Annotated in this window: 48 protein-coding genes and 2 tRNA genes (1 of these 50 running past the window's edge); 29 read left to right on the top strand and 21 right to left on the bottom strand. The window is 39.0% G+C overall.

All coding sequences use genetic code 11. The features are described 5' to 3' along the window. The 3 genes from ACEYX7_RS00250 to ACEYX7_RS00240 all read left to right on the top strand — a co-directional run. Positions 1–798: the 3' end of a M48 family metalloprotease gene (locus tag ACEYX7_RS00250; protein WP_374802286.1), read on the top strand. It extends 1107 nt beyond the left edge of the window; only the last 798 of its 1905 coding nucleotides appear in the window; its start codon lies off the left edge, out of view; its stop codon occupies positions 796–798. Positions 799–917: 119 nt separating this feature from the next. Further along, positions 918–991: transfer RNA gene (locus tag ACEYX7_RS00245), tRNA-Trp, on the top strand. A 27-nt stretch (positions 992–1018) separates the two neighbouring features. Continuing rightward, a tRNA-Trp gene (locus ACEYX7_RS00240) sits at positions 1019–1092 on the top strand. A gap of 161 nt (positions 1093–1253) precedes the next feature. On the opposite strand, the gene trmB is transcribed toward ACEYX7_RS00240, so the two are convergent. Next, complete coding sequence (gene trmB / locus ACEYX7_RS00235) at positions 1254–1952, bottom strand: tRNA (guanosine(46)-N7)-methyltransferase TrmB (protein ID WP_374802288.1); 699 nt, start codon at positions 1950–1952, stop codon at positions 1254–1256. Between the two features lie 160 nt (positions 1953–2112). Continuing rightward, a complete protein-coding gene (locus ACEYX7_RS00230) occupies positions 2113–2562 on the bottom strand; it encodes a septal ring lytic transglycosylase RlpA family protein (protein ID WP_374802290.1) in 450 nt (149 codons plus the stop codon). 596 nt (positions 2563–3158) lie between these two features. Between ACEYX7_RS00230 and ACEYX7_RS00225 the strand changes: the two genes are divergently transcribed. After that, positions 3159–3980: a DUF4198 domain-containing protein gene (locus ACEYX7_RS00225; protein ID WP_374802292.1), complete on the top strand. Its 822-nt coding sequence runs from the start codon at positions 3159–3161 to the stop codon at positions 3978–3980. 84 nt (positions 3981–4064) lie between these two features. Here ACEYX7_RS00225 and rlmKL read toward each other — a convergent pair whose 3' ends face one another. Then, positions 4065–6251 (bottom strand): bifunctional 23S rRNA (guanine(2069)-N(7))-methyltransferase RlmK/23S rRNA (guanine(2445)-N(2))-methyltransferase RlmL, encoded by a 2187-nt coding sequence (gene rlmKL / locus ACEYX7_RS00220; protein WP_374802294.1) that lies wholly within the window; start codon positions 6249–6251, stop codon positions 4065–4067. Between the two features lie 73 nt (positions 6252–6324). After that, on the bottom strand, positions 6325–7320 hold the full coding sequence (locus tag ACEYX7_RS00215; RefSeq protein ID WP_374900073.1) for a YheT family hydrolase: 996 nt from the start codon (positions 7318–7320) through the stop codon (positions 6325–6327). Positions 7321–8024: 704 nt separating this feature from the next. Between ACEYX7_RS00215 and ACEYX7_RS00210 the strand changes: the two genes are divergently transcribed. The 3 genes from ACEYX7_RS00210 (at position 8025) to epmA (ending at position 10592) form a co-directional block, all read left to right on the top strand. Next, a complete protein-coding gene (locus tag ACEYX7_RS00210; RefSeq protein ID WP_374900080.1) occupies positions 8025–9083 on the top strand; it encodes a 4-phosphoerythronate dehydrogenase in 1059 nt (352 codons plus the stop codon). After that, a complete protein-coding gene (locus tag ACEYX7_RS00205; RefSeq protein ID WP_374900071.1) occupies positions 9067–9507 on the top strand; it encodes a hypothetical protein in 441 nt (146 codons plus the stop codon). Before ACEYX7_RS00210 ends, ACEYX7_RS00205 begins: the two co-directional genes overlap by 17 nt. A 107-nt stretch (positions 9508–9614) precedes the next feature. Further along, positions 9615–10592, top strand: coding sequence for an EF-P lysine aminoacylase EpmA (gene epmA, locus ACEYX7_RS00200; RefSeq protein WP_374802303.1), 978 nt, complete (start codon positions 9615–9617; stop codon positions 10590–10592). A gap of 30 nt (positions 10593–10622) precedes the next feature. On the opposite strand, the gene ACEYX7_RS00195 is transcribed toward epmA, so the two are convergent. The 3 genes from ACEYX7_RS00195 to ACEYX7_RS00185 all read right to left on the bottom strand — a co-directional run bounded on the left by ACEYX7_RS00195 (position 10623) and on the right by ACEYX7_RS00185 (position 13457). Further along, entirely contained in the window at positions 10623–11366 is a 744-nt protein-coding gene (locus ACEYX7_RS00195) for a hypothetical protein (protein ID WP_374802305.1), read from the bottom strand. A 140-nt stretch (positions 11367–11506) separates the two neighbouring features. Then, entirely contained in the window at positions 11507–12142 is a 636-nt protein-coding gene (gene coq7, locus ACEYX7_RS00190; RefSeq protein ID WP_374802307.1) for a 2-polyprenyl-3-methyl-6-methoxy-1,4-benzoquinone monooxygenase, read from the bottom strand. 13 nt (positions 12143–12155) lie between these two features. Continuing rightward, a complete protein-coding gene (locus tag ACEYX7_RS00185; protein WP_374802309.1) occupies positions 12156–13457 on the bottom strand; it encodes an MFS transporter in 1302 nt (433 codons plus the stop codon). Between the two features lie 137 nt (positions 13458–13594). Between ACEYX7_RS00185 and ACEYX7_RS00180 the strand changes: the two genes are divergently transcribed. Both ACEYX7_RS00180 and ppk1 read left to right on the top strand, forming a co-directional pair. After that, positions 13595–16426: an autotransporter assembly complex protein TamA gene (locus tag ACEYX7_RS00180; RefSeq protein ID WP_374802311.1), complete on the top strand. Its 2832-nt coding sequence runs from the start codon at positions 13595–13597 to the stop codon at positions 16424–16426. A 301-nt stretch (positions 16427–16727) separates the two neighbouring features. Then, positions 16728–18827, top strand: coding sequence for a polyphosphate kinase 1 (ppk1, locus tag ACEYX7_RS00175; RefSeq protein WP_374802313.1), 2100 nt, complete (start codon positions 16728–16730; stop codon positions 18825–18827). Positions 18828–18904: 77 nt separating this feature from the next. Here ppk1 and ACEYX7_RS00170 read toward each other — a convergent pair whose 3' ends face one another. From ACEYX7_RS00170 to ACEYX7_RS00150, 5 genes are all read right to left on the bottom strand, one after another. Further along, positions 18905–19705, bottom strand: coding sequence for a peptidoglycan DD-metalloendopeptidase family protein (locus ACEYX7_RS00170; RefSeq protein ID WP_465246275.1), 801 nt, complete (start codon positions 19703–19705; stop codon positions 18905–18907). 16 nt (positions 19706–19721) lie between these two features. Next, positions 19722–20129, bottom strand: a complete 408-nt coding sequence (locus ACEYX7_RS00165) for a DUF3144 domain-containing protein (RefSeq protein ID WP_374802315.1) — start codon at positions 20127–20129, stop codon at positions 19722–19724. A gap of 121 nt (positions 20130–20250) precedes the next feature. Beyond that, the gene (gene trmA, locus ACEYX7_RS00160) at positions 20251–21387 is read right to left on the bottom strand and encodes a tRNA (uridine(54)-C5)-methyltransferase TrmA (protein ID WP_374900069.1); all 1137 of its coding nucleotides are present in this window, start codon (positions 21385–21387) and stop codon (positions 20251–20253) included. Positions 21388–21478: 91 nt separating this feature from the next. Continuing rightward, positions 21479–22228, bottom strand: coding sequence for a YebC/PmpR family DNA-binding transcriptional regulator (locus ACEYX7_RS00155; RefSeq protein WP_374802319.1), 750 nt, complete (start codon positions 22226–22228; stop codon positions 21479–21481). A gap of 143 nt (positions 22229–22371) precedes the next feature. Then, the gene (locus ACEYX7_RS00150; RefSeq protein ID WP_374802321.1) at positions 22372–23550 is read right to left on the bottom strand and encodes a S1C family serine protease; all 1179 of its coding nucleotides are present in this window, start codon (positions 23548–23550) and stop codon (positions 22372–22374) included. Positions 23551–23750: 200 nt separating this feature from the next. On the opposite strand from ACEYX7_RS00150, the gene ACEYX7_RS00145 reads away from it, so the two are divergent. Both ACEYX7_RS00145 and ACEYX7_RS00140 read left to right on the top strand, forming a co-directional pair. Further along, the gene (locus ACEYX7_RS00145) at positions 23751–24509 is read left to right on the top strand and encodes a Nif3-like dinuclear metal center hexameric protein (RefSeq protein WP_374802323.1); all 759 of its coding nucleotides are present in this window, start codon (positions 23751–23753) and stop codon (positions 24507–24509) included. Positions 24510–24706: 197 nt separating this feature from the next. Then, positions 24707–26590: an autotransporter domain-containing protein gene (locus ACEYX7_RS00140; protein WP_374900067.1), complete on the top strand. Its 1884-nt coding sequence runs from the start codon at positions 24707–24709 to the stop codon at positions 26588–26590. 274 nt (positions 26591–26864) lie between these two features. Here the strand turns inward: ACEYX7_RS00140 and ACEYX7_RS00135 are convergent, their stop codons facing one another. Next, entirely contained in the window at positions 26865–27254 is a 390-nt protein-coding gene (locus ACEYX7_RS00135; RefSeq protein WP_374802327.1) for an outer membrane protein assembly factor BamE, read from the bottom strand. A 108-nt stretch (positions 27255–27362) separates the two neighbouring features. On the opposite strand from ACEYX7_RS00135, the gene fur reads away from it, so the two are divergent. The 6 genes from fur (at position 27363) to sixA (ending at position 31366) form a co-directional block, all read left to right on the top strand. Further along, entirely contained in the window at positions 27363–27809 is a 447-nt protein-coding gene (gene fur, locus ACEYX7_RS00130; RefSeq protein WP_374802329.1) for a ferric iron uptake transcriptional regulator, read from the top strand. A gap of 232 nt (positions 27810–28041) precedes the next feature. Beyond that, entirely contained in the window at positions 28042–28266 is a 225-nt protein-coding gene (gene rpmE / locus ACEYX7_RS00125; RefSeq protein ID WP_374802332.1) for a 50S ribosomal protein L31, read from the top strand. A 137-nt stretch (positions 28267–28403) separates the two neighbouring features. Continuing rightward, positions 28404–29126: a pseudouridine synthase gene (locus ACEYX7_RS00120; RefSeq protein WP_374900066.1), complete on the top strand. Its 723-nt coding sequence runs from the start codon at positions 28404–28406 to the stop codon at positions 29124–29126. A gap of 66 nt (positions 29127–29192) precedes the next feature. Next, complete coding sequence (locus tag ACEYX7_RS00115; RefSeq protein WP_374802336.1) at positions 29193–29786, top strand: nitroreductase family protein; 594 nt, start codon at positions 29193–29195, stop codon at positions 29784–29786. A 17-nt stretch (positions 29787–29803) separates the two neighbouring features. Beyond that, positions 29804–30898 carry an NAD(P)H-dependent glycerol-3-phosphate dehydrogenase gene (locus ACEYX7_RS00110; RefSeq protein WP_374900065.1) on the top strand — a complete coding sequence of 365 codons (1095 nt, stop codon included), beginning with the start codon at positions 29804–29806 and terminating at the stop codon, positions 30896–30898. A gap of 9 nt (positions 30899–30907) precedes the next feature. Then, complete coding sequence (gene sixA / locus ACEYX7_RS00105; protein ID WP_374802340.1) at positions 30908–31366, top strand: phosphohistidine phosphatase SixA; 459 nt, start codon at positions 30908–30910, stop codon at positions 31364–31366. A 102-nt stretch (positions 31367–31468) separates the two neighbouring features. Here the strand turns inward: sixA and rsmI are convergent, their stop codons facing one another. Further along, positions 31469–32317 (bottom strand): 16S rRNA (cytidine(1402)-2'-O)-methyltransferase, encoded by an 849-nt coding sequence (rsmI, locus tag ACEYX7_RS00100; protein WP_374802342.1) that lies wholly within the window; start codon positions 32315–32317, stop codon positions 31469–31471. 14 nt (positions 32318–32331) lie between these two features. Here rsmI and ACEYX7_RS00095 point away from each other — a divergent pair, with 14 nt between their 5' ends. From ACEYX7_RS00095 to ACEYX7_RS00085, 3 genes are read left to right on the top strand one after another with little or no spacing between them, the layout of a single operon-like run. Next, the gene (locus ACEYX7_RS00095; protein ID WP_374802344.1) at positions 32332–33309 is read left to right on the top strand and encodes a penicillin-binding protein activator; all 978 of its coding nucleotides are present in this window, start codon (positions 32332–32334) and stop codon (positions 33307–33309) included. Between the two features lie 12 nt (positions 33310–33321). Next, on the top strand, positions 33322–33747 hold the full coding sequence (locus ACEYX7_RS00090) for a YraN family protein (RefSeq protein WP_374802346.1): 426 nt from the start codon (positions 33322–33324) through the stop codon (positions 33745–33747). 31 nt (positions 33748–33778) lie between these two features. Then, positions 33779–34381, top strand: coding sequence for a BON domain-containing protein (locus ACEYX7_RS00085; protein ID WP_374802348.1), 603 nt, complete (start codon positions 33779–33781; stop codon positions 34379–34381). Between the two features lie 314 nt (positions 34382–34695). Here the strand turns inward: ACEYX7_RS00085 and rarD are convergent, their stop codons facing one another. Both rarD and ACEYX7_RS00075 read right to left on the bottom strand, forming a co-directional pair. Further along, positions 34696–35571 (bottom strand): EamA family transporter RarD, encoded by an 876-nt coding sequence (gene rarD / locus ACEYX7_RS00080; protein ID WP_374900063.1) that lies wholly within the window; start codon positions 35569–35571, stop codon positions 34696–34698. 242 nt (positions 35572–35813) lie between these two features. Then, on the bottom strand, positions 35814–38741 hold the full coding sequence (locus ACEYX7_RS00075; RefSeq protein ID WP_374802352.1) for an insulinase family protein: 2928 nt from the start codon (positions 38739–38741) through the stop codon (positions 35814–35816). A gap of 134 nt (positions 38742–38875) precedes the next feature. Between ACEYX7_RS00075 and ACEYX7_RS00070 the strand changes: the two genes are divergently transcribed. From ACEYX7_RS00070 to ACEYX7_RS00060, 3 genes are all read left to right on the top strand, one after another. After that, on the top strand, positions 38876–39862 hold the full coding sequence (locus ACEYX7_RS00070; RefSeq protein ID WP_374802354.1) for an adenosine kinase: 987 nt from the start codon (positions 38876–38878) through the stop codon (positions 39860–39862). A 67-nt stretch (positions 39863–39929) separates the two neighbouring features. After that, positions 39930–40808 carry a hypothetical protein gene (locus ACEYX7_RS00065; protein ID WP_374802356.1) on the top strand — a complete coding sequence of 293 codons (879 nt, stop codon included), beginning with the start codon at positions 39930–39932 and terminating at the stop codon, positions 40806–40808. Between the two features lie 88 nt (positions 40809–40896). Continuing rightward, positions 40897–41526: a MarC family protein gene (locus tag ACEYX7_RS00060; RefSeq protein ID WP_374802358.1), complete on the top strand. Its 630-nt coding sequence runs from the start codon at positions 40897–40899 to the stop codon at positions 41524–41526. A 22-nt stretch (positions 41527–41548) separates the two neighbouring features. On the opposite strand, the gene creC is transcribed toward ACEYX7_RS00060, so the two are convergent. Together creC and creB are read right to left on the bottom strand one after the other, a co-directional pair. Beyond that, entirely contained in the window at positions 41549–43033 is a 1485-nt protein-coding gene (creC, locus tag ACEYX7_RS00055) for a two-component system sensor histidine kinase CreC (protein WP_374806945.1), read from the bottom strand. A 15-nt stretch (positions 43034–43048) separates the two neighbouring features. Continuing rightward, positions 43049–43777 (bottom strand): two-component system response regulator CreB, encoded by a 729-nt coding sequence (gene creB, locus ACEYX7_RS00050; protein ID WP_374802362.1) that lies wholly within the window; start codon positions 43775–43777, stop codon positions 43049–43051. A 146-nt stretch (positions 43778–43923) separates the two neighbouring features. Here creB and ACEYX7_RS00045 point away from each other — a divergent pair, with 146 nt between their 5' ends. The 3 genes from ACEYX7_RS00045 (at position 43924) to ACEYX7_RS00035 (ending at position 48693) form a co-directional block, all read left to right on the top strand. Beyond that, on the top strand, positions 43924–45198 hold the full coding sequence (locus tag ACEYX7_RS00045) for a serine hydrolase domain-containing protein (RefSeq protein WP_374802364.1): 1275 nt from the start codon (positions 43924–43926) through the stop codon (positions 45196–45198). 169 nt (positions 45199–45367) lie between these two features. After that, on the top strand, positions 45368–47032 hold the full coding sequence (locus ACEYX7_RS00040) for a M48 family metalloprotease (protein WP_374806944.1): 1665 nt from the start codon (positions 45368–45370) through the stop codon (positions 47030–47032). A 341-nt stretch (positions 47033–47373) separates the two neighbouring features. Then, positions 47374–48693 (top strand): adenylosuccinate synthase, encoded by a 1320-nt coding sequence (locus tag ACEYX7_RS00035; RefSeq protein ID WP_374806943.1) that lies wholly within the window; start codon positions 47374–47376, stop codon positions 48691–48693. Between the two features lie 26 nt (positions 48694–48719). On the opposite strand, the gene queG is transcribed toward ACEYX7_RS00035, so the two are convergent. Then, entirely contained in the window at positions 48720–49823 is a 1104-nt protein-coding gene (gene queG, locus ACEYX7_RS00030) for a tRNA epoxyqueuosine(34) reductase QueG (RefSeq protein ID WP_374900062.1), read from the bottom strand. Between the two features lie 30 nt (positions 49824–49853). Further along, positions 49854–50399 carry a crossover junction endodeoxyribonuclease RuvC gene (gene ruvC / locus ACEYX7_RS00025; protein ID WP_374802372.1) on the bottom strand — a complete coding sequence of 182 codons (546 nt, stop codon included), beginning with the start codon at positions 50397–50399 and terminating at the stop codon, positions 49854–49856. A gap of 159 nt (positions 50400–50558) precedes the next feature. Between ruvC and ACEYX7_RS00020 the strand changes: the two genes are divergently transcribed. Then, positions 50559–51140, top strand: coding sequence for an FxsA family protein (locus ACEYX7_RS00020; RefSeq protein WP_374802374.1), 582 nt, complete (start codon positions 50559–50561; stop codon positions 51138–51140). Positions 51141–51252: 112 nt separating this feature from the next. On the opposite strand, the gene ACEYX7_RS00015 is transcribed toward ACEYX7_RS00020, so the two are convergent. After that, positions 51253–51672 carry an OsmC family protein gene (locus tag ACEYX7_RS00015; RefSeq protein ID WP_374802376.1) on the bottom strand — a complete coding sequence of 140 codons (420 nt, stop codon included), beginning with the start codon at positions 51670–51672 and terminating at the stop codon, positions 51253–51255. 91 nt (positions 51673–51763) lie between these two features. On the opposite strand from ACEYX7_RS00015, the gene crp reads away from it, so the two are divergent. After that, a complete protein-coding gene (gene crp / locus ACEYX7_RS00010; protein WP_374802378.1) occupies positions 51764–52486 on the top strand; it encodes a cAMP-activated global transcriptional regulator CRP in 723 nt (240 codons plus the stop codon). Between the two features lie 494 nt (positions 52487–52980). After that, entirely contained in the window at positions 52981–57498 is a 4518-nt protein-coding gene (locus ACEYX7_RS00005; protein ID WP_374806942.1) for a translocation/assembly module TamB domain-containing protein, read from the top strand. Positions 57499–57671 lie beyond the last annotated feature (173 nt).

Genomic DNA, 57671 nt, shown 5'->3' with positions numbered 1-57671 from the left:
AGAGATGATTTAATATCTCATGCACATCATGATGATATTCAAGATAATATCAAAGCTTTAAGCTCGGAAGTACGTAAAAAGATGGTACATTCAGAGCTGATCCATTTTGCAAGTGCAACGATTACAGGCTGTAAAGAGATTATTTTGGCAGTGATTTTTTTAAGGCAAAACCAATTCAAACATGAGCAAACACAATATGCGATAGATTTAAGTCATATGCTTTTGGATGCATTGATGGCGATGGATAAACGTGTACATTTTATGTTGGTATTCCAAAGTCTAACCGCCATTGATAAAATTCCAAAGATTGCAAAAGTACCGTTATTACAGAAAATTGCAAAACTTATTCATCACAAACAGATTAATTTCTTAGATTTTTTATTATTAGAGCGTATTTATCATTATCCACAAATTAAACAAGGTTATCCCGTTGCATGGATACAAGCTAAATCTTCAATGATTAATATTGTACAGCAACTATTAAAGCTATCTCATATTGAACCATATGAAAAGCTCTCTATACAAAGTAATATTTGTCAGCGTTTATCATTATCCATAGCTGACTTCGAGCAAATAGATGACTCTAAAAACCTAGCCAAAGATTTGACAGTGTTATCTGGCTTATTATTACGTGAACGTTTGTATTTTTTAAGTATTATCGAAGATGAGATTTGGCAAAATCGCATGGTGATCCAAGATGAGCTGGATGCAATGGATTTATTGTATTGGCGTATGGGCTTAGATAGCCAAGAAATGCAAAAAAGATTGCTTAAACACAATCGCTTGATTATTGTATAAGGTTTAAAAGCCAAGATATATTCGCTATTGCACAAATTAGATGCAAAAAAAAGAAAAAGACCTTGTATTCTGTGGAGATGATTGTTAAGATACGCATCGTTAATCGCTAACACAATAATAGAGGGTTGGTGTAATGGTAGCATGTCGGTCTCCAAAACCGTTGGTCAAGGTTCGAGTCCTTGATTCTCTGCCAATTTGTGTAAAGTGTTGATTAACAGTTAGAGGATTGGTGTAATGGTAGCATGACGGTCTCCAAAACCGTTCGTCAAGGTTCGAATCCTTGATCCTCTGCCACTTTATAAATTAAGAAAGCTATTTGAAATTTATTTTTCTCTATTTTTATTCCTTCCAGTTTATTCTATTCGCCAAAAGCTTTATTTTCCTCAGGTCATCAAAAAAATACAGCACAAATCTCATTTATGCTGCATCTTCAATACTTTTATTTTATCAAAATCTTAGCTGATTTTTTCGAAAATAAAATCACTAATATTATGTCCTGCATCCAAGCCACGTTGCTCAAACTTGGTTAGCGGTCGCCATTCAGGACGTGGATACGTGTTACCTTTACCTGCCAAATTATTTAAACGTGGACGCTGTTCCAATACATCAAGCATCCAGTCAGCATAAGGTTGCCAGTCAGTTGCAGCATGAAAACGACCACCCACTTTTAATTTGTCTTCTACCAACGCCATACGTTCAGGCACAACAAAACGGCGTTTAAAGTGACGTTTTTTCTGCCATGGATCTGGGAAATAAAGTTGTAACGTATCGATGCTGTTGTCAGGCATATTTTTAAGCAATTGAATTGCATCCGCATCGACCACACGCAAATTAGTCAAGCCCAATTCACCCGCTTCATGTACACATTGGGCAATACCAGGAATATGCACTTCAATCCCGAAAAAATTACGATCAGGATTGGCTTGTGCCATTTTGACCAATGAGCTTCCCATACCAAAGCCGATTTCAATGGTTAAAGGTTGTTCAGGATTGCTAAAATATTGACGCACATCAGCAAACTGCAATTGCGTATCAACAATCATGTCAGCATGTTGTTCAATCGCAAGACGTTGTGAGGTGTTCAGTGGGGCAGAGCGACGCATAAAGGTCACGATTTCACGCTGATGTGAAACATTTTGAATATTTTCAGACATAAAATAAAAATTGAGATGAGTATTAAAAATCGATGCTATTTTAAAGACAAATTATAATAAAGGCAATTTTTACAATCATTCTTTGCGTGCTTGTATGATATTGCACTGGATATAAAAAAATTAAAGCACTGCCAATAAGCAATGCTTTGGTTTGACAAAATTATTTATTCAAAACTTCTAGTTTGACTTGGCAGAGATTGCAGTTAATCATCTGATTCGCCTTGCGTGATAAGTCGATAACACGACCTTTAGAAAACGGTCCACGGTCATTGATACGCACATTTACGCTTTGGTTATTACGCAGGTTAGTGACACGCACCAATGTACCAAAAGGTAGAGTGCGGTGTGCTGCGGTTAATTCGTTCATGTTGTAGCGTTCGCCATTTGCAGTCAATCTGCCATGGAAACGACCGCCATACCAGCTCGCTGTACCACCACGATGTGGTCTAGCTGTTTTATCGCTGTCGTCAGCCTTTGCACTAACACCTGCAATATTTGCGGTTTTAGCTTTGGCTGTGCTATGGGTTGAATGGCTTTTTGCAGTCGCTGTGGTGCTTAAGCTTAAAGCACAAGCAACAGTTGCAAAAGTAACGTATACTGATTTTTTCATCCGATATTCCTCGTAGTGCTATGGTTAAGTACAAATTTAAAATCGGTAGTGGGAGAAAACGTACTGATTTGTCGGCTTGTGAACGCACTATCTGTCTTCAAGATGTGGCTATGGTAGTGAGAGAAAATGAGTTTGTACAGCATACAAGAATATAAATGATAATCATTATTATTTAAAATGTGTAGAAAATGGTGGTTTTATCTCATCAAGCCATGCATTTATTTGGATATAAAAATCAGAACATAGTAAAATGTGAACCATGCATAATTAAATAAATAGCTTAAAATCATTTACTTATAAGAGTAACTTAAAAAAATAAGCAAAAAATGAGCATAAATTCACAAAAATTAAATTTTTAAATTTGACAAAATTGATGATTAATGCATCATTTTACAAAAAGATACAATAAAGTCGATATTTTTAGCTTTATTTTTATGCAATGCATCTTGCTTTTGGATATTTTTCTATCTGTATAGACACTATTTTTTCAGTTTTCCTATGCTCTCAAAGGCGTTTAGTGATAATTTACAACAAGTAAATGTTATGATATAATGTTGCAAATTTTTTAGATTGCTTTGTAGGAAAAGTTATGAAAATTGCAAAAAAAACTGGCTATCAATATTTTGGCTTTGTCGTTATTGAGTCAAGCTCCATTTGCTGTGGCACATGAGGTTTGGGTTGAGCCTGAACATACGCATGGCGGTGAGATTTTGAAAGCCAATTTGGGCTATGGAGATTTCCCAGAATTAAAACCGATTGCCGCTGATCGTCAGCATATTTTTAAAAAACCATTACAGTTGGTGACAGCCCAAGGCACTGAAGACCTTATTGCTGTAAAAGGTGGTCAAAATTATCAATTCCAAACGCAAAAAGCGGTAGAGAATGGTAGCTATTTATTGCTTGCAGAATATAGCCCAACATTTTGGTCAGAGAATAAAGACGGTTGGAAACAAGTCGATATGACGGCTATGCCTGATGCCAAATATTGCGAACAGACCCAAATGTACGGCAAAAATGTGGTGAATGTCGGTCATCATGCCAATAGCAAAGATATCGTGACTAAACCAGTTGGGCAAGGGCTCGAAATTGTCCCAATGGATAATCCTGCCAATGCTCGTGTTGGTGAGCCATTTGGGTTAAAAGTATTGTTTAACGGTGAGCCACTTGCCAATGAAATAGTCGTAGCGACTTTTGAAGGCTTTGTGAAAAAAGATCCGAATGATAAAGTGCATAAACTCGAACCACAAGCATTTTCAGACACCACGCGTAGTGATGGGACAGTCAAACTTTATCCATTACGCCAAGGCTTTTGGAAAGTGCGTGTGGTGCATAAGTCAGATTTTCCAAATCCGCAACAATGCCAAAAGTTAGCCAGCTATGCGACTTTGAGTTTTGTGATTGGTAAAGCAGCACATTGATTTTATTCGTTTTAAATTATTGATGTAAAATAAAAATCGCTGTCCTAAAACAGCGATTTTTTTATCATTTTTCCATTTTAAACATTAATCAATATAATGCTTAATTCGCCACGCACGATGGATTTTTTGATTACGTTTAAAATCTTGTCCAATCGTCCAATGGGTGATTTCTTCAATATCAAATAAGCCCAATAATTCTTCGTCCAACTCAAAACCACGGAAATTATTAGAAAAATACAAAGTCCCATCACCGCTTAAACGGTTCATGGCACGTTTAATCAAAGATAAATGGTCACGCTGTACATCAAATGTACCGTAAAACTTTTTGGAATTTGAAAAAGTCGGTGGGTCGATAAAGATTAAGTCATATTGTTCATGACCTTCTTTTAACCATTCAAAACAATCCGCAGTAAAGAATAAATGCTGTTCATCGCTATGATCGACGGTCAAACCATTTAATACAAAGTTTTCTTTAGACCAATTGATATAAGTATTAGACAAATCCACACTGGTGGTACTGGCTGCACCGCCTAGTGCGGCATGCACACTGGCAGATGAAGTATAACTATATAAATTTAAAAAGTGCTTGCCTTTGGCTTCTTTGGCAATCTGCAAACGAATTTGGCGATGGTCTAAAAACAAACCCGTATCCAGATAATCGGTCAAATTCACCAAGAATTTTGCTTGCCCTTCACGCATGATAAAGCGTTTGCTGGCTTGGCTTTGTTTTTCATATTGCTGTGTGCCGGTCTGTCTTGCACGTGTTTTGATAAACACATCTTCACGTCTTGCACCAGTCACCGCACGCACCGCAGCTAATGCTGCATTAAAACGTTTTTTGGCTTTTTCCGCATCAATTTTTTTCGGCGGGGCATATTCTTGCACATGGAATTTATCGCCATACAAATCCACCACCAAATTATAATCAGGCAAATCAGCATCATATAATCGCAAGCAATAAATTTGATTTTGCACCGCCCATTTTTTCAAAGCATGCATATTTTTTTGCAAACGGTTGGCAAAATCTTGGGCTTCTTCCAATTCAACCGTTTGATTATGCCAATTTTGTAAAAATGGCACATTATTATGCAATGCTTTGATTTCACCAAAACGCACATAAATCGGCAAATTACCATTCATCAAACGCAAAGTTTGCGGATGATTTAATGCCAAAATATCGGCTTGTTCAATATGGGCGGCAATAATCGCTGTCGGCTGTCCGCTAAATTGTTCTTGTAATAATAAGGACAAACCTTGATAAAAGGCACGATTAGATTGTTTATCGCCCAAACGCTCGCCATACGGTGGGTTGGTCACGATAAAGGCATGTTGTGCTAATTCTTCATCAAAATTGCCCCAATCACCCAACACACGCTCTTCGATGAAGATTTTATCCAAAACTTTTTCAAAACCTGCGGCAATGATATTTTGTCGAGTGGCTTTTACTGCATCCCAATCGGCATCAAAAGCGTAAAAGGTCGGTAACTCTTGTTCCAAAGCGGCATAATGTTTTTCCACCGCTTGTTTTTTCACACTTTGCCATAATTCATGATTATGTCCATGCCAACCATTAAAACCAAAACGACGCACCATACCTGGAGCACGGTCAGTTAAAATCATCAACGCTTCGATAATAAACGTACCCGAACCACACATCGGATCTAAAATCATTTTTGGCTTAAGCTGTTTTAATTTGGCTTTTTGTAAAATCGCTGCGGCTAAGTTTTCTTTAATCGGGGCATCGGTCATATAACGACGGTAACCACGTTTATGCAAACTGTCACCTGATAAATCTAAACAGAAATGATGCTGATGTTTGCCTGCCAAAACGTATAAAGTAATTTCAGGTTGCTTGATGTCAATGCTCGGACGACGCCCAACATTTTCCATAAAATTATCCACTACGCCATCTTTGACACGCAAAGTAGCAAATTGGGTATTGACCTTGATTTCACGTTCGGTATGCAAACGAATGGCAAAGGTACTTTGTGGGGCAAAAATCAACGACCAATCAAAATTCACCGCTGCATCGTACAGCTCTTCTGCCACATCACGTACATCACGAATATCTTCAATATCATGTTGAAAAATTGGCAATAACACACGCGATGCCAAACGTGACCACATACAGATTTGATAAGCGGTTTCGAGCGTACCTTGGATAATCAAACGTCCTGCTTTACGCTCGACAATCTTTGCCCCGAGTTCTTCAATCTCGTCTTGTAATAATTGTTCTAAACCATCAGCACAAGTGACCCAGTAATTTTGCATAGCTGTCATACATCAAAAAATCAATAAAAATAAGCACAAGTATAGCCTATTTTACGCCATAGCTATAGCTTTATTATGATGATTTGATGGCATTAAAATAACGAAAAATCGTTTGTGGTAACCAATCGGTATTTAGACGTTTATTTTGGTATTGCATAAAGCCAACATGTCCACCATTTGGGCTATATAGTAGCTGTACATATTCTGAGACATCTTGGGCTTGGGCGATTTTTCCTAAAAAAGGATCATCAATCGCAGTAATCACCAAAGTTGGCTTGCGAATATTTTTCATCACAGGCAACGCTGATGCTTTGAGATAATAATCTTTGCCTGTGCCATAGCCATGACGTGGTGCAGTATATAAATCATCAAAAATATCAAGGGTTTTGGCTTGTTTTAATTGTGCCAAGACTTGCGGATCATCAATTTTCTGTAACGCTTTGACCAATAATGGCTTGAGCAAATAAGGGGTATAAATTCGTTTTGCCACAAAACGATGCATGGCTTTTGCCGATGTGGTCAAATCTACTGGCGCGGACACCACGACGGCAGCTTTACATAATACATCGTCTTGGTATTCGCCCATATAGCGTGCCAACATATTGCCACCCAATGACACACCTGCTGCATAGACATCTTGATATTGTTGTTTAAGCTGTTGTAAAACATGGTGTAATTCTTTGGTATCACCTGCATTGTAGTCAAATGGACTTGGATTTGCCACGCCACCACAGCCACGATAATGCACAATCACCGCATCCCAACCTTGAGCATTAGCTTCATTAACAAAACACTTGGCATAATGGCTGTCACTATCGCCTTCTAAACCATGAAACATCACCGCCAAAGGACGTTGTAATGATTGTTCCAGACTTGGCTGTGTACCATCTGCATAGACAAAATCATAGGCGACTTGGGCAAGACCTGTGCTATCTGCTTTTAGAATACGTTGGTAATGCGGTTGTTTTTGTTTGATAAATTTGGGTAAGATGGTTTGAATATGTGGGTTTTTGATTAAAAAATGCGTTTGGAACGGTTGAAGATGGACTGTACGATGATGATTTGACATGGAAGTGATAACGCTAAAGGCAATTTTATTGCATAGTAGCCAAAATCTAGTATCACTGCAATGACAAAAAATGTAAGCTGAATGAAGCTAGATATCTTGAATAGATATTGTACTTATTTGAATATTGCTGGATAATAAGCGGAATAGGTCGAGAGGCTTATTTTTCACTCTATAGTTATGAGCCGTGTAGGCGACTTAGAAACATTGACTTAACAGACTGAGTAAGTGTATAATATGAGCCGTGTAGGCGACTTAGAAAATGATGTAATCCACCTAACCAAGAGGATAACTGTTATGAGCAGACTTAGAAACACTATTGAGGCTATCTACGATGATTATAAAGTGGATAGAGACCCTGCAACAGCTTATGTATTTAGCGTGAGAGGTGTATGATGTTCGCATTCATTGTATTAGTCTGGTTAGGTGTGTATGCGTGGATTCTTAAACTGCTTGACAAGGATTAAATTTACGCACGTAATCGAAAATTTATAAAATATTTGTTGTAAAGTAAATGGATTTAGTGTATAATAAACCGCATTTAATCCATAAGGAACGACCGATGAAAGAGTTATGAGCCGTGTAGGTGATTTTTAATAGTTGTAAATGTTTTATTCAGTGGAAAATAATTTGAGCCAAAACTGGAATTGCATTACACTCAATGTGTTTAAATATTGCTATTGAGTCACATCATGAAAAATACAAACATGAAAATTTTAGTTGATGAAAACCTTGCTGAAAGTGAATATTTTTTTTCCGACTTTGGTGAAATCATCAGTAAAGCAGGGCGAAAAATTACTGCTGATGATGTACAAGACATTGATGCATTATTGGTGCGTTCGGTGACACAAGTCGATGAAAAATTATTAAAAAATAGTCCAGTCAAATTTGTCGGTAGTGCCACCATTGGTACAGACCATCTTGATATCAATTATTTACAAAATCAAAATATTACATGGGCGAATGCCGCAGGCTGTAATGCTCAAGCGGTGGCAGAATATGTCATCACTGCCTTATATCACGTCAAGCCTGAATGTTTGGAAAAAGATTTTAGCTTAGGCATTGTGGGATTGGGTAATGTCGGCAAGCGTTTGGTTAGATTAGCCCAACAATTGGGTTGGCAAGTCAAAGGCTATGATCCATTTGTACAATGTGCCGATGTGCAACAAGTCGATTTTGCTGATGTTTTACAGTGTGATGCGGTGTCGATTCATACGCCATTGACCACAGTGGGCGATTATCCGACGTATCATATGTTTGATGCAAAAGCTTTTGCACAGATGCCAAAAGATACCATTTTAATCAATTCTGCGCGTGGGGCGGTGGTAAGTGAACAGGCGTTATTAGCCGATATTGCCCGTACTGGTCGCACGGTGGTTTTGGATGTATTTGAACATGAACCGCAAATTTCCCAAGCGGTATTGGATGCGGTAAAAATCGTCACGCCACATATTGCAGGTTATAGCTTGGAGGGGAAATTGCGTGGTGCGGCGATGATTTATCAAGCATTTTGTGAGCATTTTGGCTTTGAAGTGACAAAAGATATTAACTCATTGATGCCGAAATGTGATGTTTTATTTGATGCAAAGCAAGATATCAAAGCACAGCTTAAACAGCATCTAAAGGCGATTTATCCGATTGGGCGTGATGATGCCGAATTGCGAGCGTGCCTAAAAAATGGCGTGATTGTCGGCGATGATTTTGACCGATTACGCAAAAATTATCCGCTAAGACGGGAATGGGATGCTTATGGCTTTTATGAGTAAAAAAATCATGATTAAGCCTTGGTTTGTGGGTAATACAATTCTAAGTTTGATTTGTTGGTTAGGTGTTTCACCGCTTTTTTTACTTGGGAATAAAGATATAACAACATCGCAATGGTTTAGTGCTATTGGGACTGCTTATGTTTTTATATTTACATTTAATTTGTTACCAACTTATTTATCAAATTATTTTATTTTACCGAAATTTGAAAATACAAAGAGCATAGAAGATTATTTTAAAATCCTATTTCAAATATTCATGATTTATTTTTCTTATATGATTATTTTTGGTACAGTTTTGAATTTGTATTTTGAACATGAATTTATAGAGGCAGTGTGTTTAGCAGTTTTAGTAGGGTTATTTTATGGTGGTTTATCAGCCATATTTTTAATTTTATTTTTGATATTTATTTACAGAAAAAAGTAAAATGATTGCAGAATGAACAAATTTTTAAAAAACGCAAAATTAGCACAAGTATCTGTAGGATATAAAATATGTTAATATGATTTTTTTCAATATTTTAGGGTTGAATGATGCCAATATCTACAACATCTTCATGGCAACCAACTTGCACCATGCAAGCTTTACAGGCTCGAGCCAAATTATACCAACAGTTACGGCAATTTTTTGCCGAACGTGATGTACTCGAAGTGGAAACACCGCTTTTATCGCAATCCGCGACCACCGATGTACATTTAGCATCGATTTCTGCACAGCGTTATGTAGGTGGACAGTTACGCACGGATTATTTACATACATCGCCTGAATTTGCCATGAAACGACTTTTGGCAAGCGGTAGTGGTGCGATTTATCAAATTTGTAAAGTTTTTCGCAATGATGAACATGGACGTAAACACAACAGCGAATTTACTATGTTGGAATGGTATCGCCCAGATTTTAGTCTTGATGATTTAATGAGCGAAGTAAAAAAACTGCTACAACTTACTGTTAATGCTGATATTTTTATTGAGAAAAAAAGTTATAAACAGGTCTTTCAACAGTTTTTGGGGATAAATCCACTGACTGCTGACGCTGCCACACTAAAGCAAAAAGCCATCGAACATGATTTGGACATTGATTTGGGTGATGATCGTCTAGCATATATGGATTTGTTGTTTTCACATATTATTGAGCCGACTTTGGGCTTTGATGGTGCAGTATTTTTGACCGATTTTCCACCTGAATTGGCATCACTTGCCAAGATTCATGATGACCAAGATGGTGAGCAAGTCGCATCACGTTTTGAGTTATATATCAATGGCTTAGAATTAGCTAATGCCTATGATGAACTGGTTGATAGCGATACTTTACAAAAAAGATTTTTGCAAGACAATGCTGAACGTGAGCGATTAGGCTTAGCGGTGATGCCGTTAGATATTCGACTATTGCTTGCTTTGCCGAATATGCCTGCTTGTTCGGGGATTGCCTTGGGTATGGACCGCTTATTGATGGTGATTACAGGGGCAAAAGAATTAAGTGAAGTCATTAGTTTCCCTGCAGAAATGGCTTGATATTCAAGCCATTTTAATGTGAATGTTAGCTTATTGATTTAATATTTTGAGCATTTTATTTTTACGATATTGCCAAGCCCAATTTTTAGTAATAGGTAAAAATCTATACATGCTTAACAGTGTACCTTTATAACTAAATCGATAACTATTATCAGCTAAAATTTCTCCAGTCGTCCAACCTTGCTTAATCAGATTTTCACATATACGCTGAGTAATATGATTAATCACTTGAGCATAATCTTCTAGTGGTGATGCAGGTATAGCGTGCGTATGAATTTTTAGTTTTGTCGCAAGTTGTTTTTGAATGCTGATTAACTCTGACAGTGAAAGATTTTTCTCAAGGTAAAATGCAGGAAAATCCGAAAAATATGGAAAAGCTCCCGATTGTCCAGCATTATTGACATTTATCCATGTACCATCTTGATAACGCTCGGTCAATTCGATATAACACATTTTTAATGGCTGTACTTGATTGCTTAAATAAGTAATATTGGCTGCTAATGTTGGATAAGATGGATTTAAATAAATGGCAATATAGTTGTCATTTTTATTCATATCAGCAAAATAAGCCTGTTGCAAGCGAAAACCATTTTCCAATAGTTCATTATGGTAGTGTGTTGTTAAATGCTTTGTATCAGACAAGAATTTATCTGTATCAATCTTTTGTAATGGAATAGTATAAGGTATAAAATTGCCTACACGATATAAAAACCATGCCAATAGCATATATAATAAGATAGGCAATAAGATAATGTTAGCGAGAATAATATACATGATTTCTATTCCTTGACTGATGTATTGATTAAAGCAAATTTAAAAATAACTGCTTAAACATTTTAAAATGATTTAAATGGTCATTCACTCCTCCTCAATCCTCCCCTAAGGGGAGGAAGTTTAATATAAATCAAAACCAATTAAACATAATAACTGGTCTTGGTCATGGTTTTAGAAATTGCCCCCATCATGACACGTACAGGCAATGGCAATTCCACACCGCCTGCCGCCAGTGCTGCATCACGATGCTCTAGTTCATCAGTATTCATCTGCTCCAATATCGCTTTTGAGCGTAAGTCTTGTTCAGGCAAGCGTGAAATATGGTCGAGTAAATGCTTGCTGACTTGCTTTTCTGTTTCCGCCACAAAGCCTAAACTGTATTTATCACCGGCAATACCCGCACACGCCCCCATAGTAAAGGATAAACCATACCAAACCGGGTTGAGTAAACTTGGCGAACTGTTCAACTCTTTAAGGCGAGTTTCGCACCATGCCAAGTGGTCTTGTTCTTCTTCGGCAGCGTGTTGCATTTCATTGCGTACACTTGGTAGTTTCGCGGTCAAAGCTTGACCATGATATAGTGCTTGGGCACAGACTTCACCACTGTGATTCACTCGCATCAAGCCTGCTACATGACGTGCTTCGTTGATGCTTAGCTCAGCGTTCAGGTCTTGAGCTGGGTTTTCACGATGGGCTTGGGTGGCTTCAGGTACAAGACTACGTAAAGCTTGGTCAAAAGATTGGATAAATTTGTCTACACCAGTGAACTGACGCATAATGACTCCCGATTTACTTTAACGTTGAAAAATATTGTCTAACCTTGCTAAGCAGTATACTACAAACGATAAGGCTTAACACGCTGGTAATGATGAACAAATATACTAAGTTCGATAACTTTAAAATAATGATACAAAAAACCGCAGCGGTGACCATAAAGATAGAGTTAAAGATATTATTGGCTGCGATAATACGTGCACGATGTGTTTCGGGTGCTTGACTTTGCATTAAGGTATATAATGGTACAATATATAATCCTCCGCTGATACCTAATAGTGTAATTGCTAAAAAGACGTGATAATAATGTAATCCGCTATTAAAGATTTGTATAATGCCTAATGCTTGATCAGGTGGTATCTTAGGGATATTAAATAAACTCCACGCCAAATAGGCTAAAAATACACTTAGCCCCATCGCACCAGCATATATTAAAGATAACTTTACTTTTTCACCGCTCAGTTTTTTGCATAATGCAGAACCAATTACTACCCCAACAGAGAAAAAAGTTAATAAAATCGCAGATACATTTTCACTGCCATGCAAATAAACACGTGTCATTTGTACCATTTGCGTAATGATGGTCGCACCATAAAACCAATACCATGAATTACAAAGAATCACATAAAAAACCAAACGGTATTGACGACTTAATTTCATGATCTGCCAGCTGGTGAGGAAAAAGTTCCAATTCACAACTAGGTTTTCATCGGCGATCTTTTGTTTGGGAATATATAAACATACAATATAACCAATCAATGACATCATCATTAATAAGCCACTAATATACCAAACGTTTCCTTTTGCCAATGCAATTGCTACTCCACCAATTACCATGCCTAATAATATGGCAACAGATGTACCCGATTGAAATAATGCATTGCCTGTAATGAGTTCTTTCTCTTTTAATAAATTGGGTAAAATAGAATATTTAACAGGACCAAAAAAAGCGGATTGTACACCCATTAAAAATAATGCAAATAGTAATAAACTAATCTGACCACTGATAAACCCAACACAGGCGATTGACATGGCAATAATTTCACTGGTTTTTAATATTTTAATCAGTCTAGTCGGTTCATAACGATCTGCTAATTGTCCTGCTGTAGCAGAAAATAAAAAAAATGGTAAGATAAATAACAGTGCTGCCAAATTATTTAGAGTATCACTGGTCAATGCACTTGATTTTATCCAGCCATAGCTAAACATGGTTAACAGTGCATATTTATAAAGATTATCATTAAATGCACCGAAAAATTGCGTTAAAAACATCGGTAGAAAACGCTGGGATAGCATTAATGGGCTGGATTTGTTCATTTTACCATTGATTATATGATTTTGATAAAATGGACTTTAACAAAAAAAATCCAATTCGGATAGTTAAAATTGCACAAAAAAAGTGTAAACTTGACGCCGAGTCTTTTTGTTATAACATGATAGATAAGGTGTACATGATGCTTAGCCAGTCATTTAAGTTACGTTGTTCAGTACTTCAACAATCATTACAACAACTATATCAAGATCATCGCTCTCATGTACCGCCTATCATCGCACTTGGTTTTTGCAGTGTACTCTCTACAGTGAGCTATGCACAGACTAATCCATCTCAAAATACTACATCTAGTCATGTAAATACCAACACTACAACGCTACAGACAGCACAACAGCCGACGGTGATGTTACCAGTACAGCCTGACCTCAAAAATCAGCAAGCCACAAATACCCATAACACCACACAGCCTACATCGACAACGCATACGCCGCAGACGACAGCGAATAATATATTTCATATTGATTTGACGCCACCATCATCTACAGATGCGACACCTGCTGCTCCGCCTGAAGTAACGGCTACACCAGTTGTTCCACCAGTCGATACAACGCATATTGAACAAGCACAACATGCTTTTCAGACCGATGCGGTTTATCAGATAAATCCTGCTGAATTACCAGAAGTTGATCATGCGATGTTGAGTGAAATCCAGCAAATTGCTCAAGATGCACAACAACAAGCCAAACAACAAGCAACGCAATTACCGACACACCAACAAATTGTTAATAGTGAAAAACCAGAGCTAGGCACAATCTCGACACAACAAACCAATACGCAAACCGTGCAAGCTTTACAACAAGATTTGGCAAATGTACAGGTGAATCTACCAGAAATTAATACCGAATTAGAAGATACCGCTTCAATCTTGACAGGGGGAGCAGAAGAACCAGAAGAAGGGAATTTCTTAACACGCTTATTTAAACGAGATCGTCGTGGTGCTGATGCACCATTAAAAGCACAGCCACGTATCCGTATTGATATGGGCGGTGCACAGGGTCAGCCTGCGGATAATATTCGTGCTAAGCTTTCAACCATTACACAAGAGAGCTTTAAAGATTACAATATCTTATTACCACAGTTACGTACATCAGCTACACAAGCGGCACAAGCAGTCGGCTACTTTTCGCCAGAAATTCAGCTGAATAAATTGAATGATACCACGTTGAGAGTAGCGGTAAGACCAAATCAACCAGTTACGGTAAAAAGCCAAAATATCATTATCACAGGTGATGGTTCAGCACGTCCAGTATTCCAAGTTATTCAAGTGGTACCTGACCTCAATGTTGGAGATGTACTCAATCAAGGGTTGTATGAAACCACCAAAAGCCGTATTAATAACGCAGCGAATGAGCAAGGCTATTTTGACTCGTACTGGCGTTTACGTGATTTAAAAGTGACTTTGCCAGAAAATCATGCCGAAATTGATTTAAAATTTGAAACAGGACAACGATATAAGCTCAAAAATGTTGAGTTTCGAATGTCCAATACGGCAGCACCTTTTCCATTACGACAGTCTGTGCTTGAGCAGTTGGTTCCTTTCCAAGCTGGAGATGATTATGCTGGATGGCGTATTACGAATTTGGCAAATAATTTAATTAATAGCCGTTATTTTAATTATTCTAGTGTGGACGCGGTTCGCCCAGATCCAATCCAGCGTCCTTTAGACTTACCAGATGACATCAAACAAGTCATTGCTCAACAAAATCTCAGCCAAGCACAAGCTTTGAGACAACAAAGTTTGTCGCAGCAGGCTTCGAGTATGCAACGTAGTAATGATGGACGTATAGTACAAAACCAAAATATCATTAACGAAGCAGTATTTGCAGGCTTGGATGAAGAGGGTCGTGCCAATCAAGATATTGATACACAAGGTGAAAATAACGAACGAGAGCGTTTGAAAGAACAAGCTAGACAAGAAAAACAAATTCCTGTCATCGTTGAATTGAATGCAGATTATCTCAATAGTTTGGAAGCCGGTATCGGCTATGGCACAGATACAGGCGTGCGTTTGCGTAGCCAATATCGTCGTGCGATCGTCAATGATCGTGGGCATTCCTTTGATGCCAACTTAGAATTATCCAAAATACGTCAATCTTTTAGTGGTCGTTATATGATCCCTTATAATCATCCACTTAATGACTATGTCAATTTACTAGGTGGTTATGAGCGTGAGGTTCGTGGCACAGGATTAACATTGGATATCGAATCTGCCGTATTTGGTGCGGAACGTATCGTCAAACGTCCTTTGGGCGAGTGGCAACAAACCACTTCTTTGCGTTATCGTTTAGATAGAATCAAGGGGCGGGATACGGTGGATAACAATCTATTACCGCAAGCATTCCAAGTCATCCAATCTAATCCAAACCAACAATCATTTTTGCTTGGTTATGAATTAAGTAAAACCGTGCAAAATGATGCAGTCAATCCAACACAAGGTTTTCGTCAGTTTTATCGTATCGAAGCAGGTTCAAAAAAATTATTGACCGAAACAGATTTGGCATTATTGAATGCAGGCTGGCGTTTTGTGTATTCGACAGGTGAGGCAGCAAAGCACCAGTTTGTAGGTCGTGCTGATTTGGGTTATATTTTCACAAAAGATTTTAATGAAGTGCCTTATAATTTAAGATATTTTGCAGGGGGCGATCAAAGCTTGCGTGGCTATGATTATAAGAGTTTATCGCCAGATGAAGATGGTATTTTATTGGGTGGTCAGACACTGGCTACAGGCGGGCTAGAGTATAATTATATGTTCCGTCCTGGCTGGCGTGCAGCGGTATTTACCGATGTAGGAAATGCTTACGATAAATCATTTAGCAATAAAACCAAATATGGCGTTGGTGCTGGGATACGTTGGGCATCGCCAATTGGACCGATCCGTGTAGATGTTGCAGCAGGGGTGAGCGAGCCAAAGATTCCAGTGCGTGTTCACTTCTTCATTGGACCACCTTTATAAGTGGCTATGATATATTAGTAATTAAGCACGATGATTTGTAAGGGGATTGACTGTGTTGTTTTCCCTTATCTAAAATTTAGATGATTTAAGTCATTGTGCTTTTACTTTCAAATACAGTACGGCTTTTTGTGGATGGTTGACCAAAACAATCTTTTGTTTTAATAGTCTGATTTTTAGTGAAAAATCAAAATTTTTTATCGAGTTTAAGAACGAAAAGTCACAAAACAAGCATAATTAATTAGCTGGTTTTGAGCTATAATAACAGATAACCGATTTAGCTAAGGTATAAGGAAAATCTTTTATGACAAACACCACTTCACAAGTCAATAATCAGTCGAATGCAAACAATGCATCGTTATATCATGATCGCTATATTAACCGTGAACTGTCTATTTTAGATTTCCATTTGCGTGTGCTTGAACAATCGGTCAATCCTAATCATCCATTACTAGAACGCTTAAATTTTTTACTTATTTTTTCACGTAATCTTGATGAATTTTTTGAGATTCGTGTTGCGGGTATGCGTGAACAATTGGCATTAGGCAATAAAAGCTATGGTGCTGACGGACTTACGCCAGCAGAAGTGCTACAACGTATTTCTGAAACAACACATGCGGCTATAGATCGTCAATATCGTATTTTAAATGATCAGATTTTGCCTAAATTACGTGAAGCAGACATTTGTTTTTTGAAGCGTAATGAGCTATCAAGTGAACAGCTGACATGGATGCGTAAATATTTCCAAGAACAAGTTGCACCTGTACTGACACCGATTAGCTTAGATCCAGCACATCCATTTCCCCGTTTGGTCAATAAAAGCTTAAATTTTATTGTGACATTAGAAGGCAAAGACGCTTTTGGGCGTCAAATTGATTTGGCTGTTGTGCCAGCACCACGTTCTCTACCACGTGTAGTGCGTTTGCCGAATGAAACCACACGTGGCAAAGACCATCATGTGATGTTATCCGCAATTATTCATGAGCATATTTCTGATCTTTTTCCTGGTATGACCGCAACAGGTTGTTATCAGTTCCGTGTGACACGTAATGCCGACCTAGCATTGAATGAAGATGTGCAAGATATTGCTACAGCATTAAAAGGTGAGTTGAGCTCACGTCGTTTTGGTCGAGCAGTACGTCTAGAGGTCACTAATAATTGTCCAAAAGAAATCAGTGATTACTTATTGGATGAATTTGAACTGACTGAAAATGAACTTTATCGTGTCGATGGACCAGTCAATCTTACACGCTTGATTACTGATTTTGATAAACCTGATTTGCGTTATAGTGCTTTTACGCCCTTGATGCCAAAAGCATTGAAGAAAAATGATAACTTGTTTGAAGTGATGCAAAAACAAGATATCTTATTGCACCATCCATTTGAGTCCTTTGCACCAGTTATCAATCTCTTACGTCAGGCTGCCCGTGATCTACAAGTTTTGGCGATTAAACAAACTCTATACCGTAGTGGAGCAGACTCTGAAATCGTACAAGTGTTGGCAGAAGCTGCGCGTAATGGTAAAGAAGTGACGGCGGTGATTGAATTGCGTGCCCGTTTTGACGAAGAGTCAAATATTGCTGTAGCAAATGTTCTGCAGGAGGCTGGAGCAGTTGTGGTTTATGGTATTGTGGGTTATAAAACACATGCTAAAATGATTTTAATTGTGCGTCGTGAACAAGGTAAATTGGTACGTTATGTACATTTGGGTACAGGTAATTATCATGCAGGCAATGCAAAAATCTATACAGATTACGGTTTGCTGACTACAGATAAAGAGCTTTGTGAAGATGTGCATCGTGTGTTCCAAGAGCTCACAGGTATGGGCAAATTGGTCAAACTTAAAAAATTATTACATGCACCGTTTACTTTGCATCAACAGCTGATGAGTTGTATCGATGATGAGATTAGCCATGCAAAAGCAGGAAAATCTGCAAGCATTATCATTAAAGTGAATGCTATTACCGAGACCAAACTCATTGATAAATTGTATGAAGCATCTCAAGCAGGCGTGCAAATTGATTTGATCGTGCGTTCTATTTGTTGTTTGCGTCCACAAATTGCAGGTTTATCAGAAAATATTCGTGTTCGTTCCATTATCGGACGTTTCTTAGAACATACACGTGTCTATTATTTTGAAAATGCAGGAAAAAGTAAGATCTATTGTGCCAGTGCAGATTGGATGGAAAGAAATTTATACAACCGTGTTGAGGCATGTTTTCCAATCGAAGATGAAAGTTTGAAAAAACGTATCTACGAACAAGGTTTATTAAATTATCTAAAAGACAATCAGAAAGCATGGATTCTGCAAGCGGATGGTCAGTGGATGCCTTATGAAAAAACGGCGAAAGAAGCGGATCATTCAGCCCAACAATATTTAATGGCTAAGTTTAGCGAAAAATAATTTGCTCAGCTGAGCATAAAAAATATGCCGTATTTGATTCGAGAATACGGCATATTTATAGGCGAACCCAAATGCAATTATTTTAAAAATAGTTGCGGATCAACTTTGGCATTATTTAAACTCATCGTCCAATGTAGATGAGGTCCAGTGACACGACCTGTTTTACCAACCAAACCTACGGTCTCGCCTTGGCTCACTTGTTGTCCGACTTTCACATTGATTTTACTCAAATGACACAACATGGTGATTAAGCCTTGACCATGGTCGATCATGACGGTCTGACCATTAAAGAAATAATCACCTGTTGCGACCACTACACCATTTGCAGGTGCGACGACTGCTTGCCCGATTGGTGCAGGGATATCTACCCCAGCGTGAGGAGCACGTTGCTCACCATTAAAAAAGCGTTTACGTCCAAAGGAATTGGTAAAATTACCTTTGGTCGGTACGATAAACTTTGGAAATTGACTAAACTGTACAGCAGTAAAGCTTTGATACACTGCATTTTGTTCATCAGCTTCACGTTTATAACGGTCTAGCTCAGCTTGATTAGGATTGACGTGCTTGTCTTGCACCGTCAGATGCTGTTCGGGATAAGTATAAGGCTGTACTTGGATGTTCAAAGGCTGACGATTGGTTTGTAATTGTAAATTACCTACTGTAGCACTGAGTGGAATGCCAGCCAAAGCATAGCGTTGTCCATTATGCTGTGTAATCATGACAGGTTGATTATTCAGGCTTACTTGCTGAATATCATTATCTAGTGCGATGACTGCAATGCCGCCAGCACGTCGAGAATCTTGCGGTAAATTTGCATAGCTATGTGATGCGATCACAAGACTGCATACAGCAATCGCCATTTTTTTGAATTGAAACATAACCAATCCTTATGTGTTAGTGTTGATGATCATGACCGTAATGATATTGGTCTTTATCACTATGCCGCTGCTCTGTTTGACGGTAGCGTAAATAGTTATCAAATTGTTCGCAATATTCATCGTAGTTATCTTCCAACATTGCTTGAAATTGTTGCAATAAATAACTCATCACTTGTTGCTTGGCATCCTGCATCTGTTGAGCATTTTCAAAACTATTTGCACTAACCCAAGTATTAAAGCGTGCAGTAGCAAAGAGCATGGCAGCACTGGCTTTGGCACGGCGTTCTTGTGGGTTAGAATTGTCGCCAGCCACAGGACGACAAAATTCATTGGCTTGTTTGATAAATTGATCTACACGATCAAAAAATACATCATTAATGGCTTGTTCTTCGGTAATATCGGTGGCGTCAATGCGTTGGCTCATAAGGGATCATACGTAGTTTGCAATAACGCTATTATAACGAGAAATCCATGAAATTAAAGCGATTATATCATTTTTACAATTTCTTCAAGCACAAAGAATTAAAATAAGCCAAAACAATGATTTATTTTAATTTTGAGAGCAGTACACCGCACTCCGCATGATGGGTATAGGGAAATTGATCAAATAAGGCAAAACGTTGGATTTGATGCGTTTGAGTTAATTGTTTTAGATTATCCAACAGCGTATCTGGATTACACGAAATATAAATAATATGTTCAAATTCTGCCATGAGCTTGAGCGTATCATCATCAATCCCTGCACGCGGTGGATCGACAAAAATAGTGGAAAAATCATAATCAGCAATATTGATATTTTGCTGTTGCAAGCGACGGAATTCACGCTCGCCTTTATAAGCTTGGCTAAATTCTTCTGCCGATAAACGGGCAATTTGAATATTATCAATGTGATTATGTTTAATATTATATTGTGCTGCATAAACTGAGCTTTTTGCTAATTCTGTTGCCAAAACTTGATTAAAATATTGTGATAATGGCAAAGTAAAATTGGCATTACCGCAATATAATTCTAATAAATCATTTTTAGCATTTGGATTATTTTCCATTGTTTTAGCTTGAATATTTTTGGCAATATCACAAGCCCACGTCAGCATTTTTTCACAAACTACTGCATTGGGTTGGCTAAAGCCATTTTCGATTTGTTGATAAATATATTCACGACCATTAACGTGAAGTTTTTCAATCACAAAGTCATTGGTTAAAACACGTTTTTGTCCACGACTACGACCAATTATTTTAATGTTAAATTTCTGTTGTAAGTCTTCTGCCAATTTCTGCCATTCATCATCCAAAGCTTTATGATAGAGTAGAGAAACCAATATTTCGCCTGATAAAGTATTTAAAAAATTAATCTCAAAAACTTTATGCGACAATAAATGATGCTGTTCAATCGCAGATAATAATTTTGGCATCAAATCATTAATCGCTTGGCTAGCGATAGGAAATTCATCAACACGCACCACTTGTTTTTTATCATTTTTGTCTTTTTCAAACATGGCATAAAATAAACCATCATCAGTATGCCAGATACGAAACTCAGCACGCATACGATAATGATCGATGGGTGATTCAAATATTTCTAATTCGGGTAAATGAAATTCAGTGAATTGCTGTAAAATATGTTGTGCTTTTTGCTGTAATTGCAGTTGGTAATTTTCACTATTATAAATGCTGTTGTTCATTATATAAACCTTCAAAAAAGTCGTGCAGAGTAAATAGATTAAAATATAGATTGGTGATAAACCAATCTATATTACTGGCATAAAAAATTATTTATGCATCCAATTGAGCCAAAACGTCTTCGCTAAACTCAACATTGGTATAAACATCTTGTACATCGTCCAAATCTTCAAGCATATCAATCATTTTCATGATTTGTTTGGCTTGCTCGATATCGGTGATTTCTGCTTTGGTCGATGGATGCATCACTACTTCAGCATTGTCAGATTTTAGACCTGCTGCGGTCAAAGCATCTTGTACATCACCGAAGCTCTCTGGGCTAGTGATGACCAAAATGCCATCTTCTTCCACTTCGATGTCATCCGCACCTGCTTCTAATGCCACTTCCATGATTTTGTCTTCAAGGCTGACATCTTCAAAGCTGATTTCACCACGTTTGGTAAACAAATATGCCACCGAACCTGATGTACCCAAGTTACCATTGGTCTTGGTAAAACAGTGACGTACGTCAGGTACAGTACGGTTTAGGTTGTCCGTCATGGTATCTACCAACACTGCGACACCACCTACACCATAACCTTCATAGGTTACTTCTTTTAAATCATCATTATCTTCACCACCGACACCACGTTGGATAGCACGATTGATGGTATCACGCGTCATATTGACTGATAATGCTTTTTCTACTACAGCACGCAGACGTGGGTTGGTTGCAGCTTCACCACCACCGAGTTTCGATGCGGTAACGATTTCACGGATATATTTGGTAAAAATTTTACCACGGCTTGCATCTTGCTTGGCTTTACGATGCTTGATATTGGCCCATTTTGAATGACCTGCCATGTTGCAACTCCAAAAAGAATTTAAAAAATTATTTCATTAAAAAATGCTTGCATAGTATAGTGAAATTCGCTTCAAACTGCTAGAACTTCATTTTACTACGCAAGCATCTTTTTTAATATTGTTTAGAACTTATTCAATAAACCTTAGCGAGCACCTTGGCGTGGAATCGGCACAAACTGGACATTTTTTCGCTCAGGACGCTCGGCAACAATGACTTTGGTTTCCACTTTTTCATCATTACGCAATAGGCTGATATTGATTTCTGCATTGGGTTTTTGACCTGCGATAAATGAAATCAACTGATTAGCACTTTCAATCGCCTGACCATTGACACTGGTAATGATGTCGCCTTGTCTTAAGCCTCCTTTGTCAGCAGGACCATCAGGCAAGACACCCATGACCATCGCACCCGATTTGCTATCGAGGCTCAGCTCGCTATTTTGTGTATTACGAATTTCGATACCTAACCAGCCACGCACGACACGACCTTCTTTGAGGATAGAATCAAGTACTTGTTGTGACACTTGTGCAGGAATGGCAAAGCCGATACCCATTGAGCCACCTGAACGAGAGTAAATCGCCGTATTAATACCGACCAAATTACCCGCCACATCAATCAATGCACCGCCCGAGTTACCTGGGTTGATCGCTGCATCAGTTTGGATAAAGTCTTCATATGTGTTAATTCCCAAACCAGTACGGTCTGTGGCAGAAATGATACCTTGTGTCACTGTTTGACCCACACCAAATGGGTTACCAATAGCCAATACGACATCGCCAACTTCATTACCACTAAGCTTAAATGGCAACACTGGCAAATTATCTAACTCAACTTTAATCACTGCCAAATCTGACTCAGGATCAGAGCCAATCACTTTGGCTTGTACTTTACGTCCGTCATGCAAAGCGACCACGATTTGATCTGCTGCTGCGATCACATGATGATTAGTTAAAATATAACCATCTTTACGCACAATCACACCAGAACCCAGATTGGTTTCAGTTTGTTGGCGTTGGCGTGGCATATCTCGTCCAAAAAACTCACGCAAGAATTGTTCATTTAAAGGCACGTCTTGTGGTGAGATATTCTGCGTGGTAAAGATATTGACTACCGCAGGCGCTGCTACTTTGACTGCTTCGCTGTATGATGCCACACCACCTGTACGCGTTGATTCGACCAACGGTTTGGCTTTTTGCTCGGGCATAACTACGCCGTCCGCTGCGACAGGTGGCTTAGGAATTTGATTTCTTTGCCAAGTGAAAAAAATTGCGATTACTGCGACAAGAAGTATCCACGGTAACAACATAAAAAGACGACGCACGCCACACCCCAAAATTTGAAAAGAGAGAAATATTTTTTGACAATTACAAAGTCTGCTTAGTTTAAACAGCTTTTAAAAAATTCTCAAAATGAGAAATGATAGATTTTGTAAAACTTTGGTAAATTTAGAAAAAATGATGAAAAATTAAGTTAAAATTGATTTGAGTTTGGCGAATAAAATTTTTGGGTAGGTGTGAAAAAATGGCGAATTTACAGCAGATCGTGGCGTGGTGCGATGATTATTTAGAAGCGAAAGCCTTTAAAGATTATTGTCCTAATGGTTTACAAATTCAGGGTAAAGAAGAAGTTGAAATTTTAGTGAGCAGTGTGACTGCGTCGCTCGATGCCATTGAACAGGCTTTGGACTTAAACGCTGACGCATTATTGGTGCATCATGGTTATTTTTGGAAAGGTGAGCCAAGCCCTTTGACAGGATTAAAAGGTAAACGCGTCAAGCAATTGATGCAAAATGATGTCTCATTAATCGCTTATCATTTGCCTTTGGATGCGCATACTGCGATTGGCAATAATGCAGTATTGGCAAAACTTTTGGGCTTAAATATTGTCGGTGCTTTAGATCCGAGTGAACGTTATCCGATTGGGAATGTTGCGACATTAACTGAGCCGATGACAGGCACAGAATTTGCTCAGCATTTGCATCGAGTATTAGGACAACAGCCTTTGCATATTGCAGGGCATCAGGGTTTGATCAAAAAAGTCGGTTTTTGTAGCGGTGCTGCACAAGATTATTTGTACAAAGCGGTTGAGTTGGGCTGTGATGCTTATTTTTCGGGCGAAGTCAGTGAGCGTACTTTTCATGAATCGGTAGAATATGGCATTGATTATTTTGCTGCGGGTCATCATGCGACTGAACGTTATGGCGTACAGCGTTTGGCTGAGTTATTAAATAAACAATTTAATTTGACTACACATTATGTTGAGCTGAATAATCCTGTTTAATTTTTATTTTAAAAATAAGATAAACCTATAATTTATATAGATTTATCTTTTATTGATTACATATTGTCTAATCATAAAATAAACAAACAATACTTAATCTAAAAATTTATCGATTTTGTCATGTTATGCCCTTGTAATAATTATCAAAATTTATACAATGTAAATTACGTTAACCTTCTATCCCCAAGGATGAGCATATGAAAAGTAAGTTTCGTTTTAGTACATTGGCATTGAGTTTTGCCACGATTGCTCTAAGTAGCCAAGTTATGGCACAACAATTTAGTCAGACCATTATTTTTGGTGACAGCCTTTCTGACACAGGTCGATTAAAGTCAATGGTTGCTGATACGCATCCAGAAATCGCAGCTAAATTACAAAATTCTTTTACCGTCAATCCATCAAAAGTTTGGTCACAAATTTTGGCAGAGAGTTATGGTACTACAGCAAACCCAAATACAAAAACAGATCCGAAAGGCACAAACTACGCAGTAGGTTCTGCGCGTGCGAGTCAAAATGTAGATTGGAATGGTTTGGTGACATCAATTCCAACCATTAATCAACAAGTGATGACGCATTTGGCTCAAAAACAAGGTAAAGCAGATAGCGATGCGTTATATGCAGTATGGATTGGTGCGAATGATTTGAACGCTTTGGGTTCTGCTGCAGATCCACAAGCTTATCTGGCAAAAGTAGGCAAAGATACAGCGACTGCTGTAGCTACTTTGGATGCAACAGGTGCAAAATATATTTTGGTACCCAATATTCCAGATTTGAGCTTAACACCGCGTGTTTCGGGCTTAAACAATCCAGCCACTTCTGCACAGGTTAAAACTGCAACCAGTTATTACAATAGCGGTCTGTACACAGGATTAAATGGATTAAAAGCCAATGTGATTCCTGCTAACACTTTTGCATTACTACAAGAAGTCGTGGCTAATCCTAAAGGTTTTGGTTTCACCAATGTATCAGGCGTGGCTTGTTCAAAATTACCAAAACGCACGACCACAGTCGAAGATGCTTTATCAACGTCTTTAGCATGTACTACCAACGATTTGGCGAATGCTGGCGATGCCAATACGTACTTGTTTGCTGATGATATTCATCCAGCTGTACGTACACACAAGATTTTGGGACAGTATTATCGTTCGATTATTGAAGCACCTGCACAGATCGCAGCAGTCAGCGATGGCGTGATTGCAAGTGGACAACGCCAACAGCAAAGTATCAACCGCCGTTTGGATACGCTAAATAGCCAACAAAATAACTGGTGGATTGATGGTAACGTTGCACAAGCACAAGATGCCAATTCAAAAACAGATGGTGTTGCACCGCAAGTGACTATCGGTACGGACATTGCCAAAAACAATAGCAATATTGGTCTATATGTGAGTTATGCTAACCAAACACAGCAACCGAAAGCAGACCAAAAAAATCAAGCAGATGTAGAAAGCTTGGGCTTGGGTCTATACCATCGCTATCAAAACAATGGCTATCAATTGAATCTTCAAGCAGGTGTAAATCGCTTAGATATTGATACTCAGCGTCAGGTTGCGTGGGATGGTGCAGAACGTTCACATCAAGCACATGGCACAGGTCTACAACTCAATGCAACTGTACGTGGTAGCTATGGTATTCAACAAGATAAAATGACATATCGTCCTTATATTGGTGTGAATTATCAACATGTTAAAGTAGGTACGTTGGCAGAAAATAATCCAACATTATCGACTGCTTTACGCTACAAATCTCATACAGCTCAATCTGTACAAGGTGAAGTTGGCTTGAATGCTGATTATCAATTGAGTGAGAAAACAACTGCATATGCTGGTGTTGGTTATCAACGTGAGTTGGCAGATCAAGACAAAAATATCACAGCAACTTTGACTTCTATACCTGAGTATAGCAAAGGATTTACGCTACCTGTTGCTTCTAAACTTAAGAAAGAACAAGTGAGTTTACAGCTTGGTGCCAAATCGCAACTTAGCCCAGCGTTGAGCTTGAATGCAGGTGTCGCAGCACAATTGGCAGGTAGTGAACAACATAATTATGCAGGTTTTGTAGGATTACAAGGTAAATTCTAATCCCTTCAATCTCTGTAAAATAAGCCGATTTATCCAGTAAATCGGCTTATTTTTTTATCGATGAAATATCGGTTTATTTTTTCAAGATTTAAACCCAATACATCGATTTAAAAGAACTAAGAATGGATAAAAAATTGGGCTAAAGATAGACTTATCGTCTAGTATTTAGCCCAATTTATTGCGTTTTTGCAGATTGACCGTTATAGAAATGCAAACTTCTTATGGGAAATAAACATTAAATTAATCGAAAAAATACTACAAAACGCGGTCAATTTTATAGCGGTGGTGCATTTAAAATGGCTTCTTTTGAAGCAGGTAAGCCAGGTTGAGTTTGTGGAATCGTCTCCAAACCTTCAATCTTGCTGACCAATGCATTTTGGTCAAAATGAATAATCAAATGCTGACCTTTTGATGCAGGAATTTTTTCTTTTTTGGCATAAGTACCTGGAATATAATGATAAACATAATCCCAACGTGCTTGATTCACAGGATCCGTAATGGTAGGCGTACCGAGAATAAAACGTACCTGATCTACTGTCATTCCCACTTGTACTTGGGCAGCCTGTGCGTGAGTGAGTGGCTTACCTTGTGGAATATCAATTTTGTAAACACAGCCTGTTGCAAGCAGTGCAATGAAGAGACTTGAGCAAAGAATTTTTTGCATATCGTGACTTTCCCGCAGTTTTTTGATGCATAAAGTGTTAAGATAAGGCATACTTTACATGATTGTCAAAACAGATGACACTTAAATTTTGTAGTGAGATTGAATTTTATGCCAATTAGCAATCAAGACTTGCGTAAAGCAGGACTAAAAGTCACTTTGCCACGAATCAAGATTCTGGAATTATTAGAAAATTCCGATCCGCATCACCTGAGTGCGGAAGATATCTATAAGATGCTTTTGGAGCAAGGTGAAGATGTTGGCTTAGCAACGGTTTACCGTGTATTGACTCAGTTTGAGTCAGTTGGCATTGTACAACGCCATAACTTTGAAAATAATCATTCTGTATTTGAAATCAGCAGAGATGATCACGACCATATCGTGTGCCAAACTTGTAACCGTGTGGTTGAGTTTCAAAACGATGTCATCGAAAAGGAACAACGTGCGATTGCTGAAAAATTAGGCTTTACTTTAACAGGTCGCTCTATGCACTTGTATGGTGAGTGTAATAAGGCTGGTTGTACTGGTATGCAAGATGATGACAACGACGAGTCGTAACCATACATTGTATTTTATCTAATTCACTGTTAAAATGTCGCCTAACTTGTTGTACTTAGCCCTAACCAAAGTGTTTCGGTGAGTCAAAAGAAACGGTCTATTTCGTATTTGTCTGTTTGATTTGAGTGATTGAGCTTGATTCAAACCCTTTTCCTAATGCAATCCAAAACAATTGTACTAGAGTGACAAATTGCGAATATAGCAAAGCCTTTCTATCTTAGGAGTTCTTGCCATGCGTGCAGACATTCATCCAACGTACCAAACTATCGTTGCTACATGTTCATGTGGTAATAAAATTGACACTCGTTCAGCTTTGGGTAAAGATTCAATCTACCTTGACGTATGTTCAGCTTGCCATCCATTCTACACAGGTAAACAAAAATCTGTAGACACTGGTGGTCGTATCGACAAGTTCAAACAACGTTTTTCTGGTATGTCACGTACTATCAAACGTTAATCGTTGAATGACATACAGTAGCGTTTCTACAAAATTGTATGTGGCGTCTCAAAAGTGATTTTGGGACGTTTTTTATTGTCAAAAGATACCTTTTCTTCTCATAATGAATTCCAAAAAACCATTTACTAGGCTCAACCATGAAAAAACTCAGTGCAGATAAAATTCTCCATTCCCAAGGCTTAGGTACGCGTAAGCAATGTCAATATTGGATTAAACAGGGTGAAGTCAGCATCAATGGTGAAATTGTCAAAGATTTGAAGCAAACTTTTGATACTGATGATTTGCAGTTTCAGGTATTCGGTGAAAATTATCATTTTTACGAAAAGATTTATATTGCATTGCATAAACCAAAAGGTTATGAATGTTCACATCAAACGCAATACCATTTACCTGTATTTGACTTATTGCCTGAGCATTTTATACAGCGAGGTATACAAAGTGTCGGGCGTTTAGATCAAGATACCAGTGGCCTGCTACTACTGAGCGATGATGGTCAATTTTTGCATCGCCTAACACATCCTAAAAAGCATATTAAAAAATATTATCGAGTAGATTGTCGTGATGCGATAGATGACGAACAAATTGCAAAATTACAGCAAGGTGTCACATTGCATAATGAAAAAGGCATTTTTTGTGCTTTAGATGTTGAACAGTTGGGCAAAAGCCAATTACGTTTTGCCATCGAACAGGGTGTTTTTCATCAGGTGAAACGTATGATGCATGCAGTGAATAATGATGTTGTTGCGTTGCATCGTGAGCAGATCGGGCAACTCAATCTCGCACAATTAGAATTAGATGAAAGAGAATGGTGTTATCTTACGCCAGCGGACTTAGAAAAACTTCAGTTTGTGGAGCAATAAATGCGATGCCATTTTAGTATGCTATATTTCTGTCTAAGCCTTAAACTCTAATTTTTGGATGAAAATATGTCTGATCTTTTACAACATGCTTTACAAATTGTAGAAAACAATATTCATGAGCGTCAATCTGTCGGTGCATTGCAACTTCCAGCACCTAGTTCAGAGCAAGTACATCAGGCGATTGCAGCAGCGATTACCGCACCAGATCATCATCGTTTGCATCCATGGCGTTTTGCCGTCGTGCAAGATGAGCAACGCCAGCAATTAGGACAAGTCATGCATGATTGTCTCGCTGCTGATGGGGAGCAAGACTTGGCAACATTACAAAAAGTATTACAACATCCTTTGCGTGCACCGATGCTGATCATTGCGACAATGAAGTATCAAGCACATGAAAAAGTCCCTAGAGATGAGCAGATTCTTAGCTGTGGGGCGGCGATTCAAAATCTATTATTGATTTTACAAGCACAAGGTTTTGCATCAATTTGGCGTAGTGGGGCGATTACCCAAAGTAAACATTTTAAACAATGGTTAGGTTTGGCTGAGCAAGATGAAATTACAGGCATGATTTATGTCGGCACAGCCAAAAAAGACATTGCAGACAGAGAGCCTCTCTCTGTAAATGATTTTATTTTCACCCCAAATTTTAACTCAATCTAAATCACATGGAGTGTCATATGAGCGATAATTTAACCCAAAAAGAACAAGTGGCTGAGCAACAAAACACACCTTTACGTCTGACCATTCTTGGCGGTGGTAGCTTTGGCACAGCGATGGCACACAATGCCAGTCGTAATGGTTGTGATACCATCATGTGGATTCGTGATGCCGAAAATGCCGAGCAAATTCAAAAAACGCGTATCAATGCTAGATACTTGCCTGATTTTACTTTGGATGAAAATCTCAAAGTCACCGCAGATTTGGCACAGGCGGTAAAAGATCGAGATTTGATCTTGGTGGCGATTCCTAGTCATTCTTTCCGTAGTGTACTCAAACAAATTGCACCAATGATCAGTGGTCAAGCAATCATCTCGCTGACCAAAGGGATTGAAAAAGATAGTTTTAATTTGATGAGCGATATTATCCGCCAAGAATTGCCCGAGGTGGTCTATGGTGTGCTTTCGGGTCCAAACCTTGCTAAAGAAATCGTACAAGGTATGCCAGCAGGTACAGTGATCGCCAGTAATTCGCCACAATTACGTGAAGCAGTGCAAACCGCTTTACACAGCCCGTTATTCCGTGTTTTTGCCAGTGACGATGTGCAGGGTGTGGAACTTGGCGGTGCATTAAAAAATATTTATGCCGTGGCGATGGGCATGGGTGTGGCGTATAACATTGGTGAAAATAGTAAAAGTATGCTGATCACACGTGCGTTGGCAGAGATGAGCCGTTTTGCGGTCACCTTGGGTGCTAATCCACTTACATTCTTGGGTTTATCGGGTGTAGGTGATCTATTCGCAACGTGTAATAGCCCATTAAGTCGTAACTATCAGGTCGGTTTTGCTTTGGGGCAAGGTAAGACCTTGGATGAGGCTGTACAATCTTTGGGACAAACCGCAGAAGGTATCAATACGATTTTGCAAGTCAAAGCTAAAGCGGAAGAGTTAGATATTTATATGCCGATTACTGCTGCGTTGTATGAGGTGATTTTTAATCAAGCACCGCCACTCAGTGTTGCTCTGAGTCTGATGAAAAATGGTTATCGTAGTGATGTAGAATTTGTTCTACCACATCAAATCAAAAGCCAAGAAAGTGAACTGGCAAGCAAATAGGAGCAAAATATGCGTCTCATTTTAATCCGTCATGGAGAAGCTGATCCAGATCGCACTGGTATTGATAGCCAACGTGCTTTAACCGAACGCGGTCATCTGCAAGCACAGCAAACAGCAAATTTTTTAAAAGAGCAAGGTATCGTGCCTGATTTGTTTGTTGTGAGTCCTTATTTGCGTGCCAACCAAACACTGAGTCATATTCAAGCAGTTTTTCCTGATGTGGCAACAGAAACTTATGCCAATATTACACCTGATGACCCTGCTGCACCTGCATTTCAATGGTTGGCTCAAAAAAATGAACAGACTATCGTAGTGGTTTGTCATATGAACATCATTGCTTATATTGCGAGTCTAATGACTGAAGATGCACCAGAAGGTTTTGAGTTGGCTGAAGCCCGTGTATATGATCATGTTGCGATGATGGTAGGTCTTTCCAACGAGATGCAGCGATTCGTACCGACTATATAATCTTATGATAAAAATAGGGCGTAAAAAGTATCAGCATTTTACGCCCTATTTTTATCCCTAAATTGGTTTTAAAATCGACTTGAAATCAATTTAGGTAATATTTTATTGAGCTTGCAGTTGTTGCAGTTCTAAAGCACGCTGATACAGTTGCTTTTTCTTTATACCTGTAATATCCGCTGCAATTTCAGCAGTGCTTTTTACAGATAGCTCTTTGAGTAATTTTAATAATAAATCATCTACTTGCTGTTGTTGTAACTGGTTTTCGTCTACAGTCGCACCTTCAACCACCAAAACAATTTCACCTTTTTGCTGATTATGATCATTTTTAACCCATTCTAAGAGTTCACCTACTGGTTTTTGTACGATGGTTTCAAAAGTTTTTGTAATCTCTCGGGCGAAGCCAATCTTACGTTGTGCACCGAATATTTCACAAATATCTGAGAGACAATCTACAATACGATGCGGTGCTTCATAAAAAATCATCGTAGCAGTCTGTTGTTGTAAACCTTGCAATTGTTGCTGGCGTTGACTTGATTTTGTAGCTAAAAAACCTAAAAACATAAACCGATCACTTGCCAATCCAACGCTAGACAATGCTGCAATCGCTGCACAAGCACCAGGAACTGGCGTGACACGAATATTAGCTTCTTGTGCAGCACGAACCAAGCGAAAACCAGGATCGCTAATCAGTGGTGTACCTGCATCACTGATTAATGCAACATCGTTTCCCTGTTGTAATTTTTCAATAATTGATTTAACTTTATGCTCTTCATTATGGTCGTGGCAAGCAGTAAGCGGTGTGTTGATTTGATAGTGTTTCAATAATGAAGCCGACTGACGAGTATCTTCAGCAGCGATCAATGAGACAGATTTTAGTACATTAATGGCACGAATACTGATATCATCTAAATGCCCAATCGGGGTTGCTACCACAAAAAGTTGTGCTGTCATAAAAGGTAAGCCTTATGTTTATTGAAAAAATGAAAAAAACGTTATGTCATACGCTGCGATTTACATCAATATTCGCTATGTTGAGTGTTTACCACGTCGCTCATGCTGAGATTTTGGTCATTTTGCCCGAAACAGATGCACTTGCAAATGCCTCAGCAAGTATAAAACAAGGTTTGCTTGAAGCCAATAAAATCAATAAAAATAAATATCAATTAAAATTTGTGGATGAACAGCTGGCGATCAATGAAATCTATCAGCGTTATGTCAATAAAGATACGCAACTGGTGATCGGCCCACTCAATAAAGCCGATGTTGAGCAATTGATTAAGTTGCAACCTAAGGTAAAAACCTTGGCACTGAACCGTGTCAATGGCTCTGCTAAGAATGTATATCAATTTGCATTATCTAAAGATGAAGATGCTGCGACGCTCACACGTCGTATGCAAGTAGATGGTATTGAACATATTATCGTATTGCGTGAGCCAGCGAGTGTAGAAGCGACGCAGACATTCTATGATGAAATGAAAGAACTATGGGGTGAAAATTTTTCTGACACAGCCAGAGTGACAGCATCACATCAGCGTTTCGATCCAAATAAGCAAGGCATACTTTTATTGGGTTCGAGTGAGTGGATGAATCAGCAAAAACTACCGACCAAAAATTTGTACACCATCCCTTATGGTATTGAAGAGCAAGCCGAATTGCCTACGGGATTAACTTTTTGCGATACGCCAGCTTTATATAATGGACAATGGCAAGATGTGATCAATGCGTATAAACAAAAGCCTGTATCAATGCCCTTACAGCGTTTGTTGGCATTCGGTGGTGATGCTTGGCAAATTGCGGATATCATTATCAGCAAGCAAAAAGAAAAAAATCTATTAAATTTCAAAGGACGTACAGGAGATTTGAAGATTATTGATCGCACCATTACACGTCAAGCACAATGCTTCAGCTTGAATGATGGTGTTTTAAAACAATTGGAAAATTAAAGTGATCTTTGAATGAATGATGCTGTGCAGAAGTCGGATAGACGCTTCATTGGACAACAAGCAGAAAATCTGGCTCTGTACTTTCTACAAGCACAGGGTTTGACTTTACTTGCACGTAACTTTCACAGTCGCTATGGTGAAATAGATTTGGTGATGCTGGACAAGGGCTATGTGGTATTTGTAGAAGTTCGGGCAAGAAAAGCCAGTACTTTTTTGTCTGCCATAGAAAGTATAGATTTGCGTAAACAGAAAAAAATTATAACTACTTCACAATACTATTTACAAAAACATTCAAATTATCTTGATATGGATTGCCGTTTTGACGTGATTGCTATAGATTATACAACATCTAATGTTTGGCAACATTTAAACTTTGAGAATGTGAATCGTTCTGACGATTTACGATTAGAATGGCTACAAAATGCCTATACCGCTTGACGCAATATCGTATAGATGTTTGGAGAAAAAGATGAAAAATTTAAACTTGATTCCCGTCATTTTTTGTCTTGGGCTACCGTTCTTGGTAACGGGATGTGCGAATATGGCAACGCCAGTGGCTATTCCTATGCAAGTGTCGCAACAGACACCACAGGATCAAGCGATCAAAGCCACAGCATTGCAACAGCTTATGGAATTGGAAAGCCGATTTGCTGTATCACGTGTCAATATTCATAGTGTGGCTGGTAATGTTTTACTTACAGGGCAAGTGCCTGACAAACGCCTCAAAAAAATGGCGGTAAAGAGCATTAAAAGCATAGCTGGTGTCAATGCGGTACACGATTTTATCACGGTTGAGCCTCAGTTGTCGTATCAGCAAATCCAAGCAGATTTGGCCGTTACGCAGAAGACATACAGCATGCTCGCTAGTAACCCAACATTGAGAAATAAAGGCGTATTTACGACTACAGAAAATAATGTTGTATATGTGATGGGACGTTTAAGTGTGGAAGACAACGCATTACTGTCGAGCATCATGCAACAGGCGAACCTAACTAAAGTAGTATTGTTGATTGATAACACGGATCAAGGGCGGAACGTATTGCGTTCAACAAGATCTTTATCTGTAAAATGACGCAGGCTAGATCATTTTTAGCAGATAATCTAACGTGAGTTCGGTTTAAAAAGGTATATTTTTATTGTAATTATATGATTTCTAAAAAGTAGGGTTGAGAAACATCGTTTCGCAAGACGCACCTGAGAAGCGATTAAAGCTTCGCAAGATGCCGTTTTCTGAAAGGTGCGTAAGACGCACCCTACGCACGAATTAAATTTACTTTCAAAATCAAATAATTAAATTTTAACTTATCCCGAGTTCACGTAATCTCGTAAATGAATTGGTTATAAGATTGCCTCAGCTGAGAGCAATTTTTTATTTGTAATCGCAGGTTAGACTCTCGATTTTTTCATCCGAATAAAGTGTAGCAAACCTTCTACTGCTAATAAGAATACTGCAAACCAAATAGGAAGATATGTCCATAATTCTTCAGTTTTGATTTTTTCCCCAATCATCACTGCTGCCAATGCCAACAATACAGGTTCGATATAGCTTAATAAGCCAAACAAACTAAAGGGTAAAAAGCGACTCGCCAACAGATAACAGCCTAATCCCAAAGCACTTAATGCACCAAAGCCAATCATAACAGCGGAAAATGAGATCGATATCACAGACACTGGTGTGCTCACAATAAAATATAGTGCAAAAGGTGTCATAAAAATCAGATCCCAACAAAATCCACCTAAGCTATTGGTACCTATACGTTTACGCAACACAAAATAAGCTGAATAGCCCACAGCAACCAATGCTGTTTCCCATGCAATTTGACCCACTCGCCATATTTCATGTGTTACCCCAACTACAGCAAAAAAAACCGCAAAGATTTGAAACTTTGATAATTTTTCATGAAAAAATACATGACCAATCAACACCATAACCAAAGGCAATAAAAAATAACCAAGAGATACTTGTAAGCCACGCCCTTGCAAAGGTCCCCACATAAATAACCACAATTGCACCATGCATAGCATCGCCGATATAAATACCAGAGCAGAGAATCTGATATCACCTCGCATACGTTGCCAAATGATTTTAATATTGACCAGTTCATCAATAAAATAAGCAAATAACAATACAAATGGCAATGTCATAAAGACTCGCCAAGCCATAACTTGAAAGCTATTAAGATCATGTAATAATTGGCTATACAGGTATAAAATACCAAAGATCATTGATGCAACTACAGAAAAAATAATACCACGTAGCATGGGTATTGCCCTTATCAAACTCATACGTTATTTGTGGGTAAGTATAAACCCTATTTTGATAAATAAAATGAATATTTTAATGGAAAACAAAAAAATATTTCTTATGAAATTGTTGAGAGATAGACCACACTCACTAGTTTTTTAGTTAAAGCCAATAAAAATAATGTAGTCCAATAATAGATTTTAAATCTGTACCATAAAAAATAGAGCATCTTTTGACACTCTATTTTTTTTCAATCTAATTAAACCAATTTATGAATACTAAAGCCTAAGCTTTCCAATTCAGCTTGTTTGCTAGCAGGGGCGAGCACCGCACGACAAGCAGGCTTGTCCAATAAATAATCTTTACATACACGCTTTAAATCGTCCAAAGTCACATCAAGCAAACGCTGACGCAATTCTGTTCTAAAAGCATGTCCACGACCATGTAACTCAGCAAAACAGCTTGCTGCTGCTTCATTGGCAGGTGAGCTTGGTTTATCCATACCAGCAATTAATCCTAGAATAGCTTCTTCCAATTGATATTCTTGCTGTGGTTCATTCAATAACCATGTAATCGAATGGTCGAAATCTTGCAAAGTTTCCGTCAAACGTGGGTCACGGTAGCTGTAAAAACGGAAACTACAACTTTGACCATCATAGCCTGCACCACCACCATAAGCACCGCCTCTTTCACGGATTGCACTGTGTAGATAGCCATTGCGTAAATAATTTGCCAATACCATGAGTGGCGCAGCATCAGCATGACCTACAGGCACGGCTGCATAACTTTTGGCACAGAATTGTACGTTGCTTTGGATTAACCATGCTTGGTCGCCGTCAGCAGACGCCACAGGCATATTGATTTCTTGATGGCTAAATGTTTGCTGTGCAACTGGTTTTTGCCAAGCATTTTGAATTCGTGCCAACAATTGATCGGTTTGACTGGCTTCGCAAATCAATAAATATGCTCTTGGTGCTTGCATCAAAGCTTGATGTGTGGCTTTTAGCTTGTCAATAAATTCTTGATAAGCTTGTTCATTCTGCTCAATATCTTTAAGTTTTTGTGTTAGCCAATTTAAACCTTCTAGACCATTAATTTTATTTTCACGCTGTGCGTAAGCACTCATGCCACGACTTGAGATTTCCATGGCATAGGCATGACCATAATTACTTAACGCATCTGCCCAATTGCTACGGCGTTTTTTGAGTATATCCAAGATACGTTGCTTTTCATCAAAACGCATATCGGTCAAAATATGATGTGCCAAATCAATCGCTTGTGGATTACGATTTAAAGCTTTGACATTAAGTTTCATCAACGCACTTAAATTATCCGACTGATGGATAGAACTGCGAATACTGTTGCCAGTTGATACACCACCGCTGATAGCAGTTTGCTGTTGTTGTAAGCTCAGATAATCATCATCACCTGCACCGAGTGAACCGACCAATAAATCCAAATATTCCAAATAAGAATTATTTAATAAGTCAGCAGGGATGTCAAAAATCACTTGTTGATAATATAAGCCATTCGTACCTGTCTCATACAGATATAAAGGATAATCTTGACCCTGAATGTTTAGCGTGCGTTTTTCACCGTCAATACGTTTTAACTCAGGTTGAATGTCTTCTAAACCGACTTTTGGCAACACTTCCAAATCATCAGGCGTAGCTTGACGTTGTTCTAACGCTTGTGTTTTTTCAATGATTTCTGCACGTTTTGCATCATCCAAATCGCTTTCAATCACATCCAAACGAGCTTGTTCAGCAGCTTGCTTTTTTGCAGTAATCGTTTGGTCTGGGGCAAAACTCAAACGTACACGATGTGGATTATCAATCAAGTATTTTTGAATTAAATTGGACAAATACATAGGGTCATTTGCCAATTGCGTGCGAATACTGCTCAAGGCATTGTCCAAATCAAGGGCTTGAATCGGGTCGCCATGATGAATGGCGTGATACAAACTGCCCAAAATCAAATGCAAACCATAAGGCGTTGCCCCTGTGCTGGTTTCACGTTGATTGAGCTCAATACGGTGTAACACGGCATCAATGGCACTTTGGGCAATCGGCTGACTGGCGACTTGTTGCAATACATTTAACACGCCTTGTTCAAATGCTTCGCCCTTGTCCAATTCTGAGCCTTGAATACCACAGAAGAAGGTCATTTCTGCATGGCTATCGTCTAGTCCCATGATTGGACCTGAAGATTGACCCAATTTGCAGGTCTCTAAATATTGACGTAATGGCGCAGCGGAGTCCGCAATCAGTACACCTTCAACCAAGCGTAATGCCAAAAGTAAGCTCAAATCAGTTGATTCAGGCAACAGCCAGCCCATGATATGATAGCTTTTGTCGCTGATGTCTTCTTCATCATAAGCATAATAGTCTTCGATCGCCAACGGCTGTGTCAAACGTTGTTCAGCCATCGGTGCCAGAGTTTCACCACGTTCAAAATGTTTTAAGGCACGTTGTTGGATTTTTTCATGCAAATCGAACACATCACCATCACCAAAAGTCATAAATACTGCGTTAGACGGATGGTAGTGACGTTGATAAAAGGCTTTGAGTTCCGCATACGTCAAATCAGGAATCTGTGCAGGATCACCGCCCGAATTATAATGATATGTACTGCTTGGGAATAAATGATGCGCAAGCGTATGATACAATTGGTCATCAGGCGAGCTGCTTGCCCCTTTCATTTCATTAAATACAATGCCTTTGAACACTGGTTTGTCATCTACCAATTCAACGCGGATGCCTTCTTGCATAAAGTCCAATTCATTGATATTGGCAAAAAATGCAGCGTCTAAATAGATAGATAATAAATTATCAAAGTCTTTTTTGTTTTGTGTGGCAAAAGGATAAGCTGTCCAATCTGCACCAGTAAAAGCATTCATAAAGGTGTTCAATGAACGTTTAATCATTGAGAAAAACGGATCACGCACAGGATATTGTTTTGAACCACACAATACAGTATGTTCCAAAATATGTGCTTCGCCTTTAGACGTCATGGGTTGCGTGCGAAAAGCCACCAAAAAGACATTTTCATCGCTTTTATTTGCCAAATGATAATGCACAGCTTGAGTGACTTTATGGCGGAATTCAAAAACTGTGGTATCAATACTGGCAATATATTGTTGTCGAATGAGTTCAAAGTCAGGGTGTGTGGTTTGTGCTGTTGTCATACAATTTCACCTAAATGTTCTTCCAAATAATAAACTGGATTATTCTAAGATAAAATTGGACGAAATGGCATTAAAATCTAATGTATTTTTATGTTAAGCTAGCAATGATTTTTTGAATGGTGTACATAGGAAAAATGCAAAATTTACAATTGTTTTCTATTGGCAATGCTTTGGTCGATCAAGAATTTTTAGTGAGCGATGATTTCTTAGCGGAAATTGGGGTACAAAAAGGTACGATGCAGTTGGTCGATGCCGATATGCAACAAAAAATTATTGCCAAACTTGCCGAAGCTGAGCATAAAGGACAGGCTAGTGGTGGTTCGGCTGCCAATACTACGGTGGCATTTAGTGCTTTGGGCGGACAGAGTTTTTATGCTTGCCGTGTCGGTGATGATGAATTGGGTCAATTTTATCTCAATGATTTACAACAAGTGCAAGTTAAAACCACTGAGAAATCCATTAGCCAAGGCACGACAGGGCGTTGTGTGGTATTAATTAGTCCAGATGGCGAACGCACTATGTGTACATATTTGGGCATTACCGCAGAATTGAGCGATGCACAGGTAGATATGCAGGCTTTGAAATCCGCACAATATTTGTATATTGAAGGCTATTTGGCAACCAGTTCAACCGCTCAAGCAGCAGTCACGCAAGCTCGCCAAATCGCCCGTGATCATGGTCTAAAAATCGCCTTGTCTTTGTCCGACCCTGCGATGGTACAATATGCACGTGATGGCTTAAATGTCTTGCTCGGTGATGGTGTGGATGTATTATTCTGTAATGAACAAGAAGCTTTGATGTACACACAAAGCGATGATTTAGAGCAAGCTGTGGCGGCTTTATTGCAACAAGCCAAACAGGTGTTTATCACGCTTGGTGCAGCAGGGGCTTTGTATGCTGATGCCAGCCAACAATTACGCATGCCGACCATTCATGTCGATGTCAAAGACAGTAATGGTGCGGGTGATGCCTTTGCAGGTGGTGTGTTATATGGCTTAGTGAATGGTTTTGATATCGAAAAAACCATGACTTTGGGCAATCATTTGGCGAGTCATGTGGTGGCTCAATATGGTCCACGCTTAAGCCTGCAAGGCTATCAAGATGTATCAAAAGCCATCTAAATCTTTTTTCTCACCAAAAGTCAGCTATTTGGTGAGAGATCAATATGACTTTGTATAGATCAAGTTTATGAATTTTAATCCAGTACTTCTGCCTTTTCATATTGCAATGATGATTGTCTTGGTGATGATTGTACTGGATATTTTCTTTTTTAAAATTTTTAATATTAAACTGTCTCGACAAACATTAATTCAGCAGAAAAACCAATATCATTTTAAAGTCTCTTTTTATTTATTTTGTTTATTTGCTTTTATTAATTTTGCGTTAATGGGCTATTTGACGCAGCTGGTGATGTTTGCTTATCAAAAAAGATTCTTATCAATTTATGAAGCGTGTTTGGTGAGCTTATTATTGTTGCCTTTTCCAATGGTTTTATTATTGCGTGTGATAGAACAAGTTATTCAGCCAGAACAATTACGATTTTCTGATCATATTATTGGTAAGTTTGCACGTATTTTACCCGAAAAACATTTACAAAATCCACGGTGGCAGTCAGCACAGACGCGTAATGACTTGGGACAAGTAGAACAATTTTGGCTAGAACCAATGAATTATGACAGCACTCAAAATCAGCATTGCTTGATTTTGGACAAACAAGATGATCATTATATAAGTTTGGGTTTTGATGGCAATACCATGTATCAACAACATCGCATGGGCTGTTGTGATTTGGTATCTTATCTAAATCAAATCGGCATCAGTATGAGCCAATATTATCTCATCGATGTTTTTCAACATGACATAGCAAAAAATTGCGAGATACGAGTAGAGCATATCGGATTAGATTGGTATGTCTATGCACATCAAAGTAATACAGGGCTTTTTGCGTGTCAAGATGAGTCTGTGGCTTATCAATATGTCGCCAATTATTTTACACAAAAATATGTATTCAACCAGCGTGATAAATTCAGAACTGTGATAAAAAAAGATGTAAAGCAAAGTAACTGAATCATTAGAAAGAAAATTCTAAAAATTAAGCTTACATTTGCCATAAAATCGCATATCATACAGCAAATATTTTTGAGTTGAGCCAAACATGGAAAACGAATTTGGTAAATTATTCTTAGCTTTTGTGGTTTTGATCAATCCATTTGCTGCCTTAAGTATATTTTTAGACATTACACGTAATGCGACCATTGCACAAAGTCGTAAAGTAGCAATGCTGAGTGCAACGACAGTATTCATTACGATTTTATGTTTTACTTTATTGGGTGATTTGCTCCTGCAAGCCTTAGGAATCAGCCTTGGTGCTTTCCGTATCGCTGGGGGGATTTTGGTACTTTTAATTGCGATTAGTATGATGAATGGTGGCGGTAATCCTGCAAAATCTACACCAGAAAAAATCGACGGTGCTTTCAATGGTATGGCGTCTGCGGTAGTGCCGATTGCGATTCCGATGATTATGGGTCCAGGGGGGATTTCTACCGTCATTATTTATTCATCAAGTATGAAGACGCTGGCAGGAACTTTGACAATTTTGGCAGTAGGACTTTTATTGAGCATAGTATGTTATTTAAGTCTTATGGCAGCAGGTCGATTGAGTAAATTGCTCGGCGAAACTGGTCTGAATGTCATGAACCGTATCATGGGTATGCTATTGGCTGCGGTAGCTGTCGAGATTATTCTCTCGGGAATGAGAGCAATTTTCCCAAAAATGTTTATGTAATTGATGACAATTTTTTTAAAAATTAATCCATTGCAAAAATCATCAGCACCTTTACGCCAATCAAAGGTTGCTGTTGATTTTCAACCAAGATTTCAGCCCCCAAATTATCCATGACCTGTTTCACTAAAGTTAAGCCAATGCCTGAGCTACGTTGTTGTGTATTGGGGCGTGGTAAAGAAAAATAACGTTGAAAAATTTGTGCCAAAGCAAAATCAGGAATAGGCTGTCCTTGATTAAAAATAGTCAATTCAATCTGATTTTGTTGCTGATTTAAAGTGATTTTTAATATTCCATTTTCATCAGCAAAATCTATGGCATTATCCAAAATATTTAAAATTGCTTGTGATAACCAAAATAAATCTGTATTAATATAAATATTATTTTCAATATTTGATTGAAGTTGAATATTTTTTTGTTGCATACGACTACAGTGCTGTAGGATTAAACTTTTTAAAATTTCAGACAAATTGACTGGCTGTAAATTTAAGTTTTTATCAGTTTTTTCCAAACGTGTTAATAATAACATGCGTTCAATCAATTGCTTTAAACGAATACTTTGCTGCTCAATCAATTCAGCAAAATGGCGTTGGTCTTGATAAGGCAATTCATCCTGCAACAGCTCTGCACTGGCTTGGATCGAGGTCAAAGGGCTTTTGAGTTCATGGGTTAAAGTGTTGATATATTCTTCAACATAGGCATGATCTTGCAAGGTTTCACGCATTTGGCTGATGGCTTGCGTCACTTGATTGAGTTCATTGGCAGAATAAAAATATGGTGCTTGACTAACTGGGGCAAGGGCTTGGGCATAACGGCGTACTTTTTCGATACTGTGTTTGAGCCAAAACGCCACAATACTGGACAATGCCAAACTAAATAATGCTACCCATAATACTTGTTGATAAAGATAGTTTTTTGCACGTTCTAAATAAGGCTGTACTGATTGATTGGGCTTGGATACGCTGACCACACCAATCACTTTTTGCTGAAAAATCACAGGTGCAGCCACATACATCACACTACTCAATTCATCATCAGGATTTTGGCGACTACTACGTACACCATATTGCCCACGCAAGGTAAGATAGACATCGTTCCATTTCGAATAATCTTTGTCTATGTCTTGCCCAGTGGAATTATACAATACAACACCTTGTGCATCGGTAATATAGAGCTGTTGTTGGATTTGATTTTTGCTGACATGCCAAATCTGTGCTTGTAAGTCACGAGATAAAGCATTTTGGATTTTTTGATGAAATTCAGCCGATTGCACTTTATTTTGATAGACATCTTCGGCAATCAATTGGGCGATAATATTGACATTTTCCGCCAAAGTATCTTCGACCACTTGACGTACATTGGGTTTAAACTGTTGATTAACGTTGTACATCATATATAGCAAAGTACAGACCAAAATTACGCTAAAGAAAAACCAAATCCTCACAAAAATCGATAAAGTACGTTGATATTTTGGTAATTTAAAAGGTGATTTTAATAGTGCATCAATCATATCTTTTCCATGTTTTTAATCGACTTTTTTCAAGCTATAACCGACACCACGATGGGTAATAATCCAATCTTGCTCAGGGTCGATGTGTTTAAGTTTTTGCCTTAGACTTTTGATATGCGTATCGACCGTGCGTTCTAAACTATGCTCAGGATATTCCCATACGGCATCCATCAATTGCGTGCGAGAAAACACTTGTTCGGGGGATTGAATCAAAATTGACAATAAACCATATTCATAACGGGTCAAATTTAACGTTTTTCCTTGATATAGAATTTGTAATTTTTGTGGGAAAACTTGCCAAGTTGTATCGTTATTCTGATTGTTTGCGATAGTTTGATTGTTGACAGTCAAGCTTTGCGGTGAATTGGGCATGTCTAACGGTTGCATACGTCGCCAAATCACTTTAATGCGTGAAACAATTTCTCTGGCACTAAAAGGTTTGGTGCAATAATCATCCGCACCAATTTCCAAGCCGACAATGCGGTCGATTTCATCATCACGGGCAGTTAAAAATAACAGAGGCGTTTGGCAAAACTGTCTAAGTTGGCGGCAAACATCAAAGCCATTGATGTCAGGTAAACCAATATCCAAAATGATAAAATCAAAATGCTGTTGCTGACAAAGTTCTAAAGCATCTTGTCCTAGACCAACAGCCTTTACTGTCCAACCTTCACGCTCTAAGGCATAACGTAAAGGCAATAAAATCGCCATCTCATCTTCAACGCAGAGGATATGTTTTTGCATGGCTATACGGTCGCTTGTTAAATCAAATAGATACAAATATACAATATAATCGCAGCTATTTAACGTGATTTCGATAATTTTTGCAATTGAGCTAGACGGCTTTTTCTTTACAATGTGAAATTATCATTTATCAATTGGGCAAGTGTATGCAAGGTTTAAAGCTACTTAAAAAAATCACACAGGGTAAAAAGGACAATTATCGTGGACATTGTGATACACGTTTTTTGCCAGTGGCTCAAGTGCTTAGTCAAATTCAACCTGAAACCACACAAGGTGGAGCATCGATTGCGATATTTTTCAAAGGTGAGCAAGTCGCAGAGCTGTACACTGGTGATGCACGTCCAAATGAGCCTTGGGACGAACGCCATCTCGCCATGAGTTATTCGACGGGCAAGGCGATTTTGGCAACGTTAGTACATATTTTATCCAGTCAAAATTTGATTAATTATGATACGCCGATTGCCCATTATTGGGCTGAATTTGCTCAACAAGGCAAAGAAAATATCACTTTACGTCATGTTTTAAGCCATCAAAGTGGTCTATACGACATTCGCCATACCATCTCAAATGCACAGCAAATGTTGGATTGGCAAGGTATGTTACAGGCTTATGAGCAAGCGACACCACGTTTCGCCCCAGAGTCAGCAACGGCTTATCAAGCGTTGAGTTTTGGCTGGTTGGTTGGCGGTACTTTAGAAAAAGCTTTGGGACGTCCGTTGGCAGAGATTTTAAAGCATTATTTGCTTGAACCAATGGAAATGGATGCAGTATTTTTTGGTATACCGCAAGATGCCTTGGCTCGGGTCGCTATGCCATTTAAAAAAGCCAGGGATAAACCGAAAAGCAAAAGCACCAAGCCAAAAACACGCAATGCCGACGGTCGTCGTCCATTGAGTTTGGCGGAAAAAGTCATTAGCCTAAGCGGTATCAATCCTTATGATGCGGAAGATGCTTTGATTCCACGTAGCATGGGCAAATGGGATTGGTATAGTGAAGAGGCTTTAACTGCGGTCATTCCTGCGGTAAATGGCGTATTTAGTGCCAATGATTTGTCGAAAATCTATGCCATGCTTGCCAATAAAGGACAATGGCAAGGGCAGACGTTGATTCGCCCTGAAATCTTTGAAGAATTAAGCAAGATTCAAACCTTTGCCCGTGATAAAGTGATGCCGATTCCGATGCATTGGCGTTTGGGTTATCACCGTGTTTTGACTTTGGGTAAACGTGTGCCGACTGCGTTTGGGCATATTGGCTATAATGGTTCAGGGGCGTGGTGCGATCCGACACGTGATTTGAGTTTTGCCTATGTGCATAATTTTAAATCGGGAAGTATTACGGGCGATTATCGGTTATGGTGGCTGACGCAAACCACATTGCAATGTGCTGATGAAATATTAAAAGGCAACAAAAGTTGGTTTTAATCTTGCCAATAGGATTGAAAAATAGTTTTTTAGTCCTATTTTATTAAACAAGATATGTATGAAAATCTAAATAAATTTACTTGCCAAATCAATACCTATTTTTACAATAAATTTATCAAATTTGAGCTAAGCTAAAGCAGTTTTTTATTTAATGCTTTGGCGATATACCATGGATTTTTCACATTATTTTTCACAGTCAAAAATGCTTTCTGCCAAAAAAATTTCCATTGTGACGATGGCGATGTTAGCAATGCATAGCCCAAATGTTATGGCGGATAATATTTTTCCAAACAATACATCAAATAACAGCAATTCAAATGATTTTTATCAAGTTTTTCAAAAAAATAGCATTAATTGGAATTTGCAAAACCAACCTAAAATCGATTTTTCCAACCATCAACGTCTAAATACCCAAAACAATCCCTATCAAGATTTGCCTGATTTTGGAGGTCAAGTCGGTCTAATCAGCCGTCAGCAAGAAGCCAAAGTCGGTGAAAAAGTGTTGCGTTTGGCACGCCGAGAATTGCCACAAGTGCAAGATGCTTGGCTACAACAACAAATCGAACAGCTTTTTCAGCAGATTTATAGCCAAACAGGCTTAGGGCAACCTTTGGCAGTGATGGTAATTAATGATAAACAAATCAATGCTTTCGCTGTACCAGGTGGGGTGTTTGCCATCAATACTGGTACGATTACATCAGCAGGACGTTTGGATGAAGTAGTGGGGGTGATTGCCCATGAAGTGGCACATGTCAGCCAACGCCATTATAGCCGTAGTAAAGACAATGCCAAATTACAAAGTGCATGGTCTTGGCTTGGTATGCTGGCAGGTATTGCACTGGCGACACAGTCGGGCGAGGCGGGTACGGCGGTGATGATGGGTTCGCAAGCGATGGGCATGAATGGACAATTACGTTATAGCCGTGAGCAAGAACGTGAAGCGGATCGGATTGGGATGCAATATTTGGCAGGGGCGAATTATCGTCCAAACAGTATGGCGGATTTTTTTGAAAATATGCAAAAACAAAGTACGCAATTGAGTGTTGTGCCTGATTTTTGGCTAACCCATCCCTTGACCCAAGAACGGATGAGCGAGGCTCGTTTGCGTTCACAACAATATAATCAAAACAGTACACAAAACCGTCAATCTAGCCAAAATGAGCGTGAGATTGAACAGCAACAATATTTTGAGCTAATTAAATGGCGTGCCATGATATTACAACGTGGGGCGAATTTGGAACAACTCAAAACCGCTACACAGCGTAATCCTGCAGCGGCACTGGCATTGGCAAATCATTATATTCAGCAGTCACTTTGGCAAGATGCCGAAAAGATTTTGCAGGATTTTCAGCCGACACGAGTACAAATGCCGATTTATCAACTCACTCAAGCCGATTTATGGATTGCACAACAACGCTATAATGATGCGTTACAACTGATTGGTAATGCCTATCAGCTTAATCCTGAAAATCGTGCTTTTGCCTTGAAATTGGCGGAAATTCAAATTTTGATGGGGCAAACCCGTCAAGCGGATAATATTCTACAGCCACTCTCTCGTCAGCGACCGCATGATGTTTATATTTGGCAATTATTACAACAATCTGCCCAACAACAGAGCTTACAAGCCCTGAATAAGCAAGATAGCGATGCGGCACGTTTGGCGGAAATTAATACGTTGCGTTATCGTGCGGAAAGTCTATTCTGGCGTGGAGAAGAGTCGGAAGCGATTAAAAATCTACAACATGCTAAGCGTCTGGATGACAGCAAGCCGACTTTTGCCAGTCAAATCAATCAACGTCTTCAAGCCATGCAAGATGCTCAAAAAGAGAAGTAGATCTCTGCAAAATCATTCAACCAAACTCTCGCATTGGCTGAAAATTAATTTGATGAAAAAAATAACAGATTTAATCAATTTAGATGCACTCACCCAAACTTTGTGCTAATATAAATTGCAATTCGGGCGATTGCTCGATTTTTTTATGCCTGCGATTTATTGTTGTTGATTTTGGTAAAAATATTGAATGCCAAAACAATTTATTTTGACTGATATTAAGGACAACTTTGGTCAAAAACAGATATTGTCATTGTACGCTGCAATTCATATATGGATAGCTTATGATGAATGAGTGTAGCTGTGTCAAAAAGTTTTTTGTTTTAACCGTATAAGAGGTCATTATGGGCAAGAATGTAGTCGTACTTGGTACGCAATGGGGCGATGAAGGTAAAGGTAAAATCGTTGATTTACTCACCGATAAAGCTGCGGCAGTAGTACGCTATCAAGGTGGTCACAATGCAGGTCATACTTTGGTTGTGGGTGGTAAAAAGACTGTACTACATCTTATTCCGTCTGGTATTTTGCGTGATGACGTGCTGTGCTTGATTGGTAATGGCGTGGTATTGTCACCTGAAGCATTGATCAAAGAAATGACAGTACTTGAAGAACAAGGCGTACCTGTCAAAGCACGTTTGCGTATTTCCGCAAACTGCCCATTGATCTTGCCGAACCATATTGCTTTAGACCAAGCCCGTGAGAAAAAACGTGGTAACTCCAAAATCGGTACTACAGGTCGTGGTATCGGTCCTGCTTACGAAGATAAAGTTGCTCGTCGTGCCATTCGTGTGGCTGACTTAGTACGTGGTGGCGAAGTATTCAAACAACAATTGGCAGATTTGTTAGAATTCCATAATTTCCAATTGACCCAATATTATGGTGTAGAAGCAGTAGATTTAGACACCGTTTTGGCATTGTGTGACGAATGGCGTAAGGTGATTGCACCGATGGTGATTGATGTGACCAAAGTTTTACATCAATATCGCAAAGAAGGGCAGTCTGTCATGTTTGAAGGTGCTCAAGGTTCGCTTTTAGACATCGACCATGGTACATATCCATATGTGACTAGCTCAAACACGACTGCGGGTGGTGTTAGCTCGGGTTCAGGTATGGGTCCATTGCATTTAGATTATGTTTTGGGTATTACCAAAGCTTATACGACACGTGTCGGTGCAGGTCCATTCCCGACAGAGTTAGTTTATGATGCTGCGACAGATTGTGGTGATGCGATTGGTCGTCATTTGGGTACAGTGGGTCATGAATTTGGTGCATCGACAGGTCGTCAACGTCGTTGTGGTTGGTTTGATGCAGAGATTTTACGTCGTTCTGTAGATGTCAATTCTGTATCAGGTATTTGCTTAACGAAGCTTGATGTATTGGATGGCTTAGAAGAAATCAAAATTTGTGTTGGTTATGAAGGCGAAGATACCAACTGTGCAGGTGCATCTGATGCGATTGCTTATGAGCAGTTGAAACCAATCTACGAAACGATGCCAGGTTGGTCAGAAAGTACTGTTGGTGCAACAAGTCTTGAGCAATTACCAGTGAATGCTGTAAATTATATCAAACGTATCGAGCAATTGATCAGCTGTCCAATCGACATTATTTCCACTGGTCCAGACCGTGAAGAAACCATTATTTTGCGTCATCCTTTTGATGCTTAAGCTATAACGGTTCAACTTCAAAAGCTTCAAGTGGTTTTACTTGAAGCTTTTTTTAATTGTTGTTGTAAAGCCCAATCTTGGTGTTCATATACCAAATCATTATGTTGTGCATGTTTGATACTTAATGCTTGTACAATTTTCTCAGAATAATGGGCATTTCCCAAGCCAATTGCTACATTACGTTTAAAAGACTGAAAGCCTGTACGGCGGATTGGACTGCCTTCAGTTTTACTTAAAAATTCACTTTCATCCCATGCCCAAAAGCTTAATAAATCAGTATCATCCAGACCGTGCCGAGCATGAAAATCATCAATACTGGTCAGCTGTGCGTAGCGATTCCACGGACAAATCAATTGACAATCATCACAGCCAAAAATACGATTGCCAATCAGTGGACGTAATGCCATATCAATCGAGCCTTTATATTCAATAGTCAAATAAGCAATACATTTTCTTGCGTCCAAAAGATAGGGTTCTACAATCGCCTGTGTTGGACAAATACCGATACAAGCACTACATGATCCGCAATGTGCCTTAACTGGTGTATCAAAAGGCAAGTCCAAACTACAAAACAATTCACCAAGGACAAAAAAAGAACCTGCTTGTTTATTGATAATAAGCGTATGCTTGCCGACCCAGCCCAAGCCTGCTTTGGCTGCCAAAGGGCGTTCTAGAATAGGTGCAGAATCAGCAAAAGGACGAGAAATAAATTCCCCGATTTTTTCTTCAATACGACTTGCCAGCTGTTTCAAACGACCACGCATGGTCTTGTGATAATCACGCCCACGAGCATAACGCGCAATAATGCCCATATCGGGTGTGTCGGGAATATAACGAGCTTGTGGCTTGTGTTGTAAATAATCCATTCTTACACAAATAATTGAGCGTGTGCCAGGGACAAGTAAAGTCGGATCTGCACGCTTATCCAAATTTTCTGCCAAATAATCCATGTCGGCATGATAACCCAAATCTAAAAACCGCTGATAATGTGCCATTTCAGCACGGTTATCAGGTTCAGCAACTGCACAATCACTAAAACCCAAGTCCAAAGCTTGCTGTTTAATCCACGCTTTAAGTAATTCGGGATTATTTTTTAGTTCTAAGTCAATGCTTTTGATTTTTTTAGTCATGTTGAATCATGTTCTATCAAATTATATCAATCAACGTCGTCTTAAGCCACGCCCACGCCCACGTGCCATACCCACACCTAAGGCATGCAATACTGCCATTTTACTCAAACTACCTGATGCATGGGCATGACAAATTGCCGCTGCCAACGCATCTGCTGCATCGGCTTGTGGGCAAATTTCTAAGTTCAGTAACTTCATGACCATCATTTGTACTTGTGCTTTATCCGCTGCACCATAGCCCACAACAGATTGTTTAATTTGTCGTGCGGTATATTCTGATACATCTAAATTTAAATTGACTAGAGCTGCGATTGCCGCACCACGAGCCTGCCCAAGTTTTAATGCAGAATCAGGATTTTGCGCCATAAATACTTGCTCGACGGCTGCTTGAGTTGGTTGGTGAAATTGTACGATACGGTCAATACCTGCAAAAATCCGCTTGAGTCGTTCGGGCATATTGTCACTTTCAGTGCGAATCGTACCTGCATCGACAAAACGTAACTTTGAGCCGTCTTTTTCAATAATACCGTAACCCGTCAAACGTGACCCAGGGTCGATACCGATAATTCTTAGCATATTGCTCTTTAAAAATAAAAATTTAGCCCTATATTGTTACATAAATCGGTTAGAAAAACTGTGCTTGTTTGGCTTGGCACACTGAATTTTTGCCGCTTTGCTGTATAATTAAGCCAAATTTGAGTCAAATCATCTGTAAAATGGGGTAAAGCGAAAGCCATGGGTATTATTTTAGCGGTATTGATCGCCATCGTAGTCGAAATTTTGACGTGGATTGTAGTGGGTAAATGGCTAGGTAGTGGTTGGTATGTGTTTTTTTGGTTTATTGCGGCCTTTTTTATTGGTTTAGCAATCGTCAAAAAGAACAGTAAAGACATCATGCCACAGCTTCAACAGATGCAGATGGGCGGTGCCATCGGTATGGGTGCAGTGGGTGAACACACGGGCAAAAAACTTGCGATGATGGTTGCTGGATTATTGCTTGCGATTCCTGGGTTATGGACAGATTTATTTGCGGTATTGCTATTATTACCGCCTGTACAAAATGCCCTGAAAGGTGTAGCAATGACTGCGATGCAAAAACGCCAACAAGCCATGATGGAAAAAATGATGGGTGGCATGGGCGGCGGTTTTGGTGGTGCTAATATGGGCGGTATGGGGGGTGGCAATCCCTTGGAAGAAATGATGCGTCAAATGCAACAGATGCAACGTGGCGGTGCTGCTAACGATCCAACTATCATTGATGGCGAAGCCAAAGAGGTAAAATCTAATGCAAAAAGAATTGATGCACCCAAAAAGTAGAGGATTAAAGTTTAAATGAATACACAATAAGTTCAGTTCAATTAAAATCGTGTAAGCCATCCTTACACGATGATTTTTATGATGTTAATTTTTCAATTATAGATGATAGTTATTAGCCTTCAATTACTTCAAAGTCATGGCTAACTTCTACACCGCCAGTGCTCAGCATATGACTGACTGAGCAGTATTTTTCTGCGGATAAATTCACCGCTTTTTCTACTTGAGCAACTTTTAAAGCTTTGCCTTTGATAATAAAATGTAAATGAATTTTAGTAAATACTGCAGGCACGGCATCAGCACGCTCAGCTTCTATTTCGCAAATTACATCACTGATGTCTTGTCGTGATTTTTTTAAAATCGTAATAATATCAAAGGATGCACAGCCAGCAAGACCGACCAATACCATTTCCATTGGACGTGCACCACGATTATCACCGCCATATTCAGGTGCTCCATCCATGATAATTTGGTGACCACTACCAGTTGTGGCTTTAAAGCACACATTATCTACCCATTCTAAACGTGTTTTCATTTGCAAGTCTCTCAAAAATAGTTACAATAGACTAAGAATTATATCGCTCTAAAAGATAATCCGCTAGAGCCTCTTTTTGGAATATTATGATATGCTCAATACCGACTTTTCTCAGCTTAGCACGGATGCGTTATCTCCAAGCCAATTACCCGAATCTGTTAAAGCATTACTAAAACGTGCGAAAATTAATCGCTTCCCAAAGAAATCGACTATTGTCCGTGCAGGTGCCGAGTCACACTCGCTGTATCTTATTTTGAAAGGCTCTGTGGCAGTAAGTTTAGATGAAGGCAATGGTCGTGAAATTATTGTTGCTTATCTTAATGCGGGCGATTTTTTTGGTGAAATGGGGCTGTTTGAACCACAAGCACAGCGTACAGCACAAGTTCGTACTCGTGATGTTTGTGAAATTGCTGAAATTGATTACCAAGTCTTCCACGAACTTTGCTCTCATTATCCTGATTTGAGTTATGCTGTTTTTGCTCAATTGGCTCGACGTTTGAAAAACACCACACGTAAAGTGACGGATTTGGCATTTATCGATGTGACAGGACGAATTGCTCGTTGTTTAATCAATTTGGCTGAGCAACCTGAAGCGGTGATTTTGGCGGAAGGTAAGCAAATCCATATTACCCGTCAAGAAATTGGTCGTTTGGTCGGTTGTTCACGTGAAATGGTCGGTCGTGTGTTAAAAGGCTTGGAAGAGCAGGGCATGATTGAAACCGAAGGCAAGCTGATTTTGATTTATGACAGTGCGTTGAGTGCACAGGATATTCCTGTAAATGATAGCAGTGTCGAAGATGACGAAGATGAATAATCTGATATAAATTTCGATGATAAAGAAGCATTTATTTTAATAAGTGCTTTTTTGTTGCCTTGTTTTTTAAGCTACATACAGCTAAGAAGTGTATTATTTTGATGGAAGTGTAATTGAAAATAGTATTTTTTAGTGTAATACAGTGAGTTCAGGATAAGTTTAAATTTAATTATTTAATTTTAAAAGTAAATTTAATTCGTGTGTAGGGTGTGTCTTATGCACCTTTAAGAAAACAGCATCTTGCGAAGCTTTAATCGCTTCTCAGGTGCGTCTTGCGAAACAGTGTTTCTCACACCCTAATTTTCAATAATTTCAAATTTGTAAAAATAAAATAAATGGTTTTTATATTTGAGAAACACTCGCAATTGACTAGGAAAAAACAGCAAATTTCGTTAAAATAACAGGGCTTATAGTCATGATATATCATGTGATGATAAATTTTTGTTAGGGTTAAGACAGATTGTCTGATACTCAACACAATATGGATTTTAATGATGCAAAATCAAGCACAATTACCTACAGAAAATACGCCACCAGTACAAAAAAAATCGCTGTGGCGTCGTGTACGTCTGGCAATTTATGCCTTGATTTTATTGATTGTATTTTTGCTGGCAGCGATATTGGTTTTGGCAAGCTCAGATAAAGGTAGCAAATGGCTATTGGATTGGGTGATGGCACGCCAACAGATGGTACATTATCAATATGTCGGTGGTAATATCATCCGTGGGCTACAGCTCAAAGACATTGTGGTCAAAGTCAAAGACACTGAAGTACAAGTCAAAGATGCTGATGTGAGATTGGGTTGGCGTGCAATACTAAAACGAGAAATGCACTTTATGACTGCCAAAATTGGGCAAGTCGATGTGATAGACCATGCACCACCGAATGATAAACCTTTTGCCTTTAGTGAACTAAAATTACCCTTTGTATTGGTCTTGGATGATGCCAGTGTTGCACAGCTAAATCTAAAATCTACGCATTCTAGCCATGTCACGCATATGAATAATATTCAACTCTATGATGCAACGTGGTCAGATTATAAAATTGAACTCAATAGGTCATCGATTTCGCTATACGGTATTGATGCCAAAAATGTCACAGGACACATTGAACTTTATAAAAAATATCCATTATTCTTAGACGGCGATGTGTACATTGATAGCCTTAAAGGATTGAATTTACAGCATATTAGCGTTGCTGCACGTGGTGATATCGATCGTTTGGCAGTCGGTGTCGCATCACTTACACCTGACTTGATTACTGGCTCATTGGTACTGCATCCTGTACAGCATCATGTTCCGATGCGTGGCTTTGTAAAATGGGCGGATTTCCATGTTCCTGTTGCGACGGAACAAGAATTATTTGCTCAAGCAGGTCAGTTGAATATTGATGGTAATAGTGAAGGCTTAAATCTGCATCTAGATACCGCTTTAAAAGGAAAAAACATTCCAGAAGGCAGTTATCAAGCCAAGATGTTTACTGACTTCAAAACCATGAAAATTGATGAATTTATAGGTCATGTTATTAACGGTCAAATCACTCTCGCTGGTGATGTCGATTGGCAAAATGGTGTGAAATGGAATGTCAAAGGGCGTGCTGACGGTCTCAATCGTCATGATCCACTTATTCCACAGGCCGTACGTGATTTTTTACCAAATAATCTCAATGCTAATTTGAGCTCAAAGGGTGAATATCATGATCAAGCCAAAATCACTGCTCATGTTGATTTTGATCAAGCAGAGAAATGGCAAGTTCAACTCAATCATAATAATATCAAAAATACTAAGCTACCTTGGCATGTTTTGACATCTTGGCAAGGAATTAATCGTGAATTCCCACACATCGGCTGGTTGAATAGCGAAAGAGGCGATGTAAATTTAGAGCTACAGTCAAATCTCAAGGCAATACAAGTCAGTACCAAAATTGCTGCCCATGAAAAATCTGTATTGCCTGTAGGAACTTATGCTGCTGATTTAGAATTAAGTGATAAAGAGTTACTTGTTCATGATTTTGTATTGGTGCAAAATGATCAATCTCGTTTGTCTGGTGTGGGCACAGTAGTCTTGCCAAATGATAAACAACAATTGGCATTTATTGCAGATATTAATGCAGTGAATTTTAATCCACAACAAATTAATGCCGCAGTACCTGTTAATCAGTTAAATGGTCGCTTCTCAATTGATGCTTATCAAAAAGACCATCAGTTTATTGGTAATCTTTCTAATTTAGATTTGAAAGGGCAAATTGTACAAGAAAAATCTGCCGCTCAAAATGTACATTTGACGGGTAAAGCAACCCTGGTGGCAATTATGCATAACGCACCGCAATCAGGCTTAAAGAGCTACGCTGTGCGTTATGATGGGGGATTGAATGCTGATGGTTACAGCCAAGGCCCTTTACGTCTGAATATGTCAGGTACACCGCAATATATTAATGTGGAAGAGTTATATCATCAAGGTGCTGCAGGTCTTATCCAAGCCAAAGGTATGGTCAATTTGGTCAATGGAATCGACTGGAATATCAATGCCAATCTGCAAAACTTCAAGCCACATTATTTTTATGCTCAAGCTCAAGGTGATTTGACAGGGATAATTAATACGACAGGTCAATGGTCTGACAATCGTAAACAAGTGAATATCAGCCAGCTTAATCTGCGTGGACAATTACTCAATAAACCATTGTTGGCACAAGGTCAGCTTAACATTCAATTGGCAAAAAATAGCCAAGGTCAATTGATACCACAGCAGTTTCAAGCCAATAATTTAGTGGTCAGTTATGCCAATAATGTGGTGCAAGCAGTGGGCAATGCACAATTATTAAAACTCAATATTAGTGCCAATCGCTTAGCTGAACTGTATCCTGGTTTGAGCGGTGATGTCAAAGGTGTGATTGCAGTCACTACACAGCCGAATTTAACCGCCAGTGCAAATTTGATTGGTAGCAAATTTGCTTTCCAAGACAAATTCAGTGTGGATAATCTGCGTGTATTGGGACGTTTGCCATTAGAACAGCAAGCGACACAGTTACAAGTCGAATTAAATCAACTCAAAGCTGGTGATAAGGAATTAGACCAAGCACAACTGTTATTGCAAGGTACACGCCGAGCACATCTACTCAAAGCACAAACTCACGCTAAAGACAGTCAATTTTTTGCCCAATTGGCAGGTGGTTTTAATGAAAACTTTGACTGGTTTGGAGAGTTACAGCAGGGGCAATTCCGCTCCAAGCGTGTCTTGTTACAGCAAAGCCAAAATGCAGCGTTGATTTATAAAAATCAAAATAAGCAACTGTCTTTGGCAGCACATTGTTGGATAGGTCAAAATAATCCGAATAGTCAGATTTGTTTGGATCAACCCTTATTGGTCAATCCAGAACAAGGGGCAGTATCAGCACAAGTCAAAAATATTCAATTGGCTGATTTTGCTGCCTTTATGCCTGCTGATTTGGCTGTAGATGGCGTATTAAATGGCTATAGTAAATTATCTTGGCAAAAAGATCAGCCGATGCAATTAGATGCCCGTTTGATCACGCAAAACGGTAATATTGGCTTGGCAGGTGAAGATGAACAAGCACAAATTTCTCGCCTTGCTTATAAAGAATTACGTATAGATGCCAAGACTTTAGCACAAGGTTTATCGCTAAAAGTCAATGCTGATACGCCTTTACTTGGTACTGGTTTTGCTGATGTGATTATTGGCACGCAAACTACCAATAAAACGTTAAGTGGTGAAGTAGCACTAAATGCTATGCAGCTTTCGGTATTGCGTCCATTTATGTCGGATGTGCGTGTTTTGGATGGTAAATTGTCTGCGGCAGGACGTCTGAGCGGTACATTCCAACAACCATTATTTAATGGTGAAGTACGTGTACAAAATGCCAATTTTGCTTTGCTCTCTGCACCAGTAAATTTACAGAATATTCAGTTGGCATCAAGCATTCGTGGTAGTCAGGCGGATATTCGTGGTTCGTTTGCGGCAGGGCGTGGTCTTGGGCGTATTACGGGTAATGCGATATGGGCAGGCGATCCAAATATCAAACTCAAAGTCGAAGGGCAAGAACTACTGGTAGCTCAACCGCCAAGCATTAGTGCATCCGTTTCACCAGCGATTGATATCGATATCCGTCCAGTACAAAAACAATTGGTGGTGTCAGGTAATGTCAATATCCCACGTGCCTTGATTACCATGCCTGAAAGCTCACCAGATGTGGTAGCGAACTCAGAAGATTTGCGTATCGTGCGTAGCGATCAGCCACTGGTGATTGCTCAGCGTGCCAAGCCGTGGAATATCCGTGCCAATGTCGGGGTAACGCTTGGTAATGGCGTGATTTTCCGTGGTTTTGATAGTAATATACCTTTGGCAGGGGCATTGCAATTGTCACAACGTGGCGAAAATCTTGCTTTACAAGCCAACGGTGCAATTGGTATCAGTCGTCAGGTGAAAATTGAGGCTTATGGACAAAGCTTGGATCTCAAACGTGCCATTGCTCGTTTTGGTGGTAATTTATCCAATCCATCATTGGATATTGATGCCAATAAAGGCGTACAAAACTCGACCATTGGTATCCGTGTTACAGGTAATGCCAGCCGTCCTAATATTGTGATTTATAATGATGCCGGGCTTAGCGAACAACAAGCGTTAAATGCGTTGCTGACTGGTAGTATCTCCAATGATCGTAACACCAATACAGAAAGCTTTAAGTCTGATGTCAATAATACCATTGCAGCAGCAGGGATTAGTATGGGCTTGGGTTCGACCCGTGCTTTGACCAATCAAATCGGACGTACTTTTGGTTTGAGTGGTTTGGCACTTGATGCACAAGGCACAGGCAATGATACGCAAATCAGTGTAACGGGTTATATCACACCTGATTTGTATTTGCGTTATGGTGTGGGGATTTTCACACCAGTGACCAAGCTCACTTTACGTTATCAAGTCAATCGCCGTCTATATTTGGAAGCCAGTTCATCGATTGAACGTGCGGTGGATATTTTCTATAATTGGCGGTTCTAATTAAGCTTAGTAAGATGGTTTTAATGCTGTAGGGTGGTACTATAATTTGCTCACCCTACGGCTTTAAAAATATGCTCTTTTAAACTGAACTCACATTTATTCTGATTATATGAATAGACTAACACTTACTGATGCCCAATGGGCAAAAATAGCACCATATTGTGCAGGCAAAG

The organism is Hubeiibacter jixunmingi (assembly GCF_041928215.1).
Taxonomy (GTDB): domain Bacteria; phylum Pseudomonadota; class Gammaproteobacteria; order Pseudomonadales; family Moraxellaceae; genus Acinetobacter.
This window is presented reverse-complemented; position numbering and strand designations above follow the sequence as displayed.

Excerpts from the sequence above, each read along its gene's own strand:
- trmB (WP_374802288.1), bottom strand. The coding sequence starts at position 1,952 with ATGTCTGAAAATATTCAAAATGTTTCACATCAGCGTGAAATCGTGACC.
- ACEYX7_RS00230 (WP_374802290.1), bottom strand. The coding sequence starts at position 2,562 with ATGAAAAAATCAGTATACGTTACTTTTGCAACTGTTGCTTGTGCTTTA.
- rlmKL (WP_374802294.1), bottom strand. The coding sequence starts at position 6,251 with ATGCAAAATTACTGGGTCACTTGTGCTGATGGTTTAGAACAATTATTA.
- ACEYX7_RS00215 (WP_374900073.1), bottom strand. The coding sequence starts at position 7,320 with ATGTCAAATCATCATCGTACAGTCCATCTTCAACCGTTCCAAACGCAT.
- ACEYX7_RS00210 (WP_374900080.1), top strand. The coding sequence starts at position 8,025 with ATGAAAATTTTAGTTGATGAAAACCTTGCTGAAAGTGAATATTTTTTT.
- ACEYX7_RS00205 (WP_374900071.1), top strand. The coding sequence starts at position 9,067 with ATGGCTTTTATGAGTAAAAAAATCATGATTAAGCCTTGGTTTGTGGGT.
- epmA (WP_374802303.1), top strand. The coding sequence starts at position 9,615 with ATGCCAATATCTACAACATCTTCATGGCAACCAACTTGCACCATGCAA.
- ACEYX7_RS00195 (WP_374802305.1), bottom strand. The coding sequence starts at position 11,366 with ATGTATATTATTCTCGCTAACATTATCTTATTGCCTATCTTATTATAT.
- coq7 (WP_374802307.1), bottom strand. The coding sequence starts at position 12,142 with ATGCGTCAGTTCACTGGTGTAGACAAATTTATCCAATCTTTTGACCAA.
- ACEYX7_RS00185 (WP_374802309.1), bottom strand. The coding sequence starts at position 13,457 with ATGAACAAATCCAGCCCATTAATGCTATCCCAGCGTTTTCTACCGATG.
- ACEYX7_RS00180 (WP_374802311.1), top strand. The coding sequence starts at position 13,595 with ATGCTTAGCCAGTCATTTAAGTTACGTTGTTCAGTACTTCAACAATCA.
- ppk1 (WP_374802313.1), top strand. The coding sequence starts at position 16,728 with ATGACAAACACCACTTCACAAGTCAATAATCAGTCGAATGCAAACAAT.
- ACEYX7_RS00170 (WP_465246275.1), bottom strand. The coding sequence starts at position 19,705 with ATGTTTCAATTCAAAAAAATGGCGATTGCTGTATGCAGTCTTGTGATC.
- ACEYX7_RS00165 (WP_374802315.1), bottom strand. The coding sequence starts at position 20,129 with ATGAGCCAACGCATTGACGCCACCGATATTACCGAAGAACAAGCCATT.
- trmA (WP_374900069.1), bottom strand. The coding sequence starts at position 21,387 with ATGAACAACAGCATTTATAATAGTGAAAATTACCAACTGCAATTACAG.
- ACEYX7_RS00155 (WP_374802319.1), bottom strand. The coding sequence starts at position 22,228 with ATGGCAGGTCATTCAAAATGGGCCAATATCAAGCATCGTAAAGCCAAG.
- ACEYX7_RS00145 (WP_374802323.1), top strand. The coding sequence starts at position 23,751 with ATGGCGAATTTACAGCAGATCGTGGCGTGGTGCGATGATTATTTAGAA.
- ACEYX7_RS00140 (WP_374900067.1), top strand. The coding sequence starts at position 24,707 with ATGAAAAGTAAGTTTCGTTTTAGTACATTGGCATTGAGTTTTGCCACG.
- ACEYX7_RS00135 (WP_374802327.1), bottom strand. The coding sequence starts at position 27,254 with ATGCAAAAAATTCTTTGCTCAAGTCTCTTCATTGCACTGCTTGCAACA.
- fur (WP_374802329.1), top strand. The coding sequence starts at position 27,363 with ATGCCAATTAGCAATCAAGACTTGCGTAAAGCAGGACTAAAAGTCACT.
- rpmE (WP_374802332.1), top strand. The coding sequence starts at position 28,042 with ATGCGTGCAGACATTCATCCAACGTACCAAACTATCGTTGCTACATGT.
- ACEYX7_RS00120 (WP_374900066.1), top strand. The coding sequence starts at position 28,404 with ATGAAAAAACTCAGTGCAGATAAAATTCTCCATTCCCAAGGCTTAGGT.
- ACEYX7_RS00115 (WP_374802336.1), top strand. The coding sequence starts at position 29,193 with ATGTCTGATCTTTTACAACATGCTTTACAAATTGTAGAAAACAATATT.
- ACEYX7_RS00110 (WP_374900065.1), top strand. The coding sequence starts at position 29,804 with ATGAGCGATAATTTAACCCAAAAAGAACAAGTGGCTGAGCAACAAAAC.
- sixA (WP_374802340.1), top strand. The coding sequence starts at position 30,908 with ATGCGTCTCATTTTAATCCGTCATGGAGAAGCTGATCCAGATCGCACT.
- rsmI (WP_374802342.1), bottom strand. The coding sequence starts at position 32,317 with ATGACAGCACAACTTTTTGTGGTAGCAACCCCGATTGGGCATTTAGAT.
- ACEYX7_RS00095 (WP_374802344.1), top strand. The coding sequence starts at position 32,332 with ATGTTTATTGAAAAAATGAAAAAAACGTTATGTCATACGCTGCGATTT.
- ACEYX7_RS00090 (WP_374802346.1), top strand. The coding sequence starts at position 33,322 with ATGAATGATGCTGTGCAGAAGTCGGATAGACGCTTCATTGGACAACAA.
- ACEYX7_RS00085 (WP_374802348.1), top strand. The coding sequence starts at position 33,779 with ATGAAAAATTTAAACTTGATTCCCGTCATTTTTTGTCTTGGGCTACCG.
- rarD (WP_374900063.1), bottom strand. The coding sequence starts at position 35,571 with ATGCTACGTGGTATTATTTTTTCTGTAGTTGCATCAATGATCTTTGGT.
- ACEYX7_RS00075 (WP_374802352.1), bottom strand. The coding sequence starts at position 38,741 with ATGACAACAGCACAAACCACACACCCTGACTTTGAACTCATTCGACAA.
- ACEYX7_RS00070 (WP_374802354.1), top strand. The coding sequence starts at position 38,876 with ATGCAAAATTTACAATTGTTTTCTATTGGCAATGCTTTGGTCGATCAA.
- ACEYX7_RS00065 (WP_374802356.1), top strand. The coding sequence starts at position 39,930 with ATGAATTTTAATCCAGTACTTCTGCCTTTTCATATTGCAATGATGATT.
- ACEYX7_RS00060 (WP_374802358.1), top strand. The coding sequence starts at position 40,897 with ATGGAAAACGAATTTGGTAAATTATTCTTAGCTTTTGTGGTTTTGATC.
- creC (WP_374806945.1), bottom strand. The coding sequence starts at position 43,033 with ATGATTGATGCACTATTAAAATCACCTTTTAAATTACCAAAATATCAA.
- creB (WP_374802362.1), bottom strand. The coding sequence starts at position 43,777 with ATGCAAAAACATATCCTCTGCGTTGAAGATGAGATGGCGATTTTATTG.
- ACEYX7_RS00045 (WP_374802364.1), top strand. The coding sequence starts at position 43,924 with ATGCAAGGTTTAAAGCTACTTAAAAAAATCACACAGGGTAAAAAGGAC.
- ACEYX7_RS00040 (WP_374806944.1), top strand. The coding sequence starts at position 45,368 with ATGGATTTTTCACATTATTTTTCACAGTCAAAAATGCTTTCTGCCAAA.
- ACEYX7_RS00035 (WP_374806943.1), top strand. The coding sequence starts at position 47,374 with ATGGGCAAGAATGTAGTCGTACTTGGTACGCAATGGGGCGATGAAGGT.
- queG (WP_374900062.1), bottom strand. The coding sequence starts at position 49,823 with ATGACTAAAAAAATCAAAAGCATTGACTTAGAACTAAAAAATAATCCC.
- ruvC (WP_374802372.1), bottom strand. The coding sequence starts at position 50,399 with ATGCTAAGAATTATCGGTATCGACCCTGGGTCACGTTTGACGGGTTAC.
- ACEYX7_RS00020 (WP_374802374.1), top strand. The coding sequence starts at position 50,559 with ATGGGTATTATTTTAGCGGTATTGATCGCCATCGTAGTCGAAATTTTG.
- ACEYX7_RS00015 (WP_374802376.1), bottom strand. The coding sequence starts at position 51,672 with ATGAAAACACGTTTAGAATGGGTAGATAATGTGTGCTTTAAAGCCACA.
- crp (WP_374802378.1), top strand. The coding sequence starts at position 51,764 with ATGCTCAATACCGACTTTTCTCAGCTTAGCACGGATGCGTTATCTCCA.
- ACEYX7_RS00005 (WP_374806942.1), top strand. The coding sequence starts at position 52,981 with ATGCAAAATCAAGCACAATTACCTACAGAAAATACGCCACCAGTACAA.